The following is a 57,134-nucleotide window of genomic DNA, read 5'->3' as shown; positions in this document are numbered from 1 at the left end:
TGCTAACAAGGCTCTCTATTCTCAAACGATCGACAGGGCAAATTTTGTGGGTTCTCGTTTCTCACCGTGGCTGGCTTTGGTGGCTTATCCGTTGGGGCGTTATGCGCTGTTGCCATTTTACTTTCGACACATTGAAGTGATCGGTCGTGAGAATTTACCTAAAACTGGCCCTGTAATTTTGGCTCCCACTCATCGATCGCGTTGGGATGCTTTTATGGTGCCTTGTGCCGCGGGTCAAGATGTCACCGGGCGAGAACTGCGGTTTATGGTGTCCGCTGACGAGGTAAAAGGAATTCAAGGCTGGTTTATCAGACGAATGGGTGGGTTTGAGATTGATACAAAACATCCTGCTATCTCCAGCCTGCGTCACAGCGTAGAACTGTTGAAGAAGGGACAGGTGCTCGTGATTTTTCCTGAAGGCAATATTTTCCGGGAGTGTAGACCGCTCAAACCTGGGCTGGCTCGCCTCGCCCTACAAGCAGAAGCTAGTCAAGATGACCTAGGGATTCAGATTGTCCCCATCAATATTGGCTACAGTCAGCCCTTGGTTCCCTGGAGGTGTAGCGTAGAAATTCGGATTGGACTGCCGCTCAAGGTCAGCAATTATGCGGATCAACCGCCCAAACAAGGTGCGAAAAAACTGACCAGCGACCTGGAAAATGCGCTGCGAACGTTGGATAAGGCGACGATCGAGCGCAGCGGTCGTCATTAGTTAACCCAAATTCAGGTCGAAAAACGTCCGTTCGACAATGTTTTTCGCTTTGGTGTTGAACGCTTCTACCCCCCAACCTGCCAAATCTGCGGGACTCTCAGACAAGAATTCCAGTTCAAAGTCCCTGATTGGTAGGGATCTAGGGGGCTACTCAAGTCTGTAAGCGGAGTGAACAATCTCATCGAACTCACGTTAAAAAAATAGAGACGAGTGATCAACCCGTCCCCATCTTCTTCAGTAGAAATTCAGTAGAAAATAATCTTGAGTCTAGCGTCCGATTCCAACATAGCGGAACCCAGCTTCTTCGAGAACGCTTTGATTCAAGAAATTTCGACCGTCGATCAAAATTGGCGTGTGCATCAGTTGCGACATCTTGATGTATTCGAGGTTGAGAAACTGCTGCCACTCGGTCACCAAGACTAGCGCATCGCACCCATCAGCCAGACGTTCTGCATCGGTTTCTACAATCACATCCGAGAGACCATGACGCATTCCCGTTTGAGAAATAATCGGGTCGTAGGCTTTGACCTTGGCACCCAACCGAGTCAAGTTTTCAATCAAACTGAGAGCGGGAGCGTCGCGCAGATCGTCTGTATCGGGTTTAAAGGTGAGACCCAGCAGTCCCACTGTTTTGCCCTTAAGAATTTTCAACACTTGCTGAAGCTTTTCAACCACAATCAGCTTTTGGCGTTGGTTGACACTGACAGCAGCCTTGAGCAGTTGAGTCTCATAGCCATAGTCATCGGCGGTATGAATCAGCGCAGAGACATCTTTAGGAAAACAAGAGCCGCCCCAACCGAGTCCCGCTTGCAGAAATTTGCTGCCAATCCGCGAATCGAGTCCAATGCCCTTGGCAACTTGGGTGACATCTGCACCGACCCGATCGCAGATATTCGCCACTTCGTTGATAAAGCTGATCTTGGTGGCCAAGAAGGCGTTGGCAGCGTACTTGATCATTTCTGCCGAACTTAAATCTGTCACGACAACAGGCACCGGGGGCAGAGACTTGTCTGCGGCAAACTGGCGATCCACGATCGGGGCATACAGTTCTTGCATGAGGGCCGTTGCACGGGGGCTGTTTCCACCCAAGACGATGCGATCGGGGTTAAAGGTGTCGAAAACAGCAGAGCCTTCTCGCAAAAACTCAGGGTTGCTGATGACATCAAAATCATAATCGCCAGTCAGAGCGCTGGCCTTCATGGGTTCTTCGCTGCCTATTCCCGCTAAGACAGGCTCTACTGAGAGACCTTTGCGCTCGGCAACTCCATCCAAAACGAGCATTCTCACCCAGTCACCAGAACCGATCGGCACCGTGGACTTATTGACAATGACTTTATAGCCGCCGTTGAGATGAGAGCCAATTCCACGGGCAACGGCTTCGACATATCGGGTATCACTTTCACCTGTAGGCAGTGCTGGGGTGCCAACGGCGATAAAGAGAACCTGTCCATGTTCGACTCCGGCTGCCAGGTCGGTTGTAAACTCCAGACGTTGGCTTTGAAGGGCAGACTGCATAATTTCTGAGAGTCCGGGTTCAAAAATTGGAGATTGCCCAGATTTCATTAACTGAACTTTGGCTTCATTGTTGTCTACACAGATCACATGATGACCCACATGAGCCAGCGAAGCCCCGGTCACTAAACCAACGTACCCCGTACCAATAACACAAACACGCATAGAAGCTCCTCAAGAAAGGGTGAGCGTAGCAGTCAGACTAACTACAAGGTTGTGAATAGATTTCCCTGGTTGCCAAAAAGGGCGACTGAGAGAAAAGCGTGGATTTTAGTGAAGCGCGATCGTTTCTGGCTCGACCATGCTTTCTGCAACAATCCGAGCGCGAAAATCAGCGATCGTCCGCTGGAGTCCATCTTGCAGGGGGATCGTCGGCTGCCAATTTAAGTGCGTTTTGGCGCGGGTAATATCGGGTTTGCGACGACGAGGATCATCCTGGGGTAGGGGTTCAAATTTGATGTTGCCGGATGGGTTGACCATCTGTTGGACGGCTTGGGCAAGCTCTAAAATGGTGTATTCGTCAGGATTCCCCAGATTCACCGGCCCAATAAAGTCACCATTCATCAGCCGCATCAGCCCTTCTACCAGGTCAGAGACATAGCAAAAACTGCGCGTTTGGGAACCGTCTCCATAGACCGTCAGGGGATTGTTGCGTAGGGCTTGCACGACAAAGTTGCTGACGACACGCCCGTCGTTTTCTAACATGCGTGGGCCGTAGGTGTTAAAAATTCTAGCGACGCGAATATCGACTTCGTTTTGGCGGTGATAATCAAATGCCAGAGTTTCAGCAACTCGTTTGCCTTCGTCATAACAACTGCGAATGCCGATCGGATTGACGCTGCCCCGATATTCTTCGGACTGGGGATGCACTTCAGGATCGCCGTACACTTCTGAGGTTGAGGCGAGTAGAAACCGGGCTTTGACGCGCTTGGCTAGACCCAGCATATTCATCGTCCCCATCACATTGGTTTTGATGGTTTTGACAGGGTTGTATTGGTAGTGAATCGGGGAAGCGGGGCAAGCCAGGTGATAGATCTGGTCTACTTCTAGCCGAATCGGTTCTGTAATGTCGTGACGAATCAACTCAAAGTAGGGGCTATCAAGCCAGTTGAGCAGGTTTCGTTTGTGTCCTGTGTAGAAGTTATCCAAGCAGACAACTTCATGCCCTTGCGTCATCAGGCGATCGATCAGGTGAGAACCAATAAAACCAGCACCACCAGTAACAAGGATTCGCATAAGTTCAATCAAATAGGCTAGGGGAGTTGCAAACAGAGAAGGTGAAACCAACCGTGCCATAGGGTTTAGTTTCTTGACATGGCAAAAGTGTACCCAGAAGCCACAATGTTCTCACGGAACTCGGACTCGGTACGACAAGCTCCACGTCCTGAAATGCACCTTACGGACAAAGTGGGTTGCCCTCGGTAAAATTTTATTGCAAATTTCAATAGAACCTTAGCAAACCCCCCCCAGAAACGATGTTTTGGAGGGGCAGCTTCATTAAATCTTAAAGGGGAGGGTAAATCTGTTTAGAGGGTGCTATTTCTAAAGAAACTCACTGGAGCAGTTGAAACAATGGCTTGCCTGCTCCTCCGCGTGTAGCGCTGCAAACGTCTAGTCCTGCGTTAGCTTCAGCACCGCCATAAAGGCCTCTTGGGGTACATCGACCGTTCCGATCGCCTTCATGCGTTTTTTACCTTTTGCCTGTTTTTGCAACAGCTTTTTCTTTCGTGAAATGTCGCCGCCGTAACACTTTGCCAACACGTCTTTACGAATGGCAGGAATATGTTCGCTGGCAATCACTTTGCTGCCGATCGCAGCCTGAATTGGGATCTTGAACTGGTGCCGTGGAATCAATTCCTTGAGCTTTTCGGTCAGTGCACGCCCCACTCCGTAGGCTTTGTCGCGGTGAACGATCGTCGCCAACGGATCAACCGGGTCGCCATTAATCATAATGTCTAGCTTCACCAGCGCATTTTCGCGGTAGCCGATCAGTTGATATTCCATGCTGGCATAACCGCGCGATCGAGATTTCATTTGATCAAAGAAATCTGTCACCACTTCCGCCAGGGGCAACTCGTAAATCAGCGTCGTGCGTCCTGGAGTCAAATACTTCATATCTTTGAAGACCCCTCGCCGAGTCTGAGATAGCTCCATTAGCATCCCAACGTAGGCTTCGGGCGTAATCATGTCTACCTGAACGTAGGGTTCCTCAATTTTCTCGCGATGCTGAGGGTCGGGCAGCTTACTGGGATTGTCGATAAAGACGGTTTCTCCCTTAAGGGTGGTCACTTTGTAGACAACCGAAGGGGCTGTAATAATCAGATCGAGGTTATATTCTCGCTCCAGTCGCTCCTGAACGATTTCCATGTGCAGCAGACCTAGGAAGCCACACCGGAAGCCAAAGCCCATCGCGCTAGAAGTTTCTGGCTCGTAGTTTAAAGCGGCATCGTTGAGTTTAAGCTTTTCGAGGGCTTCGCGCAGATCGGGGAATTGGTCAGCATCCGTGGGAAACATGCCGCAAAAGACCATTGGTTTTGCTTCGACATAGCCCGGTAGCGCTTCAGAAGCAGGCTTGCTGCATAGTGTGATGGTGTCTCCGACGCGGGCATCTTCGACCCCTCGGATGGAAGCGGCAATGTAGCCCACTTCTCCGGCATGTAGATCGCTGACCTGAACTTGAGTCGGAGACAAAACGCCCAATTCGTCAATCTCATATTCCTTTCCAGATGCCATCAAGCGAATTTTGTCGCCCTTTTTGACCCGACCATCCATCACTCGGAAGTAGACAATCACACCGCGATAGGGGTCGTAGTAGCTGTCAAAAATCAGGGCACGTAGCGGTTGATCAACGGTATCTTTGGGTGGCGGGACGAGTTGAACGATCGACTCCAAAATCTCAGGCACGCCGATCCCTTCTTTTGCGGAGGCTAGAATCGCACCACTGCAATCTAACCCAACGACTTCCTCAATTTCTCCTCGAACGCGCTCAGGTTCTGCACCCGGCAGATCGATTTTATTAAGAACAGGAATAATTTCTAGATCATTCTCCAAAGCCAGGTAGACGTTTGCCAATGTTTGCGCTTCAACGCCCTGAGACGCATCAACGACGAGCAACGCCCCTTCACAGGCAGCCAGCGATCGCGAGACTTCATAAGAAAAGTCAACGTGTCCTGGCGTATCGATCAAATTTAAGACATACTGCTGCCCATCTTTGGCGGTGTAGTTCATCCGGGCGGCTTGCAGCTTGATGGTGATCCCGCGTTCTCGCTCCAGATCCATGTTGTCGAGAAACTGTTCTTTCATTTCCCGCGAGTTAACCGTGCCCGTTTCTTGAAGGAGGCGGTCTGCCAACGTGGATTTGCCGTGATCGATGTGAGCGATGATCGAAAAGTTGCGAATACGGGTGACGGGAACGTCAGTCATACAGTTTACTTAGATGGACACTTGAATGGGCAAAATGGGCGCAGCAAAGACTGTCTTCTCAACAGAAGGAAGCGTGCATCGATTACTTAAAATATTTTAATGCTTTCTCAGCTTAGTACAGGATTCTCTTTACGAAGGGTGATAAGAGAAGTTGGATTCTATGGTTCCTATAGGGTTTTTAACGGAGCACATCGGGCATTTCTTTCTAGCCCACTTGATGATGAGGTGTTATCTAGAAGGGGTTTTTGAAAAACAGGCAGCCGATCGCCCAGCATAATTTAACTGGCGCTTAATTTGACCAACCTCCGCGCGATCGTCCTTCATCGCACTTTACGTACGCTTTACATACATCGTTTAGCTGAAATCGGCTACAGAATTTTCCGAAGGGCAATTCGTCAGCTAAACTAACACATAGGTTTGGGCTACACAAGTCGGCGTTCAACCGCATTCACCATGACTGATCCAGTGACTCATTCTCATCCGCACGTTGATAAGGTGGAACTCTCAATCCACATTGATTCTGAATTGCTTGAGCGCATCAAGCATCTGACCAACGATCCTAGCAAAGTGGTCGAGGTTGCCATTCGCCAATGGTTACGGAGCGAAACGTACCGTGAAGACGAATCCTCGCGCCCATTAGAACGCAATCCGAGGGTGCCTCCTAGAGGTGAGTGGAACGATTAACGCTAGAAAAACACTGGCTTGAGCGGTTGGATTCTCGCTTAGCGCTAGAAGAACCGATACTGGTTGCATCTGTGTAGGGTCGTGATTAGAATGCGGAGATCGCACAAGGATGATTGAGTCTCAGTCAAAAATTGGTACCAAAACTCCTTGCTCCGGTGTTGATTTCCTTTTTAATCGATCGCTTCCAGTCCTAAGTCAAATGGTCTCTTGTTGTGAAATTTTCAAGCTTACCTCCTGACTCGTTTCAGACTCATATTGTGAATCCTGTAGGGAATGCTGCTTCTGAGACTGCTGCTGATTTGGTGATGACACAGGATGCGGCCGGGCATTTTTTGTCGTTTTATTGGCAGGAGTCGGAGACGTATGGGCTGCAACCAGAGCTATCTGGGAATGCGTTAGGAGAGTGCTTTTATCCGGTGGCGATCGCGCATTACCTGCAACGGATCAAGCGAGTCCTTACGTCTCAAACCCCCGAAAAGTTTCGCGCACTGTTTCGCTGTGCTGAACAGACGCTGCTGTTTGAGTTGGTGATGAGTCCGATCATGCTGCCGGATGGACTGGCTTCGACGGTTGTGGTCACAGGCAAACGATTGCCACCCATGCGCGCAGACGATTTGTTAGAAGAATCGCGGGCGGCGGGCGGGTTGGCGCTCTACAGCGATCGCTACCAAAAGCTTTTAACTCAGATTGCCTGGAATATCCGCCGAACCCTTGATCTCAGCACCATTTGGCAACAGACCGTCGATGGGTTGGGGCGCGCTTTGGGCGTGAGTCGCTGTATTCTCTGCCCCTTTGCGCCGCTCAGCTCTAAAGTTGAGGTGGTCGCAGAATATTGTCACGATTCTCAACAGTCTCTTTTGGGAGCGGAGATTGTGCTGGCTGACGATCCCGTTTTGTGTGAAGCGTTGGCGACTTTGAAGCCGATCAGTTCCACGACTCATCAGATTGCCGGACTTGAGCCAGTGGTGTGCGTTCCGTCTGATGATCCTGAGCAGCCTTTGACCCGATTGATGGTGGCAACTTGCTATCAAGAGCAGCCAAACGGGGTGATTGTGCTGTACCAGTGCGATCGCCAGCGCGTCTGGAGCCAAGCCGAAGTTGAGTTTATGCGCGAGTTGGCAGACCAAGTGGGAACGGCGATCGCTCATGCATCCCTGTTCTCAGAAAGTCAGGACTTGGCCACCGAGCTTCAGCGCGTTAACAGCAATATGATGCAAAAGCATCGTGAGCTGGAGGAAGCCAGAGAACAAGCCGAAGAAGCCTCTCGCCTCAAGAGTGAATTTTTAGCAAACACGTCTCACGAATTGCGAACCCCTCTAAACGGGATGATCGGTTTTTTGAAGCTAATCCTGGATGGGATGGCCGAAGACCCGGAGGAGCAAAAAGAGTTTATCGAAGAGGCGTATCGATCGGCGCTGCATTTGTTGAATATCATCAACGATGTGTTAGACATCGCCAAGATCGAAGCGGGCAAGATGCAGATCGATCTCAGCCCCGTCAAACTAGATGAGTTGATGGCGGATGTCGAGAACTTTACGCGAACTCAGGTTCAGCAAAAAAACCTCAGCTTTGAGATTCAGAAGCCCCAGACCCACGATGAGATCATTCTGTTTGGCAACTATCAACGTCTGCTGCAAGTCATGCTCAATCTGGTGGGAAATGCAATTAAATTCACCCACGAAGGCGGCGTGACCATCAGCGCTGAGGTCATCAAAAAGCGGATCGTTGTGCAAAATCATGACCTTCCGGGTGTGGTCAAGGTGCGGGTAGCCGATACCGGAATTGGGGTTTCGTTAGATAAGCAAGACAAACTTTTTCAGTCGTTTAGTCAGGTCGATGGGTCGCTGACTCGTCAATATGGAGGCACCGGATTGGGGCTGGCGATTTCTCAAAAGCTGGTGGAGGCGATGGGCGGCGTGGTCAACTTCTACAGTATGGGTGAGGGATTGGGATCTACTGTGACGTTTACAGTGCCGCTCTATCAGGAACCTGTGATGATCGCCGGATAAAATTGATGAGAAATGAGCGGTGATCCTTCTCTCTAACGCCTGCCCAGACCAACTAGACTAAAGAAAGAGATTAAGGAGCGTTTCATGACAGAACCAATGGAAGCTCGTGAGCTATTTCGATCGGCTTACGAAAATCGCTACACCTGGGACAGCAACTTTCCTGGCTACACAGCAGATGTGACTTATCGGTTAGACGATCGCCAATACACGGGCAAGATTCGCATCAACCAGGACTGCACCTTTGAGGTGTCCGACGTTGAAGATGAAGAAGCCAAAAAAGCCATTCAGGGGCAGGTGTGGGAAACTGCAATTCATCGAGTCCGCAGAGCCTTTGAAGACACACACGGCAAGAATGTTTTCACACTGGGCAACACCGACGAAGCGGGAGCCGTTGAGGTGTTTGTTGAAGGCAAATCGATGGGCGATCGCTACAAAGTAAAAAATAACGAAATCACCCTGGTTCACCGTCACATTCGCGATGTGGTTGTCACCATCAACACCTACAGCAGTCACGAAACGGGCGAAGGCTATTTGTCTCACCGCTATGATTCGGTTTACACCGATGCAGCGACTGGCGAATCGAAGGGCGGCAAGAGTGATTTTGAAGACACCTATGAGAAAGTGGGCGATTACTACGTGATGACTCAGCGAGTGATTCGCACCGAAGAAGCTGGCAAGGTCTCGACCAGCGAGTTTGCTTTCTCAAATGTCAAGCTTTTACAACCTGCATTGGTGTAGGGCAACTCAGGTGGAGGGAATCACTGAACCGCTCAAAACCCTCCTTAGATAGCGCTAGGATCAACGTAAACTGATTGAAACCAAAAAGGTGAACTATGTCTCAAGCATTGGCACTCACTCCTGAAAATGTGGAAACCGTATTGGATGAACTGCGTCCTTATCTGATGTCAGACGGCGGCAACGTCGAGCTAGTTGAATTGGATGGGCCGATCGTCAAGCTTCGTCTTCAAGGGGCCTGCGGGTCTTGTCCCAGTTCTGCTATGACGCTCAAAATGGGGATCGAACGCCGTCTGCGCGAATTCATTCCCGAAATCGAAGAAGTTGAGCAAGTAATGTAGTAGGTTGAGTTTTGAGTGCTGAGTTTTGAATTACCTTAAGAACACAGCACTCACTCTTGAGTCGATACTCTTGAACCTTAAAACTCAAACCTCAAAACTTTATGTCTCATCCTCTGTACGTCGCGTTTATCTGGCACCAGCACCAGCCGTTGTACAAAAGTAGGGGAGGTGCAGAAGCGCACGGGTCTGAAGGGCAATATCGTCTGCCCTGGGTGCGCCTGCATGGAACGAAAGACTATTTGGATCTGGTGTTGCTGTTGGAGAAATATCCCAATCTGCACCAGACGGTCAATTTGGTGCCCTCGCTGATTCTTCAGATCGAGGATTATGTAGCGGGGACAGCGATCGACCCCTATTTAGCCCTGACGCTGACTCCGGTAGAACAGTTAGTCCAGGAGCAAAAAGAATTTATTGTTGAACATTTCTTTGACGGCAATCACCACACGCTGGTTGACCCCCATCCTCGCTATGCGGAATTGTATAGGCAACGGCAGGATAAAGGGCATGAATGGTGCGTCAATCACTGGGGGCTAGAGGATTTTGGCGATCTGCTGATGTGGCACAACCTGGCGTGGATTGATCCTTTGTTTTGGGATGATCCCTTAATCGCAGGCTGGCTGGAGAAAGGGAAAGGATTTAGTCTGAGCGATCGTCAGTTAATCATCGCTAAACATCGAGAAATTCTCAGCCAGATCATTCCTCAACACCGCAAAATGCAGGATGCTGGGCAGCTTGAGGTGACGACGACTCCCTACACGCATCCCATTTTGCCGTTGTTGGCGGATACGAATGCGGGTCGAGTTGCTGTTCCTCACATGACGCTTCCCGAACAGCGATTTCAGTTTGCAGACGACATTACGCGCCACTTGCAGAAATCGTGGCAGATGTATGAGGAGCGGTTTGGACGATCGCCCCGTGGTTTGTGGCCGTCTGAGCAATCGGTGAGTCCTGCGATGTTGCCTTATGTGGCTAAGTCGGGCTTTCAGTGGCTCTGCTCGGATGAGGCGGTCTTAGGCTGGTCGCTCAAGCATTTCTTTAATCGGGATGAGACGGGGAATGTATATGACCCCGAAATGTTGTATCGTCCCTATCGGTTGGAGACTCCAGCAGGGGATTTGGCAATCGTTTTTCGGGATCACCGTTTGTCGGATCTGATTGGATTCACTTACGGATCGATGGAGCCAAAACGGGCCGCAGCCGATCTGGTAGGACATTTGGAGGCAATTTCTCGATCGCTCAGACAGCGAAACGGCGGCAACCTGGACAAACCCTGGCTGGTGACGATCGCCTTGGATGGTGAAAACTGCTGGGAATATTATCCGCAGGACGGCAAGCCCTTTTTGGAAAGCCTCTACCAAACGCTGAACAGCCACACGGGGATCAAGCTGGTGACGGTTTCGGAATTTTTAGACCAGCATCCTGCGACGGAGACGATTCCGACTAATCAGCTTCACAGTGGTTCCTGGGTGGATGGGAGTTTTACAACTTGGATTGGCGATCCGGCAAAAAATCGCGCCTGGGATTTGCTGACGACGGCTCGGCAGGTGTTGTCTACCCATCCCGAAGCGACCGAGGAGACGAACCCTGAAGCCTGGGAAGCGCTGTATGCAGCAGAAGGGTCTGATTGGTTTTGGTGGTTTGGCGAAGGGCACTCGTCGAATCAAGATGCCATGTTTGACCAGTTGTTTCGAGAACATTTGGCAGCGCTGTATCAGGCGTTAGGGGAGCCGATTCCTGACAATGTGCGGCAGGCGGTCGAAGTTCATGCAAAACAGGGCGACCATGCGCCACAGGGCTTTATTCATCCCGTTGTTGATGGGCGGGGAGACGAGCAGGATTGGGATAAAGCGGGTCGAATCGAAGTCGGTGGCGCACGAGGGACAATGCACCAGAGCAGTGAGATTCAACGCCTTTGGTATGGGCTGGATCACCTGAATTTCTATGTGCGGTTAGACTTTCGATCGGGCGTTCAACCCGGTATTGACTGTCCGCCTGAGTTGAATTTGCTGTGGTACTATGCCGATCGTCCCATGCGAAATAGCCCGATTCCGCTCACAGAGTTGCCGGACGAAGCGCCGTTGACGTATCAGTTTCACCACCATTTGGGGGTGAATTTGTTGACGCAGACGGTTCGGCTTCAGGAAGCGGGAGACGATTTTAAGTGGCATTCTCGCAAGACTCGCGCTCAGGTCGGCTTAGACAAATGTTTGGAGATTAGTGTGCCCTGGGCAGATTTGCAGGTGCAGCCTGATTACCCGTTAAAAATGGTGGTTGTACTGTCTGAAAACGGACGCTATCGGCAATATTTTCCAGAAAATTCGCTGATTCCAATCTCAGTTCCCTAATACTGGGAAGGCTAACATCGTTGGTCAAGAAAATCGCAAAACTGGGACAAATTTAGTGTTCAAAAAAGGACGATCGCGCTCTAAAAAACCGCCGATTTCACGTTCCAAAAAATGGTTAATTCGAGCAAGACGGTTTGCGATCGGGTACTCTATTTTCTGCACATTGCTATTCTTTCAAGGCGTTGCATAATGGAGGGGTGAATGAGGGTGTTGTACTATGCAGTGTCGATACTGTGGGTCTACTGAGGTTCGCCAGAACGGGAAACGACGAGGCAAGCAAAATCATATCTGTCGCGCCTGCGGTCGCCAATTTATTGAAGGCTATGACCCACCCAAAGGCTACAGCGAGGAAACCAAGCAGGACTGCTTGATGCGTTACGTCAACGGCATGGGATTTCGCGCGATTGAGCGCTGTACTGGCGTGCATCACACAACGGTGATTTATTGGGTCAAGCAACTCGGACAGCAACTGCCGGATGCCCCACAGGAGTCGGAGATTCCAGAGGTGGGAGAACTCGACGAACTAGAAACCTTTGTCGGGTCAAAAAAAACAAAATTTGGATCTGGACAGCCGTGAACCATTTCCGGGCGGGCATTCTCGCTTGGGTGGTGGGAGATCACAGCGCAGAGACGTTCAAACCCTTGTGGCAGATTGTCTGTTGCTGGCATTGCTACTTCTATGTCACCGATGGCTGGAAGGTTTATCCCGGTTTTATTGAGGAAGGCGACCACCTTGTGAGCAAGACGTATATGACGAGAGTCGAAGGCGAGAATACCCGATTACGTCACTACTTAGCTCGATTGCATCGCAAGACCTTGTGTTACTCCAAGTCGGTCGAAATGCTAAAGCATTCGCTGCGATTGCTCCTCCATTACCTAAAGTATTGGTCAATACCCGTACTCACTTGATTCATCCCTTTGTTCAGCAACGCCTCTTTCAACAGCAGCGGTTAATGTTTTTTCCCTTACGGGATTATCCCCATACTCCTAATTTATACAAGCTAAATTATCAAGATGTTTGGCTACTGATTACGACAAAACCAGGGAAGGTCGATCGCTTACATGGCTGGTGGATTCCTGCTGAGAAAACGAATGCGCCCGTCATGCTCTACTTTCATCACAATGCGGTAAATATTGGCGCAAATGTCAGTCAGGCTCGTCAGTTTCACAAGTTGGCTACTCAATTTTGTTGATAGACTATCGAGGATTTGGTCAAAGTGAAGGAGACTTTCCGACAGAATCTCAAGTGTATGAAGACGCACAAGCTGCCTGGAAGTATTTGACTCAGGATCTGAAGATTTCAGCCAAATAAATTGTGATTTATGGACACTCGATCGGCGGTGCGATCGCGATCGACCTTGCCTCAAAACATCCCGAAGCGTCCGCTCTAATTGTGCAAAGTACGTTCACTAGCATGAGGGATATGAGCAAGCGGTTTGGCGTTTTTTGGGTGTTGCCGATCGACGTTTTAATGCAGCAGCATTTTGAGTCGTTAGAGAAGATGAAATCTGTCCAGATGCCCGTTCTGATTATTCAAGGCACCAGTGATATTCAAATCCCCGTCGAGATGGGTCAAGCGCTCTATGCGGCGGCTCCCAAATCCAAGCAACTGCTCTTAATTCAAAACGGTGGACACGACAACAATATGCCAGAAAAATATACCAACGTTGTCAAACAATTCGTTCAGACTGTACAAGCAAAGACAGGCAGTTAAATAGATATTTTAATGATTAGATTTTGGCTGAAAGCAAAGTTATACTGACCCCTAAATTAATTTCAGCATCTACTAAAACAATGGACTCTCTAAAACGTCAAATTAAACAGATCTTCCATAGGATTCGCTACGTTGTGACGACGGCTCTGATTTACCGTCAGCGATTTTTCTTTGTAGGGCTAGCCGCCACCGGAAACCGCACCGCAGGCAAAGCCATGACGCTGTTGGGCTATTCGTGGAAACATTACCCCCGATCGTACGAGTCTCTCTGGCAGTTTCATGCGGTCACGGATGCGCCCGTCGCCTTCTGGTTTCGACAAAAAAAGTTGCCCAAAAATGGCCTTTACATTCTCACCACACGATCGCTAGAACCCTGGCTAGAAGATTGTCAAGCCTGGTTTGAGTCACGACCGTCTGATACGCTGTCACCCTTTGAAATCGAAATTCGAGAAGCGCTGTATGGAGGCGTAACGTTCGATCGCCAACGGTTTGCAGAAGCCTACGATCGTCACACTGCCGCCTGTTACCAAATCGCCCAAGAGATGGGAGTTACGCTCTACGAATGGGATCTTGTCGCCAATCCAACTTGGGACTTTTTGACGCAACTAACTGGACGCACCTCAGACCAAGCTTTTCCCTTCACGCCGGGAGTTTATAATCGCACCTGGCAAGCGGTGATCGAAGCTGAAGAGAAAGCGAAATCGTCGTTTATTTAAAGATGAGCAAATGGGTGAAATGATTCTCACAGCTTTTTAGCGATCGCTATATCGTTCTTCTGCAAACGGTTCGCCACGTCGATGATAGCCATTTCGTTCCCAAAAACCGAGGGCTTCGTGGTTGAGAAACTCTAAGCCGTTGATCCATTTGGCACTCTTCCAGGCATAGAGATGAGGCACGACGAGACGCATTGGCCCACCGTGGTCAGGCGGAAGCGGGTCGCCAAACAAGGTGTGAGCAAAAAAGTTTTCTTCTCGTAGAAAATCGTCCATTGAAATGTTGGTGGTGTAGCCGCCGTAGCAGTGTTCCATAAGGTGAACTGCTTGAGGATCGACTTCCACAAATTTCATAAAATCGGTCACTTTGATGCCAATCCACTGCACATCCAGCTTTGACCAAGTGGTGACACAGTGAAAATCAGCCGTGAAGCTGCTTTGGGGCATGTCCATAAAGTCAGACCAGCTAAAGATCTTTTCTTTTGCCAAACCCCAAACTTTGAATTGCCAGGTGTCTCGATCGACGACAGGCGTATCCCCATAGGTGAGAACTGGAAACCCATTGGTCAACCGTTGCCCAGGCGGAACGCGATCTCTTCGAGTTACCCGCAAGGGGTCGTGCATATCGGCTCCTGGCTTCTGGAAAAACTTCCCCAGCATTGCTTAAATTCCTACAGAGTTTTCACATTTACTGTGTAGCAAATTTTGGAACGATCGTGCGTCGTCAGAAGGCATGAGGCGGGAGAACTTTTAGTATGTCATCCCTCGGCCCTCATCCTTATTCTTCTTCGGCTTCTTCTTCGTTAGGCGGGTAGATAAAGCCTCTCGCCCGACCCGTCAAGATCGATTTGCCCATCGACAACGCTTTTTGCGCTTCGACGACTGCCTTGTGCTTCCAGGTGGCTTTGCGTTTGTCACGCTTTGATTTGGAGGTTTTCTTCTTAGGAACTGCCATGATATTCGTCCGCGATCGTTTTTAGACAACCTTCCTATTCTACGGCATTTTCATAAAGAGACTGAATGAGAGAACTTTTGTCGCACGTTTTCATAATTTAGTACAATTGTACTGTAAGACAAACGTACTACTGAATAAGCTTCTTTGTCACATTAGCCCTTATTGGAGGAAGACGATGAGATATCGACGCTCCCAAAGACAGTCTGTGAAGTATTTGTTGGCCGCTGGCACGCTGTTGGCATTGGCTGGCATGTTCATCAATCCGCGTGATCTTTTGAGCGCCAAAGCTCCTAAAGATGCCTGTCAACAGGTCATTCAGCCTCAGAAGGTACTTTCCAGAGAGGAATTGAGTCAGTTGCTAACGATTCCGGAGCGCGATCGCAAGAGTAGAGTCAGGGCGATCGTCAAAGAGCCATATTGCAAGTTGCCAAACTTGGAGATTAGAAGCGGCACAACAGCCCAACGAGACGCTTATCCGCTCGCTTTTGATCCGCAAACCTGGCTGATTGTTTTGTACGAAGGGGATGAGTATGCTGGCTATTCATTCAGTTTTCGGCAGTGAGGGAGGTGAGGTTGCGATCGCTGGTGGTTTCCTGAACTGACTCATAGTTTCTCAAAATCGACTCGTGAAAAGCGTGAGATCAATGTAAGTTGTTTCGCTTCGTTGCGGGTTCTTCTGCCCCCCCAAGCTGCCAATTCTGAGCAGGGTAGCTTCAGTGTGAGAGTGAGAAAATGAAGATGAACTGAAATCACTAGCATAACCATCAGTCCATGACCCTCATAAAACAATTAAAGACGATCAAAGACCCGCGTAAACCACGAGGGCAACGCTACGCGCTGTGGCTTGTGGCGCTCGATTCTTAGCTACTGGTAGCTCAACAAACCGTGAATTGATAAAATCTTTCGCTGCGGTTGTCAATGTAGGCAGTCTTCTAAATCCCATACCAGGGAGGAACTTAGAACCAGAAATCTGAGAGTTTACCTCAACACAATGGCAACCCGCCGCATGTGGTCAAAAATTTAGATCAAATATTTAAAGCACTTCTCTAAAGCACTTCTCTGTTGAAGTAGAAAGCAGCTCAATAGCTCTTCTTATTTGAGAATATTTTTGCAGTCGATGCTCACAGGATTTTAATGAAAGTTTACTGAGAAATCGATCGCTAAGTGCTCACAGGCTTACATACTTCTATGAAAGCTTCTGGGGAATCGCTTAATCATAGACTTAAATCAATTATTACAATCAGACAAAAACTCCGCGTCTACTATACTTTCCTCTCTACTGCAATCTCTCTACCAATACGGCGGACTCTATCAGACCCATCAAAAAAATCAAGGGTTTCTATCAATAACAAAAAGTCTATTACACAGTTAGATGTGATAGAAATTATAAGTAACAAAGATCCATTAAGAAAAGATTAGCACTGCCTAGAAATCCTCCACTAGTCATGGTTTGGGTAGGTGCTTTTTACGCCCATCAGTCTTCGTCCAGATTACAACCGAGAGATGATTGCGATGTCTCAACTGCTCCTCCAGTCCGTCTGGTTAATTCCTTGCTATTCACTTTTAGGCGCAGCCTTATCTGTCCTCTGGTTTCCAGGGATTACTCGCCGCACCGGGCCGCGTCCTGCGGGTTATGTAAATGTGATCATGACCTTTTTGTCGCTTATCCATGCGGCGATCGCTCTGCCCGCGACCTGGAATCAACCCGCCTATCAGCTATTTGTCCCTTGGCTGAATGTCGCCGGACTAGACCTGACGATTCCGATTGAGATTTCTTCGCTGACGATCGGTGCGATCGTCGTGATCACAGGGCTAAATGTGCTGTCCCAGATCTTCGCGATCGGCTACATGGAAATGGATTGGGGCTGGGGGCGGCTGTTTTCGCTGATGGCAGTGTTTGAAGCGGGGATGACGGCGCTGGTGTTGTGCAATTCCTTATTCTTCAGCTACATCATTCTCGAAATTCTCACTCTAGGAACCTATCTAATTGTTGGCATCTGGTTTAATCAATCGCTTGTGGTGACGGGTGCGCGAGATGCCTTTTTGACCAAACGCATTGGCGACCTTTTCTTGTTGATGGGTGTGGTTGCGCTGCTTCCGCTGGCGGGCACCTGGAACTTTGATGACCTGGCACTCTGGGCAAAAACGGCGAACGTTGATCCGGGTGTTGTGACCTTAGTCGGATTGGCGCTGATTGCGGGGCCGATGGGCAAATGCGCTCAGTTTCCGCTCCATTTGTGGCTAGATGAAGCGATGGAAGGGCCGGTTCCCGCGTCGGCTTTGCGAAATTCGGTCGTCGTGGCCACGGGTGCCTGGATCTTAGTCAAACTAGAACCCGTTTTGGCGCTGTCTCCCGTGGTTCAGTCAGCCATGATTGTGATTGGCACCATCTCAGCGATCGGAGGTTCTCTGATCGCCCTGGCACAAATCGACATCAAACGCGCCTTCTCTTATCTGGTAACTGCCTACATGGGCATCGTGTTCATCGCAGTCGGAGCTGGACAGACCGAAGCCGCCTTGTTGATTGTATTAACCCATGCGTTGTCGATGGCGTTGATGATGATGAGTAGTGGCGCGATCGTTTGGAATAGCATTACTCAAGATTTGACGATGCTGGGTGGCTTGTGGTCACGCCGTCCGGTTTCGGGTTCAGCGTTGATTGTGGCAGGGTTGGGCTTGATTGCTTTTCCGCCGTTGGGCACCTTTTGGGCGATGCTCAAACTCGCGGATGGGCTGCAAGCGTCTAATCATCCTTTCTTAGTAGGCGTGATTTTGCTGACGAATGCCCTGACCGCCTTTGGCATTACTCGCACCTTCTGCCTCGTCTTTGGTGGCAAAACCAAACAGATGTCCGAGCGATCGCCCGAAATTCACTGGCCGATGGCTCTCCCGATGATCGTTCTGATGGGCTTTACGCTTCACTTGCCGCTGATTCTTCAGTCTCTTTCACTCCTGCCTGCCTGGTCAAAGATGAATACCGACATGGCTCTATTGCTGATTTGGTCAAGCATGTTTGGGGTGAGCATCAGTGCGGTAATTTATCTTGGCAACTATGTTCAAAAGCCAGTTCAATTCCCGGTAAAAGCGCTGCAAGATCTGGTGGCTTACGACTTCTACACGCCCAACATTTATCGCGGCAGCATTGTCTTAAGCGTTGCCATCATTTCTCGCGTGACTTCTTGGATTGATAGATATCTGGTCGATGGTCTGGTTAACTTATTTGGCATTGTCACCCTGTTTAGCGGTCAAAGCCTGAAATATAGCAACTCTGGGCAGTTTCAGTTTTATGCGTTGACAATTTTGTTTGGGGTGACGGCGCTGGGCTTGTTTCTCTGCTGGTCGTCGCTGTCTCGTCTGGTGCTGACCACCGCCGCTGCTCTTTTTCATCAAACCGTAGGCTAAAGGATCTTCGCCATGTTGAGTGCATTAATTTGGCTGCCACTAATTGGAGCCGCAATTATCGGATTTTTTCCTGGAGAAGTGCCTGCTGCTCGGATACGCAAAGCGGCGATCGCGGTCTCCTCTCTTATTCTGCTCTGGACACTTGCCCTGTTTACTCGGTTTGATCTGTCTGTGCCAGGAATGCAGATGCAAGAATTCATGACCTGGATTCCGACGCTGGGGTTGAACTATCGATTGGGTGTCGATGGCTTGTCTCTGCCGCTGGTAGCGTTGACTAATCTATTGACGCTGGTGGTTATTTTTAGCAGTGACTCGCGATCGATGACTGCGATTTCTCTTAAGCGTCCCCGATTGTTTTATGCGTTGGTGTTGACAATCAGCGCAGGGATGGCGGGAGCGTTATTAGCCCAAAATTTACTGTTGTTTTTCCTGTTCTACGAGATTGAGCTAATTCCGTTTTATCTGCTGATTGTGATCTGGGGCAGTGAGAAGCGTGACTATGCAGGCATCAAGTTTTTGATCTACACGGCGGTTTCTGGAATCCTGATTCTGGCTGCCTTTCTCGCCCTCAATTGGCTCACGGGAGCTTCTAGCTTTGACTATGCGGACATCCAAACTCAAGGGTTGTCTCAGCGGACTCAGTTAATTCTCCTAACGCTAATGCTGGTTGGATTTGGCATCAAAATTCCGCTAGTACCGCTGCACACCTGGCTGCCTGACGCTTATGTAGAATCGTCTGCTTCGACGGCCATTTTGCTTGGTGGCGTATTGGCAAAGCTGGGAACCTATGGACTGGTGCGCTTTTGTCTAGGTCTGTTTCCTGAAACCTGGGCGGTGGTGACCCCCGGACTCTCAGTTTTGGCGGCGGTCTGTGTGCTGTATGGCGCAATGGCGGCGATCGCTCAAAAAGACATCAAACGCATGGTGGCCTATAGCTCGATCGGGCACATGGGATACGTTCTATTAGGAACAGCCGCCCTAACGCCACTGGCTATGGTGGGCGCCGTTTCTCAGATGATCAGTCACGGTTTGATTTTGGCGCTCCTGTTCTATCTGGTTGGCGTGATTGAAGAAAAAGTCGGAACGCGCGATCTGGATGTTCTCAACGGGTTGTTGAATCCGATTCGGGGCTTACCTTTGACCAGCGCATTGCTAATTTTGGCAGGCATGGCCAGTGCAGGAATCCCTGGTATGGCGGGCTTTGTGGCAGAATTTTTGGTCTTCCAGGGCAGCTATACAGCGTTTCCGTTACCCACGCTCTTGTGTATCGCTGGAACCGCTTTAACCGCTGTTTATTTTGTGATTTTGCTTAACCGTACTTGCTTTGGCAAACTAAGCAACTACACCGCCTACTATCCCAGAGTTACCTTTTTAGAACAGGCTCCCGCTTTGATTTTGACAGCTCTGATCATCTGGCTTGGAGTACAACCGACCTGGATGGTGCGCTGGAGTGAAACCACAACCACGGCGCTCTCTTCGAGATACCCGCGAGGGGGCGTTGCCGCAACTCCCCTATCAGAATCTCGCCGTCTCGCACAGCAACCCACCCTCAAAGTCAGTGAATTGAAAGCACCCGCGATCGCCAGTGTCAAGCCCTAATTCTTAGTTCGACGCGAATCCTAGCCCACACACCCTTTATTCCTATGAACCTAGCCGCACCTCCCACCACCAAACTGCCTCCGTCACAGCACCCCTTCGCCGACATCATTCACCGTCTCGAAGCGGGTGGGGCCATGCTCCCTGACACCCCTGAGAACTTAATGCAGATCATCGGGTTGTACAAAGCCTATGCCGTGCCGATGGACTTTTATTGGCGAGACTTGCTTTACATTGGCGAGCAGGTTTTTCTCAACCCGTTTCCCTTTTTCAAATACTTCATCTCAGATGAATATCTCCAGCGTCACAACCACTATGCGGGCGATGATGCCGATTTGAGAATCTGGCGCGGAGTGGCGACGGCCCATCCAGAACTGCTGGAATTTATGGAAAAAGGCGAACTCAAGAAGAAACTACCGCGTCTGGCGCATCACCTGTGGCACGATCGCGTCAACATGGAGTTTGCTGAAGAGTGTATGCGGGCAATGCTCTGGCACCGAGGTATGTATGTGCCCGTCAACCAGTTTGATCCGTTCCTCGACAGTGATGAATATAAGGCGAATGCCGATCGCGCTATCAAGGCCTACTTCAAAGGCAATCCCGCGATGTTAGCGTTGCACAAAGCATTCCCCGATCTGTTTCTCGAACAGTGTCGTCAGTCATCCTACTATGCGAATCTCGGACTGTTTTGGGAAGTGATGGCTCCCGTGTTCTTCGAGATGTCTGACTTGTATGATGAAGGCAAGATCGCCAGCGTTCCTCAAGCAATGGATTTTTTGGTAAATGGCATCTTTGCGATCGCAGGTCGTCCTATTTACCATCACGTTTACATTCGCGGCGAGTGTTATGAAATCATTCCCAAATCCAAGGGCTTTACCTGGCTCTATGAAGCCGCTCTGCCCTACGTAGAAGCTGTCTTTTACCGCACGTCACCGTTTAGAGGCACCAAGTCCTACAACGCTCAGGCGGGCCAAGTTCCCGGTGAGCAGCCCGATTTTCACTATGGAGTTCTCTATGCTGACAAATTCCCCGTCGGCACGGCTGGCATTCCGCCGACGCTGTTGGCTCAAGACATGCTGCACTTCTTACCGGAATATCTGGTCGAGTATTACAAACAGCACTGTCGCGGTGAAGACGATATGTTGGTGCAGTTGGCAGTGAGCTTTCAGCGATCGATGTATTGTGTGACTTCTGCGGTCATTCAAGCGTTGCGAACCGCGTTGCTCTATCCACTGGATGATCCCAATCCCAACCATCTCAAAGCCAATCGCGCCTTCTTTGAATCACAGCTCGATCGCTTCCTGCGTCCAGAGTCTCGGATTCGAGAAATTCAAAGTCAATCCTATCGCTAAAACCGTTGACAAGAGAGTGGATGGAGCGGTCTTTCTACTCTCTAATTCTGCCCTGTTGAATAGAACAGTTTGTTGAATAAGTTTGTTGAACAAAAAAAGGGGTTCACTGAGGCGATTCTTCTAAGTGAAGCGATCGCACCCACAACCCCACCCGCTGATTCGTTTGCAAACTTAGCCCATCAAAATCACGTTATCGATTACATGAATGATTCCGTTATCGGCTTCGATGTCTGGCGCGACAACCGTGGCATTTTTGACCTCAAAGCCATCGATAAACTTGACAGGAATCGGCGACCCTTCTAGCGAAGTCACAGAACCCAGCTTTTCTAAATCGGCTTGTGTATATTTGCCAGACGCGACGTGAAACATCAAAATTCGAGTGAGTTGAGGAATGTTTTGTACCAGCGTTTGGATGGTTCCCGGTGGTAGTTTGGCGAAGGCTTCATCCGTTGGAGCAAACACCGTAAACGGGCCAGGACTCTTGAGCGCATCGACCAGATTTGCCGCCTTGACCGCCGTCACCAGCGTACTAAAAGACCCAGCGCCCACTGCAATATCAACAATATCAGCCATAGTTTTTACTTGTTGCGATCGTTAACGTCATAATCCATCAATTGGACATCTAGAACCATTACAGTTTGATACCAATCACTAGATTCAGGATGTGAATAGAATGCAAAACTCAACCCACATATTCAGCACAGAGGAGCCTGAAAATCAGTGCCAGCGGCTCACCTCAATGGCTCATCTCAATAAAGAAAGCGTTGCATATCGGATGTGGGTGGCCAGCGATGCGCTACAAGTCAGCAACTCAGCGATGGCTCCAACAAAACCTTTTGACATGCAACGCAGATTGGAAGGGAGCATATGCTCTTGTGCATTATCATAGCTACAAAAGCTATCAATAGAAATCACTGTTCTCAATCACTCACATAGATATTTATCTATTTACTCATTATGGCAGGAGCTTTTCCTTTGCAAAACGCTACTCTTCACCAACTCAAAGTTTTTGAAGCTGTCGCCCGTCACAGCAGTTTTACCCGTGCTGCGGAAGAATTATTTTTGACCCAGCCTACGGTCTCGATGCAGGTCAAGCAGCTTTCTAAAACGGTCGGCTTACCGCTATTTGAGCAGGTCGGCAAAAAGCTGTTTCTCACGTCCGCCGGGAAAGAACTCTATGCCACTTGTCAGGATGTGTTTGATCGCCTCTCTCAATTTGATATTGCGATCGCTGACCTCAAAGGACTCAAACAAGGCACGTTACGCATCGCTGTGATCACGACTGCCAAGTATGTGATCCCCAGAATTTTGGGGCCGTTTTGTCAGCGCTACCCTGGGATTGACATTTCGCTAACGGTGACCAACCACCAATATATTCTAGACAGTCTGGCTGCCAACCGCGACGATCTTTATATCATTAGCCAACTGCCCGACGACTCAGAAGCGCAAACCCATTCCTTTATGGAAAATCCGCTGGTTGTGTTAGCTCCCCGCAGTCACCCCCTCGCGCAAGAGAAGAACATCCCCCTAGAGCGCATTGCAGAAGAACCTTTTATCATGCGAGAACCGGGATCAGGCACTCGAAAAACGGTTCAGAAGCTGTTTGATGCTCACGGGCTGACGATGAAGGTCAAGCTAGATTTGAGCAGTAATGAGGCGATCAAACAAGCGATCGCAGGCGGTATGGGAATCTCGATTCTCTCAAAACATACGCTGGCACTCGAAGGACTCAACAACCAACTGGCTGTTTTGGATGTAGAAGGCTTTCCGATCGAGCGTCAATGGTACGTGGTCTACCCCGGTGGAAAACAGTTGTCGGCGATCGCTCAGGCTTTCTTCGACTATTTGCTGAATGAAGGCAAACAAGTTGCCGAGCAAACGGCCTTCAAGGGACTGATTTAGGCGGATTCAGTAACGGATGGGAGTCGATGTGAGTGCAATGGAGGTTTCTCGCTTCGATGTTTAGAAGCTCCTGCCCCCAATCTGCCAATTCTGGGAGACTCCAAACCGAGACTTGTTTGAGAAAGTTGGAGGCTCTATTCACTACCCAATCCGCTGCGATCGCTCTGTAGTTTGTCACTCTGGTAGGTTGTACTGGTCGACAATCCGTTTGGCGTAATCGGGGACATGTTGTTCTAGCTTTTCGGGGTAGTTGCGTTTTACATATAAATAGTTGCGGGTAAAGTGAGAGTCGATCGAGAAGCGGGCATATTCCAAACCTTTGGGGCCGATTTTCTCGATCACCACGCCCATTAGTTTAGCGGCCCACATAGGAAGCGTCACGCCTTGATCGTAGGCAGGAATGCTCTGCTGAACGGCATTATGGCGATCGCCTTGAGACATCACAGGCTGAGTGTCGATCTGGTCTTGCACCAGATCCAGCATTTCTTGACCGCGATCGTTTCGCACCACAATCCACTGCCAGCCAAAGGGTGCGCCCATATATCCCACAACCAGATCCGCGAGGGAATTTACATAGTCAAAACAACTCATACAAGAGGGCGCAAACACATCTTTGAGTTGGTTGGTTTTGAGTCCAAAAAAGGGCACCCGTTCAACAGAGCCGTCCTCATGCTTGAAATGTACTCTAAAATCCTGCATGAATTCGTAATGCACCACTGTATCGGGCGATCGGCTAGTCGTTTCCAAAAACTTTTGCAGCCCGGCGCGATCGACGTTATCGACACAGGGCGTTCCCAACACATAGAGCTTTTCGAGACCCAATTCTTTCTCAACGGCTCTCAAGGCTTGAATCTGACAGCCTACCCCAATGACTAACAGCCGCTTCATCCCAGACTGCTCAACCTGTTCGAGAATCGAAAGATTGGGTGACAGCGTGGGTTTGTTAACTCGTGCCGCGAGAATTTCTTGAGGCGTACGGGCGATCACAGGTTTGGGCTGAAAGCGATCGTCGGCCGTATTTTGAACGCAAACCACCCCTTCGACCAGTCCGCGAGTCAGCATCTCAATGGCGATCGAGCTAACAATCCCCGTCCACTGCGCGCCAGGAATCGGCTCTTTTTTGCGGGCGGCCATCATGTCTTGACTCACGCCAAAGTACCATTCATCCGGATTGTCGAGATTGCGGGCGCGATCGTGAACCTGCTCCTCTAACTCAGCAATCTGTTGGTTTAAGAAAGCACAGGCTTCTTTGACATAGTGAATGTAATAGGTGTCACACAGTCCACACTCGCTACACAACGCTTTCGCAGGACGGCGACTAGACGGTTTGAGCGCTTTTGCCTTTTTGTGGGAGCTTTGAAGCATTTTTTATCAGAGAATATCGAAACTGATTCACCTCTTGGATCTTCTCATGTTTGTTGAAGGCTGTGCGTTGCTTTGAGAATTTCAGACCGTTTCGTTAGGCAGTGCATCGCTGCGGAGAATCTTAGAGTGACATGAATTTTGACTTAAATGCTTCACTTGAGCCGCCCATCAGCAAAGCAAAATGATGTTATCGAACCGACGTTAAACCAGGTTTTGCAGAAAATTTGGGACGAGCGGAGTAGGTCGCAGCCAATGTCTCCACCGTAAACGCACAGGGTTTGGCAATCTTGTAGCCTTGAGCATAATCAAATCCGATCGCTTTCACCTTTGCCAGCGTTTCATCATCTTCACATTCTGCGATCGTTTTTAACTGCATCACATGTCCAATGTGGTTGATCGCTTCGACCATCGCGCTGGCCACAAAATCATGGGCAATTTCTTTAACAAAAGAGCCATCAATCTTGAGATAGTCAACAGGCAGATTTTTTAGGTAGCCAAACGAAGACATGCCGCTGCCAAAATCATCCAGTGCAAACCGACAACCCAACTGCTTGAGATCGCGAATCACTTGAGCCGCTTTACCCAGATTAGAGATTGCGATCGTTTCTGTAATCTCAAAACAAATCAGTTGCGGCGGAATCTGATGCAGGGTTAATTGTTCTTGAATAAACGTCACCAGACTCTCTTCGTTAATGCTTTCGCCTGACAAATTGATGGCAAACAGACAATCACACTCTAGATTTTGCTCTTGAGCATAACGCCAGAGATAACGGTAATACTCGCCTTGAGTTGCAAACAAAGTTCGGATTACCCAACGGTCGATCGCAGGCATCAGATGATACCTTTCGGCTGTCGAGAGAAATGCTGCGGGTAATAGCAACGTATTCGTCTCGTCTAACATCCGAATCAACACTTCATAATGCTCAGAGGATTGGCGATCGGGAGCCAGTGGCAAAATAGGCTGATAGTAAAGTCGAAACCGATCTTCTTCTAGCGCTTTGGCGATCTGAGTGATCAACGGACTGCCGCTAACGCGAATCAGATGAGACGACTCAGGCTGATAAATTTCGATGCGATTTCGCCCCTGTTTTTTGGCTCGATAACAAGCTGCATCCGCTTGATTAAAACTGTCGATCGCGCTCACATTCGCATCCATCAGCGTCAGACCAATACTCACGCCGATCGCAAAGGTTTTTCCCTGCCAGACAAATCGAAAGTTCTGGATTTTTTGGTGAATTTCTTGAGCTACCTCCCGGCCTTCTGCCAGAGAACACTGGTGCAACAGCAGCCCAAATTCATCTCCGCCCAACCGAGCCAACAGATCAGACTTTCGCACCCAGCTTTTCAACAAATCACTGACCTGACGCAGCAGTTCATCGCCTGCCAGATGCCCACAGGTGTCGTTGATGATTTTGAAGCGATCGAGATCCATACAGCAGAGGACGTGAGTTTGTCCGATTTGCGCCGTGTGGCAGGCTTGGTCGAGACATCGGTCAAATTCTCGCCGATTGACCAGCGTCGTCAGCATATCGTGACGTGCCTGCCAACAAAGTTGTCGAGCTAGACTTCGCGCTTGAGTGACATCTCGAAACACTAGTACTGCGCCAATGATTTGCCCTTCTTTAGCGCGGATTGGGGACGCAGAGAGATCGATCGCAAACTCACGTCCGTTTTTCTCTAGTAGCAAAGCGTGGTGGTTGAGTTCTACGGTGTTGCCCTTTCTCAGAACTGTTTTTAGCGGATTGCTGACAGGTTTGCGAGTTTCCTGATGCAGAATATTGAAAACCTTGGAAAGAGCCATTCCTTGGGCGGTTTCACAAGTCCAACCTGTCAGGCTTTCGGCTTTGGGGTTGAGCGATCGCACGTCTCCCACTTTGTTGGTCGTAATCACGGCATCTTCGATCGAGTGCAGCGTGATTTGGGCGAGTTCTTTTTCTTGAGCCAGCGCTTGTTGACTCTGTTTGAGACTGGACTGCACTAGCTCATGAATTCGTAACTGAGCCAACAGCAGATGAGGAATATCGAGCAGGGCGTATTCGTCAGGAAGCTGCACGACGATCGGCTCATATAGCTGGTGCCGTGGTCGCTCTAAGGCTCGCTGTACGGCGGCCAAAATGGGGGTGTCTCCGGGCAAAATCAGCGGTTTAGCTTCGGTCGTTTTGTAAAAGAGGTGAAGCGGTTTTTTTAGGAAAAGCTCTGGGATGTAAGGGCGGCTGATCTGCTCAAAGAAATGTTTGCGCGAAATCATCCCCGCACACTGATTGGTTTCTAGCAAAATCACACCGGGCAGCGAGGTCGAAGTTTCAAACAGTTGGCTCACTAAAGCAGTGGGCGATCGCGCATCAACGCAGGCCTGATGAAGATACAAACAAGCTAAGGTCGCGTCTAAATCAAGCCTCGGCTCAAACAATCCTGGCATAGGAAATCACAGTCCAAAAGGGGGTCGGCTGAAAGAAGCAGGATAAACAGCATAAAGATAGACGCACCATGACCGTATAAATACTAGGATGACCTATAAACTGAGTACTTTTGGTTACAGATAGATTTAAACTAAGTAAAGGTCTGATTAACTTATTCCAATATCGAAGTTAAGCGTTAGAAACAGTTCAATAGCGACCCTGGACTTTGGACTCTAGACGGACTAAGCTTTTAGTCTCCCAAGGTCTCTCTTTTCCCGAATAAGCCCGAATAAGTATTAGAAAAGCCACCATTGGCGACTGCGATGACATCGAGTTCTGAACCCCCCCATTTTGAGTCGGTCACCGAGGGAGAACTGCACCCCTGGGATCTGGGCGATCGCGTCGAGGCTTTACAAGTCCTGCTCAATGCTCATGGGTTTGTTTTGAGAGTAGACGGAGAGTTTAACAGTCGGACAGAAGCCGCCGTCAGAGTCTACCAGGCTCAACACAACCTGAGAATTGATGGCATCGTGGGTATTCAAACCTGGGCAATGTTAAAAAAGACAGTCCAACCGGGGACACGATCGCTCAAGCAGGGTGACTCCGGAGCAGATGTTTATGAACTTCAAGGTTTGCTAAACGTCAACGGCTATTCGCTGAAGCGCAATGGGGTGTTTGATCCAGCCACTCATGCAGGTGTAGTAAACTTTCAGCAAACGCACAGACTCAGGGCAGATGGCGTAGTGGGAACCATTACCTGGAATCTGCTCCGCGGAAAACCTTTACCGCCTCCGCCTCCTAAGCAGCAAAATTGGTTTGTTTGATCGCCCAAAACTTTCACCGAGTCTTTCATCGCTCTCGTATCCTAGAAAAAGGCAAACGCGCAGGATGATATGACTCAACAACCGATTCAGGTAATTGGCGGCGGATTAGCAGGCACCGAAGCCGCCTGGCAAATTGCTCAAGCAGGCGTGCCCGTGATTTTGCACGAAATGCGACCAGAACGCCTCAGCCCCGCCCACCACAGCCAAGAGCTTGCCGAACTCGTATGCAGCAACTCGTTTGGCGCACAGTCTAGCGATCGCGCCTCTGGTCTACTCCATGAAGAACTGCGTCGATTGGGGTCGATCGTCATTGCCAAAGCGGATGAGCATCAAGTCCCGGCGGGGGGTGCGCTGGCGGTCGATCGGGCCCAGTTTAGTCAAGATCTCACAACGACGCTGGCTAACCATCCTTTGATCGAGTTGCGGCGTGGCGAAGTGCCCCAAATTCCTTCAGAAGGCGTTACCGTTCTCACAACCGGGCCGCTAACGACCCCAGAACTGGCCGAAGATTTACGGCAATTTACAGGCTTAGAGTATTTGAGTTTCTTTGATGCAGCCAGTCCGATCGTCGTGGGTGAATCAATCAACTTTGACATTGCATTTCTCGCATCGCGCTACGACAAAGGAGAAGCCGCCTACCTCAACTGCCCGATGAACAAAGATCAGTATTTGCATTTTTGGACAGAATTGTGCAAAGCAGAACAGGCAGAACTCAAGGATTTTGAGCGAGAAACGGCCAAGTTTTTTGAGGCTTGTTTGCCGATCGAAGAAATGGCCCGACGCGGCGAAGACACGATGCGATACGGGCCACTCAAGCCTGTGGGACTATTTGATTCGCGCCGAGGAGACTTTCGCGCCCCCGAAAATCAAATTCATCGTCCCTATGCCGTCGTGCAACTTCGCCAGGAGGACAAAGCGGGACAACTCTGGAATCTCGTCGGCTTTCAAACCAACTTGCGCTGGGGAGAACAAAAGCGCGTCTTTCAGCTAATCCCTGGGTTAGAACAGGCCGAGTTTGTCCGCATGGGAGTCATGCACCGCAACACATTCATCAATTCACCTGAGCTACTGTCGCCCTCACTGCAATTCAAAAAGCGTCCTACTCTACTTGCGGCGGGTCAAATCAGCGGCACCGAAGGCTACACGGCTGCATCGGCTGGCGGCTGGCTGGCTGGCACCAACGCCGCTCGCATCGCTTTGGGGCTTCCGACTCTGACGCTTCCGGTGACAACGATGATGGGGTCGCTGTTTGACTTTATCTGTTCTGCCTCGCCCAAACACTTTCAGCCCATGCCGCCCAACTTTGGTATCTTGCCCACCCTGCCCCAAAAGATTCGCAACAAGCAAGAACGCTATGGGCTGTATCGCGATCGCTCCCTCTCTGACCTGACCACCTGGAGCCGAGAACATAGAGTGGGTGAGCGATCGTTTCAGTTGAGCCACTCTCAGTGAGGGTCGTTAACCCAGTGCTTTCGTGATGGCACTATCAAACGGGTGCAAATTCAGGCTGCATAGTGGGGGTGGGAAGGGAGAGTAGGGAGCGATCGACGACCTGATCAATCAAGCCATACTCCACCGCTTCCTGCGCCGACATAAAGAAATCTCGTTCGGTATCTTGCTCAATTTGCTCCAGAGACTTCCCGGTATGGTTCGCCATGCTCTGATTGATCCGGCGTTTTAGATAGAGAATTTCTCTAGCTTGAATCTCAATATCCACCGCCTGCCCCTGCGCCCCGCCAGAAGGTTGGTGAATCATAATGCGCGAACTGGGCAAACTGCTGCGCTTGCCTTTTGCACCCGCACCGAGCAGAAACGCGCCCATACTGGCCGCAAATCCATAGCAGATTGTGCAAACATCTGGACGAATGTGATTCATTGTGTCGTAGATTCCTAAGCCATCCAGCACAGAGCCACCGGGAGAGTTGATGTAGAGGTAGATGTCTTTTTCGGGGTCTTCTGCTTCTAAAAACAGCAGTTGGGCCACAATTCGATTGGCCATTTCTGACTCGACGGGTTCTGCCAAAAAAACAATTCGCTCTCGCAGCAACCGAGAATAAATGTCGAAGGCTCTTTCTCCCCGACCCGATTGTTCAATAACGGTAGGAATCATGATGTGGATTTCCTCAATGAGTTTGACGGATTCACAAATGGGTAATCGGCAGTAGGGTTGGTTGACGTGAATTCGATGGATCTCTTCGCTTTGGTTGCCTTGGATTGCTCCTCAATCTCGGCTCAATGAGGGACTTTGAACGAGAAATCTTGTCTAAAAGTCTCCCAGAATCGCGGGGTTGGAGAAGCATCAAACGACGCGAAATAATTCAATCGAACTAACTGATGAAAACTCCCATAACCGAGTGATGTTAGGCGACCAGAATGAAGACTTCTTCGAGTTCTAGTAGCTGTTTGAGGTCAGATAGGCGAGTTGTCCATTGCTGGCTAAGGGATAGGCAGCTTTGGGTGTCTAGTCGATCGTGGATCAACGTCAATTTCACCCTGGCTCCAGCCTGCTCTAACTTAAACAGCACACGAGACGGTTGGACTTCAACAACATCAGGCGACCAAACGCTATAAGCAAGTCGATGTGGCGGCTCGGACTGCAACACTTCGCCAACGCCTTCAGATTGACCATCTTGATTGATATGCTGCACGGGTGACCCCACCTGCCAGTCCGACGCAAGTTGCCCATCTCCCCAATATTGCTGGGTGAATGCGTCGCTAGTCAGCGCTTCCCAGAGTTGTTCGAGAGTGGTTGCAATGTAGGTCACATAAACAAAGGTGGGTTTAGTCATGTTCCGTCTCCCTGGTGTTTTCTTCGAGGCTGCGTTTTAACTCGCTCAGTGCGTCTAATTGATGGCGTTCATATTTACTCAACCAGCGATCGTAGATTTCCTGGATGGGTACTGGGTTCAGGTAATGCAGTTTTTCTCGCCCGTGCCAAACGATGACGACCAGATTTGCGGTTTCTAATACAGTGAGATGCTTTGTCACGGCTTGTCGCGTCATATCAAGGTGTTTGCATAGGTCTCCTAGGGTTTGTCCGTTGTGAATGTACAACTGGTCGAGCAATTTTCTGCGACTCTGGTCAGCAAGGGCTTTGAACACTGCATCCATATCAAAATAATACGCAACTAATTGGTTGCATGTCAAGCGATCGCACGCGAAGAATTCGTGAGTTCTCTGAAAGTTATGCGCTGCGGGGTTCTGTCTTCCTGCCCCCAACCCCACTTCTCAGGAACTTCAAGGACTTTTCGAGCCACACAGAACTGATAAAGCTGACTGGTCTGAGCGATCGCAGCCTGATCCCTGCCCTTTTCTGTTAATTCGGTTAAATTGATTCGCTTTGCAAGGCGGCCCTTCTGCTCAAGTCTGCTATTCTCTAACTGCATTGGTTGCTTTAAGGTGCATGAACCAAAGTTTTAGATGTTCTCCACTCACTGCTAAGGCTCAAATCGCAGAGTGGGTGGACGTTAAGGCTTTATTATCTAACTGTAAAATCAAAAACTTCCAATAACTGGGAACGTTAGAATAAGTTCTCAATTCCGCACCCATGCTGCAATCCAGTCAACTCCCAGCGCAGATGCAACCAGAAGACCTGTTTCGACGGTTTATAGAGCAAGCCCCGGTGGCGATCGCTCTCTTTGACCAGAATCTACGCTACCAAGGACTCAGCCAGCGCTGGGTTGATGAATTTGGACTGGGCAGCATTTCAGAAATTATCGGTCAGTATTGCTATGACGTTTTACCCAATATTTCAACGCGCTGGCGAGAAGTGCATCAACAAAGTTTAGCAGGCGCGATCGTAGAAAGCGAAGTCGAACAACTACACTTTCCTAACGGCGAAACCAAATGGATGCAATGGCAAGTAAAACCCTATCGAGATCAACAAGATAATATCTCAGGCATCATCATGTATGCAGAAGTGATCTCACAGTGCATTCGCTTAGATAATTCTGAAAGTCACTCGATGGAATGGAAAACGCTAGAAGAAAATCTAGAAAATCACCAGCAGCGATCGATGATTGCACAGCTAGAACATGAGATCGCAGAACGCAAACGCACAGAAGCAGAACTACATGCTTTATTTGCGGCAATGACGGATGTGATCTTTGTTTTAGACGCTGAAGGACGTTATCTCAAGATCGCTCCGACAAATCCCGATTTACTTTACCAGCCTTCTGATCGGGTCATCGGCAAAACCATGCACGAAATTTTACCCCTAGAAGAAGCGACTCGATCGGTCAACTGCATTCAACAAGCGCTCAAGACTCAACGGGCTGTCAGTTTGGAGTATAGTCTCTCGATCGACGGAAAGCTGCTCTGGTTTGATGCGACCGTTTCTCCGATGCTCGACAACACCGTAATTTGGGTGGCTCACGATGTCACCGATCGCAAACAAGCTGACAGAGCACTACAACTGATGCAGTTTTCGATCGATGGGGCAGCCGATCCGATTTTTTGGATCAAGTCAGATGCTCGGTTTTTTTATGCCAATCAAGCTGCCACCCAAGTCTTGGGCTATTCGCTTTCAGAGTTTATGGCTCTGTCAGTGCTGGATATCGATGTGGATTTTCCTGCCGAAGCCTGGAGCGCCCACTGGCAAACTCTCAAGCAGCAAGGTGGAATGGTTGCAGAATCACGGACTCGCACCAAAGCAGGAGCCATTATCCCGATCGAGTTTGCGATCAACTACCTCGAATTTGACGGCGAAGAATATAGCTTTGTGTATGTGCGCGACATCAGCAATCGCAAGCAAGCCGAAGCAGAACTTCGAGAATTTGCCGATCGCCAATCGCTGCTCAATCGCATTGCCAATCAGATTCGCCACTCGTTAGAACTGGATGTCGTTCTTGAGACTGCGCTCCAGGCCATTCACCAACTGCTAGAAGTCGATTACTGTTTTTTTGCGTGGCATATTCCTGACTCAGAATCGCCTATGTGGGAAGTGATCAAAGAAGCAAAGGGAGCAGATTTGCCCAGTGTGATTGGTTGTTATGCAGCGAGTCTCGTCGGTTTGGAGGCAAGACAGCTCCTCGATCAAGAAATTTTGCAAACGGATAACGTGGCGGATCTAGCAGAGTCAGCCTATCAAAAATTTTTGGAGTCGATCGACTCCAAATCTTCGATTTTATTAACTGTGGAAACAAGCCTCGATCGCATTGGTCTGATTGCCTGCGACCATCGACAACAGCTTCACCCCTGGACACCGAGCGAAGTGGAACTGTTGAGAGCCGTCACGGCCCAGGTGGCCATTGCGATCGACCAGGCCGAACTCTACAAACAAAGCCTCGCCGCCGCCCAAACTGCCCAAGACCAGACCCAACAGCTTGAAGAAACGCTGCAATCGCTGCAAAAAGCTCAGATTCACCTCGTCCAGAGCGAAAAAATGTCTAGCCTGGGGCAAATGGTGGCGGGCGTTGCTCACGAAATTAACAATCCGGTGAGCTTTATCTATGGCAACGTGATCCATATTCGCCAGTACGCCGAAGATCTACTCGATTTGTTAGCGCTCTATCAAAGCCACTATCCGCAGCCAAATTCAGACATTCAAGCCAAAGCTGACGACATTGATCTTGTGTTTTTGCGCGAAGATTTGCCCAAACTGCTCAACTCGATGCAAGTGGGCACCGATCGCATTCGAGACATTGTGCGATCGCTGAGAATTTTTTCTCGACTGGATGAAGCTGACTGCAAAGTGGTAGACCTCCACGAAGGCATCGACAGTACGCTGATGATTTTGCAAAATCGCCTTCGCCCCTCGCCCGATCGCCCCTCGATTGAGATTGTCAAAGCCTATGGTGAGTTGCCGCTAGTGCAATGCTACGCCGGACAGCTAAACCAGGTCTTCATGAATATTTTGACGAATGCGATCGATGCTCTCGAAGAAGCGGGAGAGTTGGTCAAAGGTCAAACGCCGACCCAGAAAGCAATGACAATTCGGATTCAAACTGAACGAGTAGGCGACCCCTTGCGGGTAACTCAAAGCGACCCCTTGCGGGTAACTCAAAGAGATCGCGTCAAGATTCGCATTCACAACACCGGATCGAGCATTCCCGAAGCGATTCAACAACGCTTATTTGACGCTTTTTTTACCACCAAACCTGTCGGACAAGGGACGGGGCTAGGCCTCTCCATCAGCTATCAAATCGTCACCGAAAAGCATGGCGGCCGTCTGGAATGTCGCTCTTCTCCAAAGTTTGGTACAGAATTTACGATCGAGATTCCCATCTCTCAAGGTCAAGATTAGCGAGAGTTTGAGGAAATTTGAGCAGAGCGAGTTTTCAAGTTTTGGCTTTTAGCTTTCTGGCTAACGTCTCCCGTCCAATGTCTTTAGTCTAAGAATGCCTTTGGTCTAAGAATGTCTTTAGTCTAAGAATGAGCTAGATTGGCTAAGACGTAGGCTTTATTTTAATTTCAGCCCATGCGCTATAACGATCATCGCTGGTTTCGGCCGACTGCTCAATCAGATGCAGAAATCTTAGAGGTTTATCGCACCACCCATCAGTTTTACGAGGAAGCGCACTATCGAGAAGACCACGATCGCTACTGTGAATGGTATCAAGCGATCGCCCTTCAAAATCAGCAAGCGCTTGAGAAGATGCGCGGTGACATAAATCTATTTGGTTGGTTTTGCAAAAAGTAGGCTAAATCGCTTCTAGCTCAAAGTCTTGTAGATGTACCTTGAGCTTGGGGCCAAACTTCACCAAAATTGGGAAATTAGCACTGACCAGGCGGCCCTGCCACTCTTTGACGATTGCCACCACTTCCCCTTCTTGCCCCTTTAGCTCAAACGGCTGACTTCGATGTTCTGGATGGTGATAAATGACAACGGACTCCACAACCCGAACACGAGTTCCTACTTCCATAATCCTTAGTGTTTCCTTGTCGAGAGCGTTCACCACAATCAGTCCAACCCAAAATCTTTTCTACAATCTTTTCATCTTTGCATAAGAGCGTCCCTCTTCCTCATTGTTTGAGAAAACTCCTGAGCGGCAGCCGTTCTCTAAGCTGATTAAAGCGCTGATTAAAGCCAACCGGATCGACAGAATACCAGACTCCTAGCCCCAATGCACTGGTGAGCAACAGCATCATAAAGATTCTCAAAGGCAACAGAGGCAGCGATTTGCGGCGAGTTGGGGCGATCGCTTCGGGCACGACCGCTTCGGGCAACACCGCCGGGATGATCGCAGGCTCAATAACAGATTCTTTGCGGGGCAGTTCGGGTAAGGGCGCAGACACCTGACAGTAGGTGAGCACGATCGAAGTGTTGTCATGCCCATTGCGATCGTTGGCCAACGCCAACCACGACTGAACGGCCGACTCTAGCGACCCTTTTTCTCGAAGAATCAAGTCTGCATAATCTCTCCAAGACTGCTCCACCAGGTCATGATCGCTCAAGCCATCCGAACAGAGCAGCAGCAGACCTTCTTCTTCCAAAACAAAGCGCTGCACGGCAGGATGGAGAAACTGACTGTCTCGTGTCCCCAAGGCCTGAGTCAACGCCCCCGAATCAGGACGCTTGAGCACATCGCGCTGCAAAGCTCGCCCAAACTTGACTTCTCGCGTCACCACATCATCATCCACTGTTAACTGATGACAATACTGCTGCGTGATCCAATACGCCCGACTATCGCCCACATTGACTAAGTAAACTTCGTGAGCATTGCTGGCGATCATCCCTTCTGGCAGTCTCACCCGCTGGGGCACCTGAAGCGTCATGACGAGCGTGGTTCCCATGCGACGGCGAGCTTCTCGATCTTGAGCATCATTTTGAGCCGCGATCACATTATTGACCACGCGCACAATCGCCGCCAGTTGGTCAGCGACGAGTTCTGGAGCAATCAGATCGGGCTGTTCGGCAATCTCGGTCAGCAGCGCCTTGATTTGTAATTGCAGCGACTGGACGGCTAACTGACTGGCCACTTCTCCGCCTTCATGGCCGCCGATGCCATCACAGACGATCGTCAAACGTGGGGTCAAATCGTCATGGGGCTGAGTGCGAGCTTGAATGGTCAGGGGATAGCAGGTGTCTTCATTGTGCGATCGCTGGGGGCCACTTTCTGTCGCGCCAAAGACTTGTAATCTCAGGGGCAGCCGCGCCGATTGTTCGAGTAAAAGCTGGTTGAGTTGGGCTGACACTTCAGATAGCGTCGCGCCGTCCTGCATGGTGTCGCAGATTGATTTGAGGGAGTCGGCGATCGCAGGTTTGGCATCGGGCACCCAGATTTGCCAACATTGACCCAGATTGTTGAGCGAAGGATGGGCAAAAGAAGCCGTGACGTGGGTGGGATCGTCTTGATCTTGAATCAGCTCTTTAAGCCGAATTCGCCAGCCTTCGACGCGCAGATTGTCGGGAGACAGCAGGCTCGACGCGACCTCCAACTCTGATAAAGGAGTCCAAAGCTGTAGAATCTGCCACAGCCAGTAGACCTGACGGACGGCGCTCGTTTGCTGCCAGACTTGAGCGATCGCCACTTGCAGTTGACCAGAAGCGTCGATCGGCGCATTTTCTAACAGCAGAATGTCTTCTGACTCGTCTTGATAAAACCCATACACTTCGGGCACATGCAGCCGCTGCGGGTAGAGTTGTAGATAAGGAAGCGCCTCGTCAGGCAGCATATCGGGAACGTGGGGATCGATTTCGGGGCGGGTGTCTCGCCAGATTTGAGGGGCAATAATCTGATAGCGATCGTTCTCTAGCGAAGTGCCCACAGTTTTTTGTGCGGCGGTGGCTCCGACGGCCCAGAGATAGCGATGCTCTGATGATTGCAAACTGCTCATGCCCTTAGAAAGCGCGATTGTGTGGTGTGTCATTTTTTTTGCGTTCTTTGCCGTTTGTCTCTGCATCACGAATGCCTTACGACAAATGACCCCAACTGTGAAGGGTTACGGAATCGAGGGAAACCTGATTGAAGATCAACTTAGGTCACTTGCTTGAGCGATTGAATGGTTAATTCTACCTCTCAATTGCCTTCTAAAAATCTCATTTAATATACAGCGTTATTTTGGTAGAAGGGTTTGAATTTCTGCTCTACCGCTTGATACTCTTTGACCCAAAATTTGACCCAAAACTGATATGCCACTAAGTCCGATCGCGGTTTGGTTCTTGATAGGGGTTACCCTGATTCTGGTCGAGTTCTTTTTGCCGACAGCGTTTATTGCCTTTGTGATGGGGGTGAGTGCGCTGATTGTGGCGGCCCTTTCGACCGTTTTGTCGCTTAATTTGCAGATTGCGCTTTGGGTCGTGCTGTCGATCGCGCTGGTGCTAATTTCTCGTCGATTTGTCAGTCGTCGTGCCGCACTTAAGTTAGATGCAACTGAGGCGCAGGCTTTGACGGAGATTCTACCTGGTGAGACGGGACGGGTACTCTATGAAGGCAATTCCTGGAATGCTCGTTGTGAAATGGAGGCGACGATCGCTCCCAATCAGCGTGTGTATGTGGTGGGGAGAAAGGGAACGACGTTAATTGTGATGCCGGATTTGATTCATTAGGAGACTACTTGTATGTGGGGTTGGTTTATTGCTTTGGTGGTTGGCGGCGGTGCCATTTCGAGCGTCAAGATTGTTCAACAGGGAAATGAGGCGCTGGTCGAACGGTTGGGCAGCTACGATCGCAAGCTGTCTCACGGTCTGAGTTTTGTGATTCCGGGACTCGATCGCATTGCCTTTCAGGAAACGATTCGGGAAAAGGTGCTTGACATTCCGCCGCAGCCTTGTATCACGCGCGATAACGTCTCGATCACCGTCGATGCGGTTGTCTATTGGAAGATTGTAGACATCGAGAAAGCCTATTACAAAGTGCAAGATCTGAATGCGGCTGTGGTCAATCTGGTGCTGACGCAGATTCGAGCCGAGATGGGGCAAATTGAACTGGATGAGACCTTTACGGCGCGATCGCAGATCAACGAAATTCTCTTACGCGATCTGGATGTGGCGACCGATCCCTGGGGTGTGAAGGTGACGCGGGTTGAGTTGCGAGACATTATTCCGTCGAATGCGGTGCAAGAATCAATGGAATTGCAGATGTCAGCAGAACGGCGCAAACGAGCCTCAATTTTGACTTCGGAAGGCGAACGAGAATCAGCCGTCAACTCAGCGCGAGGCAAAGCAGAAGCTCAAATTTTGGATGCGGAAGCTCGTCAAAAAGCCGTCATTCTCGCTGCGGAAGCTGAACGGCAGAGCATTGTTCTCAAAGCGCAAGCCGAACGGCAACAACAAGTTCTCAAAGCTCAGGCGACGGCCGAAGCGATTCAAATTGTCACGCAGGCCTTGAAGACGGATTCTCGTGCAGCCGAAGCGGGTAAAGTGTTGCTGGCGTTGGGCTATCTGGATATGGGAGCGATCGTCGGTAAGAGTGACAGCAGCAAGGTAATGTTTATGGATCCGCGTAGCATTCCTGCCACGTTGCAGGGCATGTTGTCAATGACGGAGGACGGAAACGGTAAAGCTTAACGGTTAAGGTACGGAAGTTTCTAACGAAGGCACACTAGTGGGAAGGGCGAAAACGAGATCTGGACAATGATTCAGCTTTAGCCTGAGTCGCAAGCCCATCCTGTTGCAGCTAAAACCGCCAGAATACTCTTATGCCTTCGTTAGACACACCCTCGAAAATGCTAGAAGCATTCAACCGACCGTAGCCCAAATTGGACGACGCGCTATGAAACTTTCTTCTCTCAGAAATTTGCCTCAAGAGTCGGTTTCTCACAATCTAGAAATCGTCAAACAGGTGATGCTGCGATCGTCCACGATTCCCCATTTAACTAACTTTTCTCAAGCGCGATTTGCCCCAGGACAACAGACGATCGCTCATGCTCATGCCGATATGTGGGAAACGTATCTCGTCGAGGCGGGGGAAGGCGTGATGCGAATTGATGGAGCAGAGGTTAAGCTGACGATCGGCACCTGCGTCTCTGTTGAACCCGGAGAAGTTCACGAAGTCATCAACACAGGCACGACAGAACTGGTGCTGACCTATTTTGGGATACAGGTTTGAGAAATGACAAGACTCAAGAGATTTTGCACAATTTATACCTGCTAATTGCGTTTAGAACCGCTTCGTCAACGAACAATTCAACGACGGTTTCAGCTATTATTCTTCCGACAATTAATCGTAGGCAACTAAACACTTGAACGAGGGGTGGATCAGTCAAAACTCTGACCACAACGAAGCAGCAAAAAGATAGAAGATTTGCGACGAAAGAGTCCTCTCGTCAAGGACTCCCTGAGCTACAAAATATGGACACAACTGGACTCGAACCAGTGACCCCCACGATGTCAACGTGGTGCTCTAACCAACTGAGCTATGCGTCCAGACCGAATGAAATACTAACATACGTGACCTGTCGATCGCAAACAAATTCTTGATCGCGCTCACCCCGCAAATATCTTTTGACAAACTGAGTGAAGAATTCTAAATAGTTGAATAATTCAGCCTTATGGTTGGTTACAGTTCATTACAGGGCATTACGAGAGCGATCGCTCCGTGATAGCTTCATGAAGGTTCATCAAGAAGTGCAGCGTTAGAGTAAGGAGAACACCTTGGAATCACGTTCACAGCAGACCCCCCACCCTGCCCTGCGGGAAGACTTTAGTGAGTATGTCGCCCATCTTCAGCTTCACATGGCGCTACAAGCTCGCAATCTGGTGCCCCGTTTGACCAAAGCGGCCGACAGTCGAGAGCAAATGCTCCACCACACTCAGGCTACGATCGAAAAGCAAATTTCTCGCCAAGTTTTTTAGGACAATCGCCATTTTGTGAGTGCAATTGGTGAGTGCGATCGGGAGTCAAACCGGAGAAACCTTTTTTCCAAATTGGCTCCCATTTTGATGGAAATTTTTCTAAACGGCTGACTACAATCGAGAGGCACGCTACGATCTGTTAACCTACTTGAGAGCCTATTAGAGAAAGCCATGATGGATGCTGAAACAATCAAAGAGCGCATTAAACTCATCGAAGCCAAGCGCGAATCTCTAGTTCGTCTACTAGAACAGCCTGATCTTGGCACCCTTCGCATTGATGTAAACCAGGCTTTAGAAGAAATGGACGACTTGATTGACGAGTTTAAGCGTACCTTTCCTCAAGCCAGTTAGATTTAGGGATGAGGGATGAGGGATGAGGGATGAAAAAGCTATCAGAGTTTTGGGATGCATTCTTTGCAAATTTGACTTCTCACTCCTCACTCCTCACTCACCTTGAGTTGCAGATAAACTAGGACGATCGTGACTCCCAATAAAATTGTGGCGGCGGCGGCGGCGTACCCAAAGTCAAATTGGGAAAACGCTTGATCGTAAATGTAATAAACCAGCAGATTGGTTGAGTTGAGCGGGCCGCCTCCCGTGATGACATAGACCTGCTCAAAACTGCGAAGTGTGAAAATGGCCGTCGTCACAGCCGCAAAAATCAGCGTCGGACGCAATTCCGGCAGTGTGACGTACCAAAACTTTTGCCAACTCCCCGCCCCGTCTAACTCAGCCGCTTCATATCGATTGAGGGGGATGGTCTGAAGTCCCGCCAAAAAGACTACGAGATTAAAGCCAAGCTGCTTCCAAATACTCAGCAAAATCAAAACGGGCATGGCCCAAACGGTGTCCTGTAGCCAGGGAATCGGTGCAATATTCACCACACTTAACCACTCGTTAACGGGGCCATCCGTTTGAAATAGCCAGCGAAACCCCAGACCGACCGCCACCAGAGACGTGATAGATGGAATAAAGTAAGCAGCCCGCAGCAAGCCTTGTAGAGCGATCGTTCGATCTAACAAGACTGCCAACCCCAACGGAATCACCAACCCAGGAATCACAGTCGCCACCGTAAAGTAAACCGTATTCCAAACCACCTGCCAAAAATCAGGACTGACCATCAGCCGCCAATAGTTTTTTAATCCGACCCAATGCACGCCTGCCCTCGTAAAGCTTCCGGCTGTAAAGCTGAGATAGCAGAGGTAAGCGATCGGATACAGCACAAACACACTCAAGAGAATCAGTGCCGGGGCCAAAAAGATCCAGGCGGCGATCGTGTCATTATCCAACCAAGATTGTTGAGAAGAACGGGAAGGTGCCATAGAGGAGACGGTTCCAAACAAGTAAAAACATTGTAGAGAATACGGGTTGGAAATTCTGGAAATGGAGTTTGAGTCTTGAATGTATACAGAAATTACCTTCTGACTTGATTATGAACGATCGTCGCTTACCCATTAAATTCGCTGTGTTGATTGGATTGATGGCGACGGCTGCGCTTTCTTCGAGTAACTCACAAGGAGTCGCCCAGATAGCCAAACCGTCTCCTGACAAATCTTCTCGGCTGAGTGCAGTCAATCAGCAACTTGTGGGAGAGTGGCGAGGTAAAGAACCGGGTGTCCGTTCTAACTCACTGATTACCCTGATTTTTGCACCCGACGGAACGCTAATTGCATCCTTTATGAAGGGACAGGAAATGGTTGCGCTGCGATCGCGCTATGAATTAAACACTCAGACTCAACCGATGCAGATGCGGTGGTTGTTGGGAGAAATGTCTAAATCCTCCACAATCTTTGAGTTTGCGCCCGATGGACGCTTGCGGCTGGAGCGATTTCAAGATGCGAAGACCCCCCAAAAATTTGAAGTCGATACCCTGATGCAAAAGATATCAGATTCGACAACATTCAAACCCGATGCTCAAGCGATTAAACAAGTTGCAGGTCAATCAGGAGAGCCAGAAGCGAGACGCTATCTCGATCTCTTAACCCAAGCACAACAGGCTTATCATTTTGAGACTAGAAAGTTTGCTACGTCGATCGCTCAACTCGACCTGGATCTCAAATTAGAAACCGCAGACTATCGCTATCAAATCGTGAGTCAGGGAGATGCAGCCAAACAAATTAGAATCGTGGGCCGCGCCAAGCGACCAGATCTAAAAAGCTTTACAGGCGCAGTTTTCTCTGTTTCTGAAGTCGCAACTTTGCCCGGAGGCTATCTGTCAAGCTTAGTTTGTCAAACCATCGGGCCGTCTGAACTAACACCTGCGATGCCAAAATCGCCGTCCTTTCCGTTTGCAGAAGTTCGGTGTCCTTCGGGATCTGAGAGTGCAAGAAACGAACCCTCAAAAAATTAGCCATGTCTTCTGCTACTTGTCAGGCATTCGTAGGCTTAGAATGATGTGACCTATTGGGCTTCATATCTTAACTCAGCCTAGGAAGTTGTCTCGCAGTATGATTGTGTCAGATGTGTGAAAAGCGGGATTAATTTAGGTCAGAGTTGTAAGTTCTATGGATAATTCCCGATCTGAATATGGGCGGAGCGGATCTCGATCCTACGATGAGTGTCCGGTGCCTATTTCCCCCGAAACTTTTGCTAACACTTTTGCAGAACTTGCAGATGCACGGGGATTAGATGTGGTTTCGCGAGCGTTACGCACTCGTGGAGTTAGCATTACCCTTGAAGAGTACGATAATTGGGACGGTGGGATATGGACATGGCTAATCACAGTGTCTCTATCTCCACGACATTGGGCTGCGTTCAATGGCACAGAAGAACGAACCACAGTAGAGAAAGAGCTTGCTGAACTCGCCAATGCTATTGTAGTCAGTGATGCTCATAATTTTATAGTTCGGCTTTCAGCAATAGCTGTTTCAGCATCCAAGGGAGTAACAAATCAAGGGCGTGTACACTCTTCTAATATAGCGACAATTGAGCATGAAGGATTGCTATTTAGATCCCAGCCAGAGATCCTGCTATTCGTTGCTCTACGCGATACAGGGTTGCCAGTAATGCCATTACCCGTCATAACATCCAATCAACCCCGCTTTAAGCGGATTGAACCTGATTTCGTTGTCATTTGTCGGGGCATGACGTTTGTAGTAGAGGTGGACGGCGATCGTTGGCACCATGAATCTCCAGCCGCAGCACAAGAACGCTTACGTCACTTGGAAGATGAGGGTGTAAGAATTATTCGTGTATCTGCTGAGAACTGCAAATCGATCAATTCTGCTAAGGAAACTGCAAAGGAAATCCTATCAAGGATTGAACGAATATTGAAGAGTCGCTAGCCTAATAATCAAACTACACTGTCTCTTTGATGAATTTGATAACTCGATCGCATGACTTCTAATCTCATTTCACCTGACACCTTGCCTGATCCTCAACCTGTGCCACCTGTCAAACTAGGAGTGATGGCATCGGGCAGCGGCAGTAATTTTGAAGCGATCGCTCAGGCGATTTGTGATCAGCAGCTTAACGCCCAAATTCAAGTTGTGATCTATAACAATCCGGGGGCAAAGGTTGTCGATCGCGCGACTCGATATGGTGTTCCCGCTGTGTTACTCAATCATCGAGAATTTGACAGTCGTGAAGAATTGGATAGAGCGATCGTGCAAACCCTCAAACAGTTTGATGTGGAGTGGGTGATCATGGCAGGCTGGATGCGAATTGTCACCCCGGTTTTGATTACGGCGTATCGCGATCGCATTTTGAATATTCATCCCAGTTTGCTCCCTAGCTTTAAAGGCAACCATGCGATCGAGCAGGCTTTAGAGGCGGGGGTGAAGATCACAGGCTGTACGGTTCATGTCGTCGTGCCAGAAGTGGATAGTGGCGAGATTATTATGCAGGCGGCCGTCCCGATCTTGTCAGACGACACACTTGAAACGCTACAAAATCGGATTCATGTCCAGGAGCATCATATCTTTCCGAGAGCGATCGCGCTGGCTACTCGTTCTTCCAGCCATCCTTAGTCCAGCGGCGTAATCCTATGTCATGTGCCATTCCTCGCAAGGCGAGTCACAGAGCTTCTCGCTATCTCTCTTAGGGAAGATGCTCACCCTGTTTGAGTGCGGCATTATGAACACAGATTGAGAAGCTCATCGTCTAACACAAGGGCAGTCCAAACCGGGTAGGGACTGCTTTTTTATTGGAATTTATTTTGTGAATAAAGTGTTCTGACAATCACTAATTGGATTTAGGGGCTGCCCGGATTAGTAACCGTAGCGAAGCACTTTGTCGGATTTACACGCCTTTAGCGCTTGACAGCATGGCGGGTGGCGGGGTTCATCCAGCGTTCGAGGTAGCTAAACCCTTGGGAAGAGAGCAACGTCAGCACTAGATAGACGAGAGCCACGATCGCATACAGTTCAAAGGGTCGATAGTTCTCAGCGACAATCAGTTGACCTTCACGAAACAGTTCTTCAAAGCCGATCACCGCGACGAGACTGGTGTCTTTGAGCAAGGTGATAAACTCATTGCCCAACGGAGGCAACATGCGACGAAACGCTTGCGGAAAGATAATATAGCGAAGCGTCTGAACGGAATCGAGACCCAAAGATTCGGCGGCTTCGGATTGACCCGTTTCAATCGACTGAATGCCAGCGCGAACGATTTCACCAATGTAAGCCGAACTGTTGAAACTCAGCGCAATGACCGCCGCGACAAACCGATCGAACGTAAAATTTAATCCCAACGTCTGCACTAATGCTGGAATGCCGAAATAGATCATAAAAATCTGCACTAACAGCGGCGTACCGCGAAAGAAATCAATGTAAGCTCTCGCCGCCCAACGCAACGGACGAATTCGAGACAATCGCGCAATCCCAATCAGCGAGCCGCCAATCAGCCCCAAAAGCACCGAAAAAGCAGCCAGTTGTAAGGTGACTAATGCACCTTTAAGAAGAACAGGTAAAGCCGTGAGAATCACAGTCCAAGATCCCGGTCGTGCTGTGGTAGGAGCCGCCTCGATCGACACAGGTAGCTGAGGAGGCTGAGTGCCAAACCATTTGCGATAGAGGCGATCGTAGGTGCCGTTTTCTAAAATGGTGGTTAGCCCTTGATTGATTCGGGCCAGATTGGGCGAGTTGCGGGGCGTGGGAATGCCGTAAAATTCCTCGGTTAATAGCTGATCCGAGACGCTAAGACCTTGCAGGTTGCCGCCTTTGACTGCGTAGGCGATGATTGGCGAATCGTGAATTACTGCGTCTACATTGCCATTTTTCAATTCTTGCAGGGCTGCCACTGCCGCGTTGAAGGTGCGAATTTTGGCATTGGGGATGCGCTTTGCGGTTTCTGCGCCCGTCGTGCCAATCTGGACAGCGACCTCTTTGCCCTGAAGATCATCGAGGCTTTTGGCGTTTAGTTTGCCTGTTTGAGTGGCGATCGCTAACCCTGCTTTAAAGTAAGGTCGAGAAAAATCAACGGCCTGCGATCGAGCCGCCGTAATCGTCATCGCCCCCACCGCCGCATCCACCGTATTGGACTGAAGGGCTGGAATGATGCCGTCAAAGGCAATGCTCTGAAACCGCACGTTAAATCCGGCTGCCTGCCCCACCGCCCGAATCAAATCAATGTCAAACCCCTGAATCTCACCGCTGGGCGATCGAAACTCAAATGGCGCATAAACTGGCTCAACCGCAACCGTTAGCGTATCCTGTTGACTAGAAGCTTTTTGAACATCGGTGAAAAAGAACAGCAAACAAATCACCGTAAGCAAAACCGATCGTATCCATCTGGTTGCTCGAAATTGATTCATGACAAAAGATCTGCACTGGAGGGGAGATGGGATATACCGTCTTCTTCTATAAATGAAGGATTCAATTCAATTCCAAATCCGTCTCTAGTCCAATATTCCTCTTTAGTTCAATATTCCTCGCTGACATAGGCTATGAAAAATTCTCATGTGATTCAATTTGACCAGGTTGAGAAAAGTTTTGGAGCGGCCAAAGTTTTGCAGGGGATTAGTGGATATGTCGATCGCGGTGAAGTGCTCTCGGTGATTGGCTCGTCGGGATGTGGAAAAAGCACGCTGTTGCGCTGTCTCAATCGGTTAGAAACGATCGACGCGGGAGAGATTTGGGTAAATGGAATGGATTTGTCGCAGCCTAATTTGAGTCGAAGACAGTTGAGAGAAGTGCGATCGCAAGTGGGAATGGTCTTTCAGCAGTTCAATCTATTTCCCCATTTGAGTGTATTAGAGAATCTGATCCTGGCTCCTCAACAAGTGCTAAACAAATCCAATGCCGAAAGTCAAGAAAAAGGGCGATATTACTTATCTCAAGTAGGCTTGTCTGACAAAGCAGACGCATACCCCGAACAACTCTCAGGCGGACAACGACAACGGGTCGCGATCGCTCGGAGCCTCTGTATGGAACCTAAAGCCATTTTGTTTGATGAACCCACCAGTGCCCTCGATCCAGAACTCGTCGGCGAAGTGTTGGAAGTGATGCAAAAGCTGGCTGAGAATGGGATGACGATGGTGGTAGTGACCCATGAGATTCAATTTGCGCGGGAAGTGGCTAGTCGGGTAATGTTTCTCGATCGCGGGCGTGTGGCCGAAGAAGGAATCGCTCGTGAGGTATTGACTAATCCTAAAAGTGAGCGGCTTCACACCTTTTTGAGTCGAATGCGACAGTCCGCAATTGCCTGAAATTGAATCTGACTGGCGGTTAAAACCGCGTCTAGGAGAACGAAGTCTGCCTTCGCAGACTAGAGAATAGGAAAATAATTTAACCCGCGAAAGTGGGTTTTGTTCTCCTAGCTGCGGTTTTAACCGCCAAGTTTATTCAATTCACAATCCTTGCGTTTATTTAATTTTCTTAGCGTTGCGACGGCGAAAAGAGGTGTATCCGATCGTCGCGGCTCCAATTAAAAGCGCCAGGGTAGAAACAGGTTCGGGGACAGGTTCCGCTTGGTCAATCGGGTTCAACAAAAATCCTTGTTCTTGGCCATTGCGATAACCGATTCCTACAATTTGTCCCTGGTTATTAATTTTCTGTGCAGAAGTGAGTTTCCACTCTGAGTTATTGATCACCTGATTGAGATCAATTAAAGTGTTGTCTTGCCAGAGAACGGCCCGTCGATCGCCGTCTGGTGTATATGACAATCCGACAATCTGTTCTGTGTTGTTAATACTATACGCGAGACTGGTCACTTTACCGTTGTAGCCATCTTCACCCACGCCACCTAAAGTTGCTAAATCAAGGGCGATCGGATTCTCCAGAGGATTCTTCCAAACTAGAGCATGAAGGGGCGCTTGATGGTCTCGATCGACTGCTCCAAATCCAACTACCTGCCCCAAGTTATTCATCCCTGACAGTTGAGTTGATTTAGAAAAACAGCCCGTTGAGATCGAAAAACAATAGCCCGGAGCATCCAAATAGCGTGTGTTGGTGCCATCTGACATCAATCCTCGACCGGGGCCACTGCGACCTCTCGTGATCGTATAGCCAATCATCTTCCCATTGTCATTTATGGATGCGATGCGATGTCCTGGGAAGACATTTTGGCGTTCTCCTTGCGGCTGTTGCACATATCCTGATGCGCCGCCCTGAAAGTCTTGATAGTCGAGATTAAAGCCGATTTGTCCCTGGTTGTTGATGGTGGTGGCGATCGTTTTTACACAAAAGTCCTGACAAATCGACGACCCAACAATTCCTAAATCGCTAACCGTTTGACCATCAGAGCGAAAGGCTTGACTATAAATTTGAGTAGCCTCTGACTTAAACCCTTCTCCGACCAGAATGCCTTGATTGTTGATGGCTCTGGTCACCAAGGGACTATCTTGTGCGCCTGGTAGCGTCTTCAAATCGGTGAGTGTGCCGTTGTTCCAGAGGTAATGCTGCCCGACAACTTGCCCGCGATCGTTCAAATCAGATGGCAAAAAAGGTAGGTCAGACACCGAATACAAAGTAGCCGCTTTAACCAAATCGACACTGGTTAGCAGCGCGATCGTCGTTCCAATAGTAGTTAGCAACCCGAATGATTGTAAAGTCATAATTACACACCTGTAGGGCTTTAGACTCGCACTAAGACTGATAGCATCGAATCTCCTAAAGGTCAGATCTCTAAATTACAAGAAAGGCAAAAGGCATGAGCCTAGAGAGGCGTTGTAGAAACAGACAGAAACATTTTTCTGATGGGCAGCGTCGAGAGTGAATGATCAAAAGAACAGCACGACAAAGATTCTGAGTCTCGATACTTTTTGAAGAATCAGGAATTCACGTAGCCACCTTTGTTTTACTTAGTGCGACTCATCCACAATTCATGACTTACAATCGAACTTTTTACTATGCGCTATCTGATTGTTTTGACCCTGTTAGGGCTACCTTTTTTCGTCAGTCCGATCGCGACTGCTCAGACTAATGAGTCATTAACCAACAATCCCGCCCTGGATGCAAAATTCAAGGAAATTGAGGGACTCAGCAAAGCAAAAAATCTAGCGCGTCAAGCAGCAGAAGCAGCGAACGGCGGTCTCGAAGTCTATCGATCGGAGTATTCGATGCATGGGGCTGCGGCTCGATCGCCCTTTCGGGATCAAGGAGATGCCTGGGTGTTTACCTTCAAAGGCGGTGTCCCCGGAGAAGCGCCCAATATTGAAAGTGAAGTCCAGGTGAATAAGACAGACTTTACGACTACGATCGTCTACAACGGTGCCGTTCGCTAGTCAAATCGACTGTAGGGGGAGTCTTCGGTCTCAAAAGTACAGACGGAGGCACGACCCCTACTAGTTCAACGTCAGTTTGATGAACGCTTCGCTTCGCTTTTAGATCCAGGAAAGCCCCCTAAATCCCCCACCAGTGAGGGACTTTGAACCAGAATCCCTCTCTTAAAGTCCCCCAAAATTGGCAGCTTGGGGGGCAGAAAGGGTGAATAACAAAGCGAAAAAACTCTCATCGAATTCACGTTAATTCAAAACTAACCCATTAGCCATTATCCGCCTTTTGTCGCTGGCGAGTGAGAATGCTCATCACTTCTCCAAATGAGGGCGCAGGGAGTAGAGGACTCCAGTCTGTAGCATTCGCAAATCGTCGAACGTGGAGATTTTGAATCGTCTCTGTTACACCGTCTGAGGAACCGATAATTAACACCCGCAGAATTTCAAACTCATCAGAGTGAGGAATCGCAACGTCAGGTAAAAGATCCTGAAGCGGAATGCGAAGCGAAGTAATCGTGAAACGGGGAATGGAATCGGGAAGGAAACGGCGCTGAATCAATTCTAGAAATGCGTAGGCGAAATCGCACAGCCAAAAGCCAGCGTTCAAAAGGCGCTCTGCCATGATGAGTACTCCAATTTTAAGTTTCCGAAGAAACCCAAAAAACTAGCCGCCCCGACGGTCATAACAAGTCAGAGCGGCCAAAGGAGTGTTAGAATCCTCCATTAGCCCTCCGGACTGGTATCCGCAGTCTCGTGGGTTAGCTGCCCTTGGTTGGTTCCAAGCAACTTTGGGCGGCGACAGACTAGATTTTTTGGGCGATCAGACAGCCTTCCCGTAACGAAAAGATGTCCTTGATTTGAGAGAATATCTGGAATTTCGATTCTCGTCAAGTAGATAGTTCAGTTTGGTGATTGATGTTGGTTTGATGAGAGTTTTTCGCTTCGTTGCTGGGTGCTTCTGCCCCCCAACCCCCAATAATTTTGCTACCGTGTACACACAAATCCGGAGTCGCTTCGTTTCAGTCGCCTTCAGCCCCCTAAATCCCCCAATCTGGGGGACTTTGATAAAGAGAGACTGCGATCGTTCAAAGTCCCCCAATTTTGGGGATTTAGGGGGCGAAGGATCTCGGCAATGACGGATCGATCAACTTGTGTGTAAACGGTAGATAATTTTGGGGGACTTTAAGAGAGGATTTGCGGTTCAAAATCACTCACCCGTGGGAGATTTAGGGGACTGTTTAAGTTTGCAGCCGAAAGGAAATCCCTCATGATTTTCGGGTTTGGCTGACGTAATTTTGGTCTTGTGTCAGGTCGTGTTCGTTGACCCAGAGGGCTTTATTTCCGTCAAAAATTCGGCATAGATAGAACGCTTCATCGTGAACCACTGGCTCGATTTTGACCACCTTCCAGCCGTGATCCCCGCGATAAGAAACGGTGTCACCCAGACAAATCGTTTGAGCTTGTTGAAGCTGAGGCGGACGAGCCAGCAGCGCATCACAACGATTCCACACCTCGATCGCACTCCTTTGTAACCAGGGCATGACTCGATCGACCCAAAGCGCCAACAGCAATGTCGCGATCGTCATCACCGGAAGAGACCAGTAGTACCGCTCCAGATGATTGTCAACAACAAGATTGAGCGTACGATCGACGACAAAGTTGTGAATCAAAAAATAACTGTAGCTGTGCAATCCCAACCATACCAGGAGCGATTCAATTCGTAGACGTTGAGATAGCGCTCGGAAGATCACCATACAACAGAGGGTCAACCCGATCGAGATCAGAAAATCATCAAAAATCCAACCAAATTTATAAAACTGAGCAATAAATCCAAAAATGTAAATCGGAATGCCAACGAGTAAAGCTTTTTGAGCGCGCCAGAAGATCATTCCTTTGCCTTGGAGAGAGGCTTTCGCGATCGCCATCCCCATCACAAAAGTACCGAGTTTGGCAATAAAAGGTAAAAAAGGTTGCCATCCCGCCGGGGTATCGATCACCACATAAGTCGGATGACCACCAAAAACATAAACTGCGAACGCTCTATAAACAAACGTAATTACCAGGCTGATTATAACTAGATTACGGGTGCCCCATCGCTGCGAGAGATGCCATAGAAACGGGAAGATAAACGCAAAACTCAAAATCAACGGAACGAACCACCACGGCCCATTCGTCGGCAACAACAAATCGCCACCATAGTCAAATAGCAGCGGAAACGTCATCCCCGCAAACGTGTGCCATGCGTCAGGAGCATAACTTTGGGTGAGTTGAGCGATCGCCCACAAAATCGGATACGCCAGCCAAGCAACTGTCCAAAATGGTAAAAGAATTCTCAGAAACCGCTTCTTGAGAAAGCTTTTGATCTCCAGTGGTTTTCCCTTTAACGACAGCACCAAACTAAACCCACTCACCAGCACAAACACATCCACAAACTGAAAGCAAAACCAAACGGGCAGACTCACGATTTGAGCAAGCCCCTGACCAAGCTGACTGGAGGCAGCCATCATCCGCTGCAAATTATCGAGCAAGCCCGTAGGTTGAGGCGTGTAGCTGTATTCTGTAAAGAGCAATTGGGCGTGATACCACAGGAGTAAAACCGCAGCAAAAATCCGAATGCCTTCTAGCCAGGCAAGTCGCTGAGATGAATTTTTTTGATATGAACTTTTTGAGAGCGAGGAACCATTTTCACGGGACTCAAAGCGATCGCGCTCCGGCTCAAATTTACCACTCCAAACGGTTTTCCAACCCAATCGTTTCCTAAAATCGGTCATTCTAACTTTCCACACAAAACTACGCCTTTAGAGGCTTGATATCAAATTAAAGAGAGCGCTCAGATGTAGTGCTTCAAATAAAAGTTATTAACAAACATCACAGGTTGAATATTTGATTTAAGTACTTAACCATATGCATCTCGTTTTGTTTTAGCCCTGATTAATTAGGACAAAAAAGGAGCGATCGCGCCATCCTTCGTAGGGTCACAATTGAGCTAGAAAAGCGATTACTTCTATGTCATTCGTCATTGTCCTTTATCATTGTCTCATCTGTAAAATTACTGATGCATCTAAGTAGAATTACATAATTTATTCTTAAGGGATTTCCCAAACATCCTGGATTCTACAGTATGGATTGTCTACCTAATCCGGTTCAATCTTGACATTGCTTATTTGGGTTGCTCTCTATGTCGGTCAAACTCACTCATCAGGATCAACGTCTACTCCAACAGCATCGCCTCAAGCGTTTGCGTCAGTTGTTTACCAAAACATTGGGGCTGTGTTCGCTAAAACTCAGTCGAGGAAATCGGCTTTCTATTCATTGTCCAGAACCCTGGATCGTCGATCGCCTCACAGACGATTTAGACCATTTGTTGTACTCAGCCCGGATGGTTGTAGGTGCGAGTTCTCTATCGATTTGCTACGCCGGAGAAGAAGTTTATCGCAAGAAAACGCGCCAGCGAGATAGCTCAATGCCCACAAAGTAAGGGGCAGTTCTTCTACTATGTGAGTAGTCTCCTTTTGGCGGTGTATGACGACGAATTCAATTGAGGTGCCGATCGCGCTGACGATCGCTGGCTCAGATAGTGGCGGTGGGGCAGGCATTCAAGCAGATTTGCGGACGTTTGCTTTTCATCGAGTACATGGCACCTGTGCGCTGACCTGTGTGACAGCTCAAAATACGCTGGGGGTGACTCGCGTGGATGCGCTGCCTGTGGAGTCTGTGGTCGCTCAAATGGAGGCGGTGGTGCAAGATATTGGAGTACAAGCCGCAAAGACCGGAATGCTGCTCAATCAAGAAATCATTGCAGCGGTTTCCCAGCAGATTGGCATTCTCAAGATTCCGAATCTCGTAGTTGATCCCGTGATGGTGTCTCGTACCGGGGCGCAACTGATTGACGATGGGGCGATCGCGACCCTGCGCTCCCAACTGATTACCCAGGCTGCCATTCTCACGCCCAATCGCTACGAGGCTCAGATGCTCAGTGGTTTAGAGATTGCCACCCTCGAAGACATGCAAACCGCAGCGAAACGAATTCATCAACTGGGTGCAAAAGCTGTTTTGGTGAAGGGCGGCGGCATGGCTGGCAAATTGCGCGGTGTAGATGTGTGGTTCGATGGCGATCGCTTCCAAACCCTAACCACTGAATTTGTAGAAACCAAACATACCCACGGCACTGGATGCACCCTAGCGGCGGCGATCACGTCCAATCTTGCATTAGGAAAAGCAGGACTTGAAGCGGTGCGATCGGCAAAAGATTATGTGACGCACGCGCTGAAATACTCGCTCAACATTGGCAAAGGTCAGGGGCCCGTCGGTCACTTCTTCCCGCTGCTGACAAAGGAATAAGGCAATTGTCCATTGGGTAACAGAGCGTTGATTTGGACTAAAAATCCATTAGTTTGAGCGGAATGTGGTCGTGATACGATCGTACGACTTAAAAATTGTTGAACTCATCACAATGGCTAAACAGCCAACCTCTCGTACTGACCAGGATTCACCCTGGAAGCGGATTTTGCAGCAATATTTTCAAGACGCACTAGCGTTCTTCTTTCCTGAAATTGCCAAGTTAATAGACTGGACACAACCGCCAGAGTTTCTCGACAAAGAGTTTGTCAAAATTGCCCCCGATGCCAAGGTTGGTAGACGTTTTGCTGACCAACTAGTCCGGGTGAAACTGATGCGGGGCAAAGTGTTGGTGCTGTTGATTCATGTGGAAGTGCAGGCTGCACCAGAACAGCGATTTGCAGAGCGCATCTTTGTATATTCCTTGCGGATTTTTGACTATTTCCACCAACCTGGCGTGGCGATTCTATGTGATGCCAGCCCGACTTGGCGACCGCAACAGTATGGCTTCTCCCTGCCTGGAACGACCTTAAACTTTGAGTTCAGTGTGGTGAAGCTGCTGGACTACCGTGACCGCATAGCAGAACTAGATGCGAGCCGGAATCCCTTCGCCATTGTGGTTAAGGCCCACTTAAAGCTCCAAGAGACGAAAAGGAATAGCACGACCCGAAAGATGTGGAAGATGCGATTAGTCCGGCAGCTTTACGAGGCGGGGTATAATCAAGAGCAGATCATGCATCTGTTCAACTTTCTGGATTGGGTGTTGGTGTTGCCCAAACATCTGGAAGCAGAATTTTGGACGGAGCTAAAAGCCTACGAGGAGGAACGCCACATGCCATACATCACAAGTGTTGAGCGGATTGGGTACGCGCAGGGACGAAAAGAAGGACGAAAAGAAGGACGAGAAGAAGGACGAGAAGAAGGACGAAAAGAGGCAGCGCAGCTAGCTTTGGAACAACATCGATCGCTAATCATCCGTCAGTTAAATCGAAAAGTCGGCGCTGTTCCCGATGGGGTCATTGAGCGCATGATGTCCTTGTCGATCGCTCAACTCGACTCCCTTGGCGAAGACCTGCTGGATTTTGGGTCGATCGAAGATCTGATCAGTTGGCTAGAAAGTCAGAAATAATAGAAACTGATCCACTGATGGCCAAAAACGTTCTGCCAAACCCGCCTTGGACAATCGGACGAACGGATTAATAGCGATCGCCCAATCGTAACTTAAATCCACACGCACAAATTTCAACGTCTAAATTTTGAGGAGTCTGACGAAAAGGGTTGAGACAGTACATGGTAGAAAACTGATTGGCGCTGATTTGATTAAAACCTTATACAAAATTTTGACCCAGTTCAAAGATTGGATGAAGATTAAGAAAAGCAAAGGTGAACAGTCTCGGTGAAATTGCTAGGATGCGACCACGAAAGCGATCGACGAGTGTGACAGTCTGAAACTTCAGATTTGCGGCACTTTTCTATCACTTTTTCTGATGGCTATTTGAGCAACCAGGGGTGATCAATCTATCAAAAATGATGGCGAAACCATACCCCAAGCAGCAAAATAGCGAAGCCAATTCTCTCCAAAGCTGAGTGATATAATTTCCGCAAGCTATCGAGCTAATTCACCCTAGTTAAAAATAGGAGAAATCCTTGTCACGTCGATACTATTTCACCTCTGAATCTGTTACCGAGGGCCATCCAGATAAAATCTGTGATCAGATCTCTGACACCATTTTGGATGCGCTGCTCGCTCAAGATCCCAAAAGCCGCGTGGCTGCCGAAGTCGTTGTCAACACTGGGTTGGTTCTCATTACGGGTGAGATTACCTCCAGCGCTCAAGTCAACTACATCGAATTAGCCCGCCAAAAGATCGCTGAAATTGGTTATACGGGCGCAGAAAATGGGTTTTCTGCCAACAGTTGCGCCGTGCTGATCGCGCTGGATGAACAATCCGCCGACATCGCTCAAGGGGTCAACACTGCCCAAGAAACTCGCGAAGAATCGAGCCAGGAAGTTCTAGATTCTACTGGCGCAGGCGATCAGGGAATTATGTTTGGTTTTGCGTGTAATGAAACGCCCGAACTGATGCCCTTGCCCATTAGCCTCGCTCACCGCATCTCTCGCAAACTGGCAGCCGTCCGCAAAACGGGTCAACTGTCTTACTTGCGTCCCGATGGCAAAACTCAGGTGACGGTGCTGTATGAAAACGATCGACCCGTCGGCATCGACACAATCTTGATCTCAACGCAACACACGGCAGCGATCGGAGACATTTCCGACGAAGCGGGCGTGCAGGTCAAGATCAAAGAAGACTTATGGACGCTGGTTGTACAGCCCATTTTTAGCGACATCGAAGTGCAGCCTGACGCAAACACACGCTTTTTGGTGAATCCAACGGGCAAGTTTGTGATCGGCGGGCCGCAGGGCGATTCAGGTTTGACCGGACGCAAGATTATCGTCGATACCTACGGCGGTTATTCTCGTCACGGTGGCGGTGCATTTTCGGGCAAAGATCCCACCAAGGTCGATCGCAGTGCGGCGTATGCGGCTCGCTATGTGGCTAAAAACATTGTGGCGGCAGGGCTGGCTGACAAGTGCGAAGTGCAATTAAGCTATGCGATCGGGGTGGCTCGTCCGGTGAGCATCATGATCGAAACCTTTGGCACGGGCAAGGTCAGCGAAGATCAGCTTTTGGCGTTGGTCAATGAGCATTTTGAGCTGCGTCCGGCTGGCATTATCCAGGCTTTTAATCTGCGTGGGTTGCCTGGAGAGCGAGGTGGTCGCTTCTATCAAGAAGTTGCGGCTTATGGTCACTTTGGGCGTACCGATCTAGAGCTTCCCTGGGAGCAGACCGACAAGGCGGCGACGCTAAAATCAGCCCTGGTAGAAGTGGCAGTACGCGGCTAAAGGTCGTCACCTGCTAAAAGTGCCTGAAGTTTTTAGCACTTTACCCCCTGGAGAATCTATCTCTGGGGGTATTTTTGTTGGGTCGTCTTAGTAAGGGAGCCTGTCAGTTTTGCAGGCAGAATAATTTAGACAGTTAATAAGTTATTGAGATAAGCACAGCGGTGAGCCAACACTTGCGGGACATGCTCTGAGTTCCACTGTGCCCCAGAGAGTTTAGTACGCCGATTGATCTGCTTGACGGCTGATTCAACCGCTCCTGAGCCAATTGAACAAATCTGCTCACGTTGGTAGTCCTCATAGTTCACAAGCCGGTGGTGGTGTTTACGCAGATAGGCGCAGAAGTTCGCTGCTTGCTTGCAGTGACAGTATTCAAATAGACCCAAGGTGGTCTTGACATTGCCTTTCCAAAGTAAAGCCCTTGCGGTCTCTAAGCGCCGCCTTGAACCCCCTACTTTCTCTAGATTCTCCATCACATCGAGAATCTCTCGTCGCTGACTGTCAGGAGCCATCGGCTTGATCAAGTTCCAGATGCCATCATGCCCATCCCCCCAAACAAGTCAATGGCGAATTCAAGGGTTGCTGGTGAACCCAATTAACTAGCTGCTGATTGTCTTGAAAACAAGCACCCGTTGCAAACTCATGCAGGCGCACACTTTTGTAGTCCAACCAGCGACATTCCTCTCCGATAGGAGTTCTGACCCGAATCTTACCGCCATCGACACTCAACTCCTCAATCATTTGTTCAGCCTGCGGCAACTCAAAGCTTGGGCGATGCACCAGGCGTTGCTGCGTTTTGGCGGGGACTCGAATCCCCGTGAACAGTTCGATATTTTGTTCGGTGTGCTGGTACGAAACATTGGCACTCACCCGTAAACAGCACATCTCCAGATAGGGACTCAATCGCTGGTGCGAGGCAACCCCTAGCTGTTCCGCTTGCCTACGGCTCAGTCTGAGTTCTCCAAGGATACTTTTAACCGTGCGAGAACGTCCTGGAGTCCTTCTGGTCGTCGTGTTGATAAAAAAATTCCCTCTTCTGGCATGACATGTTTTTGCATCTGTTCGCGCACAGCTTGCTCAATCCCGCCTAACGTTTTCAGTTGTTCCGATGGGGTATCTTCGGACAGAATCTCAGCAATGGCTTGAACATGTTTTTGTAAGGCTTGTTCTTGTTCCGGAGTCATGGGCTTGCTTGTAGATCAACTTCCCTATTTTCGCGAATTGCCTATCCTTTTGCAAAAGTGACATGCTCCCTGACAGTCGTCTCCATCTAAGCCAACGTGAATTCGATGAAATCTTTCGGGCGTTGCTGAATCAGGGGATGAATTGCCCAAAGCGGAGGGAAAGCCAATGTTTAGAGTCCCCAAAAATTGAGAGATTTAGGGGGCGAAAAGATTGACACCTTCCACAAATCCAGCCAATCAGCAACGCTGTTACTAAGTTCGTTCCTCAGAAGGAATCGCCTGCATCAATAGTCCGGACGATTTTTAGGAGAGGGAATCGACAAGAAAGCCATCGATCT

Annotated in this window: 54 protein-coding genes, 1 tRNA gene and 1 pseudogene (1 of these 56 running past the window's edge); 34 read left to right on the top strand and 22 right to left on the bottom strand. The window is 49.2% G+C overall.

Annotated elements, in window-relative coordinates; translation table 11 throughout:
- On the top strand, positions 1 to 712 hold the 3' portion of the coding sequence (locus ACKFKH_RS25635) for a lysophospholipid acyltransferase family protein (RefSeq protein ID WP_446861179.1). 167 nt of this gene lie to the left of the window's left edge; 712 of the gene's 879 nt are visible here — the last part of the coding sequence; the start codon falls outside the window, past its left edge; the stop codon is at positions 710 to 712.
- Between the two features lie 267 nt (positions 713 to 979).
- On the opposite strand, the gene ACKFKH_RS25630 is transcribed toward ACKFKH_RS25635, so the two are convergent.
- The 3 genes from ACKFKH_RS25630 to lepA form a co-directional block, all read right to left on the bottom strand.
- Positions 980 to 2,389, bottom strand: coding sequence for a UDP-glucose dehydrogenase family protein (locus ACKFKH_RS25630; protein ID WP_446861178.1), 1,410 nt, complete (start codon positions 2,387 to 2,389; stop codon positions 980 to 982).
- A gap of 105 nt (positions 2,390 to 2,494) precedes the next feature.
- Positions 2,495 to 3,520 (bottom strand): UDP-glucuronic acid decarboxylase family protein, encoded by a 1,026-nt coding sequence (locus tag ACKFKH_RS25625; protein WP_446861177.1) that lies wholly within the window; start codon positions 3,518 to 3,520, stop codon positions 2,495 to 2,497.
- A 315-nt stretch (positions 3,521 to 3,835) separates the two neighbouring features.
- Positions 3,836 to 5,647 (bottom strand): translation elongation factor 4, encoded by a 1,812-nt coding sequence (gene lepA / locus ACKFKH_RS25620; protein WP_446861176.1) that lies wholly within the window; start codon positions 5,645 to 5,647, stop codon positions 3,836 to 3,838.
- Between the two features lie 453 nt (positions 5,648 to 6,100).
- Between lepA and ACKFKH_RS25615 the strand changes: the two genes are divergently transcribed.
- The 10 genes from ACKFKH_RS25615 to ACKFKH_RS25570 all read left to right on the top strand — a co-directional run bounded on the left by ACKFKH_RS25615 (position 6,101) and on the right by ACKFKH_RS25570 (position 14,191).
- Positions 6,101 to 6,331: a hypothetical protein gene (locus ACKFKH_RS25615; protein ID WP_446861175.1), complete on the top strand. Its 231-nt coding sequence runs from the start codon at positions 6,101 to 6,103 to the stop codon at positions 6,329 to 6,331.
- Positions 6,332 to 6,543: 212 nt separating this feature from the next.
- Positions 6,544 to 8,340, top strand: coding sequence for an ATP-binding protein (locus ACKFKH_RS25610; protein WP_446861174.1), 1,797 nt, complete (start codon positions 6,544 to 6,546; stop codon positions 8,338 to 8,340).
- Positions 8,341 to 8,424: 84 nt separating this feature from the next.
- Positions 8,425 to 9,078 carry a DUF3386 domain-containing protein gene (locus tag ACKFKH_RS25605; RefSeq protein WP_446861173.1) on the top strand — a complete coding sequence of 218 codons (654 nt, stop codon included), beginning with the start codon at positions 8,425 to 8,427 and terminating at the stop codon, positions 9,076 to 9,078.
- Positions 9,079 to 9,173: 95 nt separating this feature from the next.
- Positions 9,174 to 9,416, top strand: coding sequence for a NifU family protein (locus tag ACKFKH_RS25600; protein WP_446861172.1), 243 nt, complete (start codon positions 9,174 to 9,176; stop codon positions 9,414 to 9,416).
- Positions 9,417 to 9,517: 101 nt separating this feature from the next.
- Entirely contained in the window at positions 9,518 to 11,761 is a 2,244-nt protein-coding gene (locus tag ACKFKH_RS25595; protein ID WP_446861171.1) for a glycoside hydrolase, read from the top strand.
- A gap of 217 nt (positions 11,762 to 11,978) precedes the next feature.
- A protein-coding gene (locus ACKFKH_RS25590) for an IS1 family transposase (RefSeq protein WP_446857380.1) occupies positions 11,979 to 12,670 on the top strand; the annotation gives its coding sequence in 2 pieces (ribosomal slippage) (positions 11,979 to 12,303 and positions 12,303 to 12,670; 693 coding nt in all).
- Positions 12,646 to 12,954, top strand: a complete 309-nt coding sequence (locus tag ACKFKH_RS25585) for a hypothetical protein (RefSeq protein WP_446861170.1) — start codon at positions 12,646 to 12,648, stop codon at positions 12,952 to 12,954. The genes ACKFKH_RS25590 and ACKFKH_RS25585 overlap by 25 nt, the downstream gene beginning before the upstream one ends.
- Complete coding sequence (locus ACKFKH_RS25580; RefSeq protein WP_446861169.1) at positions 12,951 to 13,073, top strand: hypothetical protein; 123 nt, start codon at positions 12,951 to 12,953, stop codon at positions 13,071 to 13,073. Before ACKFKH_RS25585 ends, ACKFKH_RS25580 begins: the two co-directional genes overlap by 4 nt.
- Positions 13,074 to 13,076: 3 nt before the next feature.
- Entirely contained in the window at positions 13,077 to 13,475 is a 399-nt protein-coding gene (locus ACKFKH_RS25575; protein WP_446861168.1) for an alpha/beta hydrolase, read from the top strand.
- 80 nt (positions 13,476 to 13,555) lie between these two features.
- On the top strand, positions 13,556 to 14,191 hold the full coding sequence (locus ACKFKH_RS25570) for a hypothetical protein (protein WP_446861167.1): 636 nt from the start codon (positions 13,556 to 13,558) through the stop codon (positions 14,189 to 14,191).
- Positions 14,192 to 14,227: 36 nt separating this feature from the next.
- Here ACKFKH_RS25570 and ACKFKH_RS25565 read toward each other — a convergent pair whose 3' ends face one another.
- Both ACKFKH_RS25565 and rpmF read right to left on the bottom strand, forming a co-directional pair.
- Positions 14,228 to 14,848: a sulfite oxidase-like oxidoreductase gene (locus tag ACKFKH_RS25565; RefSeq protein ID WP_446861166.1), complete on the bottom strand. Its 621-nt coding sequence runs from the start codon at positions 14,846 to 14,848 to the stop codon at positions 14,228 to 14,230.
- A gap of 118 nt (positions 14,849 to 14,966) precedes the next feature.
- Positions 14,967 to 15,143: a 50S ribosomal protein L32 gene (gene rpmF / locus ACKFKH_RS25560; protein ID WP_446861165.1), complete on the bottom strand. Its 177-nt coding sequence runs from the start codon at positions 15,141 to 15,143 to the stop codon at positions 14,967 to 14,969.
- Positions 15,144 to 15,318: 175 nt separating this feature from the next.
- On the opposite strand from rpmF, the gene ACKFKH_RS25555 reads away from it, so the two are divergent.
- The 4 genes from ACKFKH_RS25555 (at position 15,319) to ACKFKH_RS25540 (ending at position 21,493) form a co-directional block, all read left to right on the top strand.
- Positions 15,319 to 15,705 (top strand): hypothetical protein, encoded by a 387-nt coding sequence (locus ACKFKH_RS25555; protein ID WP_446861164.1) that lies wholly within the window; start codon positions 15,319 to 15,321, stop codon positions 15,703 to 15,705.
- A gap of 950 nt (positions 15,706 to 16,655) precedes the next feature.
- Positions 16,656 to 18,545, top strand: coding sequence for an NAD(P)H-quinone oxidoreductase subunit F (locus ACKFKH_RS25550; RefSeq protein WP_446861163.1), 1,890 nt, complete (start codon positions 16,656 to 16,658; stop codon positions 18,543 to 18,545).
- Between the two features lie 12 nt (positions 18,546 to 18,557).
- Positions 18,558 to 20,144, top strand: a complete 1,587-nt coding sequence (locus tag ACKFKH_RS25545; protein WP_446861162.1) for an NADH-quinone oxidoreductase subunit M — start codon at positions 18,558 to 18,560, stop codon at positions 20,142 to 20,144.
- Positions 20,145 to 20,188: 44 nt separating this feature from the next.
- Positions 20,189 to 21,493, top strand: coding sequence for a CO2 hydration protein (locus ACKFKH_RS25540; protein ID WP_446861161.1), 1,305 nt, complete (start codon positions 20,189 to 20,191; stop codon positions 21,491 to 21,493).
- A gap of 171 nt (positions 21,494 to 21,664) precedes the next feature.
- On the opposite strand, the gene ACKFKH_RS25535 is transcribed toward ACKFKH_RS25540, so the two are convergent.
- Entirely contained in the window at positions 21,665 to 22,066 is a 402-nt protein-coding gene (locus ACKFKH_RS25535; protein WP_446861160.1) for a fasciclin domain-containing protein, read from the bottom strand.
- 402 nt (positions 22,067 to 22,468) lie between these two features.
- On the opposite strand from ACKFKH_RS25535, the gene ACKFKH_RS25530 reads away from it, so the two are divergent.
- Positions 22,469 to 23,395, top strand: coding sequence for a LysR family transcriptional regulator (locus tag ACKFKH_RS25530; protein ID WP_446861159.1), 927 nt, complete (start codon positions 22,469 to 22,471; stop codon positions 23,393 to 23,395).
- Here the strand turns inward: ACKFKH_RS25530 and ACKFKH_RS25525 are convergent.
- From ACKFKH_RS25525 to ACKFKH_RS25515, 3 genes are all read right to left on the bottom strand, one after another.
- Positions 23,379 to 23,573 carry a hypothetical protein gene (locus ACKFKH_RS25525; protein WP_446861158.1) on the bottom strand — a complete coding sequence of 65 codons (195 nt, stop codon included), beginning with the start codon at positions 23,571 to 23,573 and terminating at the stop codon, positions 23,379 to 23,381. The genes ACKFKH_RS25530 and ACKFKH_RS25525 overlap by 17 nt on opposite strands.
- Entirely contained in the window at positions 23,570 to 24,760 is a 1,191-nt protein-coding gene (locus tag ACKFKH_RS25520) for a Coenzyme F420 hydrogenase/dehydrogenase, beta subunit C-terminal domain (RefSeq protein WP_446861157.1), read from the bottom strand. Before ACKFKH_RS25520 ends, ACKFKH_RS25525 begins: the two co-directional genes overlap by 4 nt.
- Positions 24,761 to 24,947: 187 nt before the next feature.
- The gene (locus ACKFKH_RS25515) at positions 24,948 to 27,179 is read right to left on the bottom strand and encodes an EAL domain-containing protein (protein ID WP_446861156.1); all 2,232 of its coding nucleotides are present in this window, start codon (positions 27,177 to 27,179) and stop codon (positions 24,948 to 24,950) included.
- A gap of 303 nt (positions 27,180 to 27,482) precedes the next feature.
- Between ACKFKH_RS25515 and ACKFKH_RS25510 the strand changes: the two genes are divergently transcribed.
- Positions 27,483 to 27,983, top strand: coding sequence for a peptidoglycan-binding domain-containing protein (locus ACKFKH_RS25510; protein WP_446861155.1), 501 nt, complete (start codon positions 27,483 to 27,485; stop codon positions 27,981 to 27,983).
- Positions 27,984 to 28,052: 69 nt separating this feature from the next.
- On the top strand, positions 28,053 to 29,435 hold the full coding sequence (gene trmFO / locus ACKFKH_RS25505) for an FADH(2)-oxidizing methylenetetrahydrofolate--tRNA-(uracil(54)-C(5))-methyltransferase TrmFO (protein WP_446861154.1): 1,383 nt from the start codon (positions 28,053 to 28,055) through the stop codon (positions 29,433 to 29,435).
- Positions 29,436 to 29,469: 34 nt separating this feature from the next.
- On the opposite strand, the gene clpP is transcribed toward trmFO, so the two are convergent.
- The 4 genes from clpP to ACKFKH_RS25485 all read right to left on the bottom strand — a co-directional run bounded on the left by clpP (position 29,470) and on the right by ACKFKH_RS25485 (position 31,369).
- On the bottom strand, positions 29,470 to 30,093 hold the full coding sequence (gene clpP, locus ACKFKH_RS25500) for an ATP-dependent Clp endopeptidase proteolytic subunit ClpP (RefSeq protein WP_446861153.1): 624 nt from the start codon (positions 30,091 to 30,093) through the stop codon (positions 29,470 to 29,472).
- A gap of 250 nt (positions 30,094 to 30,343) precedes the next feature.
- On the bottom strand, positions 30,344 to 30,772 hold the full coding sequence (locus ACKFKH_RS25495) for an SRPBCC family protein (protein ID WP_446861152.1): 429 nt from the start codon (positions 30,770 to 30,772) through the stop codon (positions 30,344 to 30,346).
- On the bottom strand, positions 30,765 to 31,094 hold the full coding sequence (locus ACKFKH_RS25490) for an ArsR/SmtB family transcription factor (protein WP_446861151.1): 330 nt from the start codon (positions 31,092 to 31,094) through the stop codon (positions 30,765 to 30,767). The genes ACKFKH_RS25495 and ACKFKH_RS25490 overlap by 8 nt, the downstream gene beginning before the upstream one ends.
- A gap of 32 nt (positions 31,095 to 31,126) precedes the next feature.
- Entirely contained in the window at positions 31,127 to 31,369 is a 243-nt protein-coding gene (locus ACKFKH_RS25485) for a hypothetical protein (RefSeq protein WP_446861150.1), read from the bottom strand.
- A 191-nt stretch (positions 31,370 to 31,560) separates the two neighbouring features.
- Between ACKFKH_RS25485 and ACKFKH_RS25480 the strand changes: the two genes are divergently transcribed.
- Together ACKFKH_RS25480 and ACKFKH_RS25475 are read left to right on the top strand one after the other, a co-directional pair.
- Entirely contained in the window at positions 31,561 to 34,227 is a 2,667-nt protein-coding gene (locus ACKFKH_RS25480; protein ID WP_446861149.1) for a PAS domain S-box protein, read from the top strand.
- A gap of 174 nt (positions 34,228 to 34,401) precedes the next feature.
- Positions 34,402 to 34,623, top strand: coding sequence for a hypothetical protein (locus ACKFKH_RS25475; protein ID WP_446861148.1), 222 nt, complete (start codon positions 34,402 to 34,404; stop codon positions 34,621 to 34,623).
- A 1-nt stretch (position 34,624) separates the two neighbouring features.
- Here the strand turns inward: ACKFKH_RS25475 and ACKFKH_RS25470 are convergent, their stop codons facing one another.
- Both ACKFKH_RS25470 and ACKFKH_RS25465 read right to left on the bottom strand, forming a co-directional pair.
- Positions 34,625 to 34,846 (bottom strand): ferredoxin-thioredoxin reductase variable chain, encoded by a 222-nt coding sequence (locus ACKFKH_RS25470; RefSeq protein WP_446861147.1) that lies wholly within the window; start codon positions 34,844 to 34,846, stop codon positions 34,625 to 34,627.
- A 100-nt stretch (positions 34,847 to 34,946) separates the two neighbouring features.
- Positions 34,947 to 36,794, bottom strand: a complete 1,848-nt coding sequence (locus ACKFKH_RS25465) for a protein phosphatase 2C domain-containing protein (protein ID WP_446861146.1) — start codon at positions 36,792 to 36,794, stop codon at positions 34,947 to 34,949.
- Between the two features lie 262 nt (positions 36,795 to 37,056).
- On the opposite strand from ACKFKH_RS25465, the gene ACKFKH_RS25460 reads away from it, so the two are divergent.
- From ACKFKH_RS25460 to ACKFKH_RS25450, 3 genes are all read left to right on the top strand, one after another.
- Positions 37,057 to 37,473 (top strand): NfeD family protein, encoded by a 417-nt coding sequence (locus ACKFKH_RS25460; RefSeq protein WP_446861145.1) that lies wholly within the window; start codon positions 37,057 to 37,059, stop codon positions 37,471 to 37,473.
- 12 nt (positions 37,474 to 37,485) lie between these two features.
- Entirely contained in the window at positions 37,486 to 38,433 is a 948-nt protein-coding gene (locus ACKFKH_RS25455; RefSeq protein WP_446861144.1) for an SPFH domain-containing protein, read from the top strand.
- 205 nt (positions 38,434 to 38,638) lie between these two features.
- Positions 38,639 to 38,974 carry a cupin domain-containing protein gene (locus tag ACKFKH_RS25450; protein ID WP_446861143.1) on the top strand — a complete coding sequence of 112 codons (336 nt, stop codon included), beginning with the start codon at positions 38,639 to 38,641 and terminating at the stop codon, positions 38,972 to 38,974.
- A 243-nt stretch (positions 38,975 to 39,217) separates the two neighbouring features.
- Here the strand turns inward: ACKFKH_RS25450 and ACKFKH_RS25445 are convergent.
- Positions 39,218 to 39,291 (bottom strand) — tRNA-Val (locus ACKFKH_RS25445).
- 228 nt (positions 39,292 to 39,519) lie between these two features.
- On the opposite strand from ACKFKH_RS25445, the gene ACKFKH_RS25440 reads away from it, so the two are divergent.
- Complete coding sequence (locus ACKFKH_RS25440; protein WP_446861142.1) at positions 39,520 to 39,720, top strand: hypothetical protein; 201 nt, start codon at positions 39,520 to 39,522, stop codon at positions 39,718 to 39,720.
- A gap of 174 nt (positions 39,721 to 39,894) precedes the next feature.
- Positions 39,895 to 40,071 carry a hypothetical protein gene (locus ACKFKH_RS25435; protein ID WP_446861141.1) on the top strand — a complete coding sequence of 59 codons (177 nt, stop codon included), beginning with the start codon at positions 39,895 to 39,897 and terminating at the stop codon, positions 40,069 to 40,071.
- An 86-nt stretch (positions 40,072 to 40,157) separates the two neighbouring features.
- Here the strand turns inward: ACKFKH_RS25435 and ACKFKH_RS25430 are convergent, their stop codons facing one another.
- Positions 40,158 to 41,042 (bottom strand): carbohydrate ABC transporter permease, encoded by an 885-nt coding sequence (locus ACKFKH_RS25430; protein ID WP_446861140.1) that lies wholly within the window; start codon positions 41,040 to 41,042, stop codon positions 40,158 to 40,160.
- Between the two features lie 110 nt (positions 41,043 to 41,152).
- On the opposite strand from ACKFKH_RS25430, the gene ACKFKH_RS25425 reads away from it, so the two are divergent.
- From ACKFKH_RS25425 to purN, 3 genes are all read left to right on the top strand, one after another.
- Positions 41,153 to 42,070, top strand: a complete 918-nt coding sequence (locus tag ACKFKH_RS25425; RefSeq protein ID WP_446861139.1) for a type IV pilin-like G/H family protein — start codon at positions 41,153 to 41,155, stop codon at positions 42,068 to 42,070.
- A 214-nt stretch (positions 42,071 to 42,284) separates the two neighbouring features.
- Positions 42,285 to 43,004, top strand: coding sequence for a hypothetical protein (locus tag ACKFKH_RS25420; RefSeq protein WP_446861138.1), 720 nt, complete (start codon positions 42,285 to 42,287; stop codon positions 43,002 to 43,004).
- A 51-nt stretch (positions 43,005 to 43,055) separates the two neighbouring features.
- Complete coding sequence (gene purN, locus ACKFKH_RS25415) at positions 43,056 to 43,688, top strand: phosphoribosylglycinamide formyltransferase (protein WP_446861137.1); 633 nt, start codon at positions 43,056 to 43,058, stop codon at positions 43,686 to 43,688.
- Positions 43,689 to 43,969: 281 nt separating this feature from the next.
- On the opposite strand, the gene ACKFKH_RS25410 is transcribed toward purN, so the two are convergent.
- Positions 43,970 to 45,472: an ABC transporter permease subunit gene (locus tag ACKFKH_RS25410; protein WP_446861136.1), complete on the bottom strand. Its 1,503-nt coding sequence runs from the start codon at positions 45,470 to 45,472 to the stop codon at positions 43,970 to 43,972.
- Positions 45,473 to 45,604: 132 nt separating this feature from the next.
- On the opposite strand from ACKFKH_RS25410, the gene ACKFKH_RS25405 reads away from it, so the two are divergent.
- Positions 45,605 to 46,366: an amino acid ABC transporter ATP-binding protein gene (locus tag ACKFKH_RS25405; RefSeq protein ID WP_446861135.1), complete on the top strand. Its 762-nt coding sequence runs from the start codon at positions 45,605 to 45,607 to the stop codon at positions 46,364 to 46,366.
- A gap of 156 nt (positions 46,367 to 46,522) precedes the next feature.
- Here ACKFKH_RS25405 and ACKFKH_RS25400 read toward each other — a convergent pair whose 3' ends face one another.
- Positions 46,523 to 47,713 carry a PEP-CTERM sorting domain-containing protein gene (locus ACKFKH_RS25400; RefSeq protein ID WP_446861134.1) on the bottom strand — a complete coding sequence of 397 codons (1,191 nt, stop codon included), beginning with the start codon at positions 47,711 to 47,713 and terminating at the stop codon, positions 46,523 to 46,525.
- Between the two features lie 294 nt (positions 47,714 to 48,007).
- Here ACKFKH_RS25400 and ACKFKH_RS25395 point away from each other — a divergent pair, with 294 nt between their 5' ends.
- Positions 48,008 to 48,382 (top strand): hypothetical protein, encoded by a 375-nt coding sequence (locus ACKFKH_RS25395; RefSeq protein ID WP_446861133.1) that lies wholly within the window; start codon positions 48,008 to 48,010, stop codon positions 48,380 to 48,382.
- Positions 48,383 to 48,641: 259 nt separating this feature from the next.
- Here ACKFKH_RS25395 and ACKFKH_RS25390 read toward each other — a convergent pair whose 3' ends face one another.
- Positions 48,642 to 48,995 (bottom strand): hypothetical protein, encoded by a 354-nt coding sequence (locus tag ACKFKH_RS25390; RefSeq protein WP_446861132.1) that lies wholly within the window; start codon positions 48,993 to 48,995, stop codon positions 48,642 to 48,644.
- A 643-nt stretch (positions 48,996 to 49,638) separates the two neighbouring features.
- The gene (locus tag ACKFKH_RS25385) at positions 49,639 to 51,144 is read right to left on the bottom strand and encodes an acyltransferase (protein WP_446861131.1); all 1,506 of its coding nucleotides are present in this window, start codon (positions 51,142 to 51,144) and stop codon (positions 49,639 to 49,641) included.
- Positions 51,145 to 51,551: 407 nt separating this feature from the next.
- Here ACKFKH_RS25385 and ACKFKH_RS25380 point away from each other — a divergent pair, with 407 nt between their 5' ends.
- From ACKFKH_RS25380 to metK, 4 genes are all read left to right on the top strand, one after another.
- Positions 51,552 to 51,851 carry a hypothetical protein gene (locus tag ACKFKH_RS25380; RefSeq protein WP_446861130.1) on the top strand — a complete coding sequence of 100 codons (300 nt, stop codon included), beginning with the start codon at positions 51,552 to 51,554 and terminating at the stop codon, positions 51,849 to 51,851.
- Positions 51,852 to 51,895: 44 nt separating this feature from the next.
- Positions 51,896 to 52,714 (top strand): bifunctional hydroxymethylpyrimidine kinase/phosphomethylpyrimidine kinase, encoded by an 819-nt coding sequence (gene thiD, locus ACKFKH_RS25375; protein ID WP_446861129.1) that lies wholly within the window; start codon positions 51,896 to 51,898, stop codon positions 52,712 to 52,714.
- Between the two features lie 112 nt (positions 52,715 to 52,826).
- A complete protein-coding gene (locus ACKFKH_RS25370) occupies positions 52,827 to 53,840 on the top strand; it encodes a DUF4351 domain-containing protein (RefSeq protein WP_446861128.1) in 1,014 nt (337 codons plus the stop codon).
- 518 nt (positions 53,841 to 54,358) lie between these two features.
- Positions 54,359 to 55,615, top strand: a complete 1,257-nt coding sequence (gene metK, locus ACKFKH_RS25365; protein ID WP_446861127.1) for a methionine adenosyltransferase — start codon at positions 54,359 to 54,361, stop codon at positions 55,613 to 55,615.
- Positions 55,616 to 55,740: 125 nt separating this feature from the next.
- On the opposite strand, the pseudogene ACKFKH_RS25360 reads toward metK, so the two are convergent.
- Positions 55,741 to 56,796 (bottom strand): annotated as a pseudogene (locus ACKFKH_RS25360) (ISKra4 family transposase).
- Positions 56,797 to 57,134 lie beyond the last annotated feature (338 nt).

The sequence above is a fragment of the Phormidesmis sp. 146-20 genome (genome assembly GCF_052939475.1).
Note: the sequence above shows the minus strand (reverse complement) of the source record. Positions and strands in the feature narration are given on the sequence as shown.

Bases quoted from the DNA above. Each gene is read 5' to 3' on its own strand.
- ACKFKH_RS25515 (WP_446861156.1), bottom strand. From the start codon at position 27,179: ATGCCAGGATTGTTTGAGCCGAGGCTTGATTTAGACGCGACCTTAGCT.
- ACKFKH_RS25555 (WP_446861164.1), top strand. From the start codon at position 15,319: ATGAGATATCGACGCTCCCAAAGACAGTCTGTGAAGTATTTGTTGGCC.
- ACKFKH_RS25630 (WP_446861178.1), bottom strand. From the start codon at position 2,389: ATGCGTGTTTGTGTTATTGGTACGGGGTACGTTGGTTTAGTGACCGGG.
- ACKFKH_RS25410 (WP_446861136.1), bottom strand. From the start codon at position 45,472: ATGAATCAATTTCGAGCAACCAGATGGATACGATCGGTTTTGCTTACG.
- ACKFKH_RS25565 (WP_446861166.1), bottom strand. From the start codon at position 14,848: ATGCTGGGGAAGTTTTTCCAGAAGCCAGGAGCCGATATGCACGACCCC.
- ACKFKH_RS25435 (WP_446861141.1), top strand. From the start codon at position 39,895: ATGGATGCTGAAACAATCAAAGAGCGCATTAAACTCATCGAAGCCAAG.
- ACKFKH_RS25570 (WP_446861167.1), top strand. From the start codon at position 13,556: ATGGACTCTCTAAAACGTCAAATTAAACAGATCTTCCATAGGATTCGC.
- ACKFKH_RS25545 (WP_446861162.1), top strand. From the start codon at position 18,558: ATGTTGAGTGCATTAATTTGGCTGCCACTAATTGGAGCCGCAATTATC.
- ACKFKH_RS25550 (WP_446861163.1), top strand. From the start codon at position 16,656: ATGTCTCAACTGCTCCTCCAGTCCGTCTGGTTAATTCCTTGCTATTCA.
- trmFO (WP_446861154.1), top strand. From the start codon at position 28,053: ATGACTCAACAACCGATTCAGGTAATTGGCGGCGGATTAGCAGGCACC.
- lepA (WP_446861176.1), bottom strand. From the start codon at position 5,647: ATGACTGACGTTCCCGTCACCCGTATTCGCAACTTTTCGATCATCGCT.
- rpmF (WP_446861165.1), bottom strand. From the start codon at position 15,143: ATGGCAGTTCCTAAGAAGAAAACCTCCAAATCAAAGCGTGACAAACGC.
- ACKFKH_RS25510 (WP_446861155.1), top strand. From the start codon at position 27,483: ATGACATCGAGTTCTGAACCCCCCCATTTTGAGTCGGTCACCGAGGGA.
- ACKFKH_RS25455 (WP_446861144.1), top strand. From the start codon at position 37,486: ATGTGGGGTTGGTTTATTGCTTTGGTGGTTGGCGGCGGTGCCATTTCG.
- ACKFKH_RS25595 (WP_446861171.1), top strand. From the start codon at position 9,518: ATGTCTCATCCTCTGTACGTCGCGTTTATCTGGCACCAGCACCAGCCG.
- ACKFKH_RS25600 (WP_446861172.1), top strand. From the start codon at position 9,174: ATGTCTCAAGCATTGGCACTCACTCCTGAAAATGTGGAAACCGTATTG.
- ACKFKH_RS25625 (WP_446861177.1), bottom strand. From the start codon at position 3,520: ATGGCACGGTTGGTTTCACCTTCTCTGTTTGCAACTCCCCTAGCCTAT.
- ACKFKH_RS25380 (WP_446861130.1), top strand. From the start codon at position 51,552: ATGTCGGTCAAACTCACTCATCAGGATCAACGTCTACTCCAACAGCAT.
- ACKFKH_RS25520 (WP_446861157.1), bottom strand. From the start codon at position 24,760: ATGCTTCAAAGCTCCCACAAAAAGGCAAAAGCGCTCAAACCGTCTAGT.
- ACKFKH_RS25395 (WP_446861133.1), top strand. From the start codon at position 48,008: ATGCGCTATCTGATTGTTTTGACCCTGTTAGGGCTACCTTTTTTCGTC.
- ACKFKH_RS25615 (WP_446861175.1), top strand. From the start codon at position 6,101: ATGACTGATCCAGTGACTCATTCTCATCCGCACGTTGATAAGGTGGAA.
- ACKFKH_RS25605 (WP_446861173.1), top strand. From the start codon at position 8,425: ATGACAGAACCAATGGAAGCTCGTGAGCTATTTCGATCGGCTTACGAA.
- ACKFKH_RS25400 (WP_446861134.1), bottom strand. From the start codon at position 47,713: ATGACTTTACAATCATTCGGGTTGCTAACTACTATTGGAACGACGATC.
- thiD (WP_446861129.1), top strand. From the start codon at position 51,896: ATGACGACGAATTCAATTGAGGTGCCGATCGCGCTGACGATCGCTGGC.
- ACKFKH_RS25485 (WP_446861150.1), bottom strand. From the start codon at position 31,369: ATGCAGTTAGAGAATAGCAGACTTGAGCAGAAGGGCCGCCTTGCAAAG.
- ACKFKH_RS25450 (WP_446861143.1), top strand. From the start codon at position 38,639: ATGAAACTTTCTTCTCTCAGAAATTTGCCTCAAGAGTCGGTTTCTCAC.
- ACKFKH_RS25480 (WP_446861149.1), top strand. From the start codon at position 31,561: ATGCAACCAGAAGACCTGTTTCGACGGTTTATAGAGCAAGCCCCGGTG.
- ACKFKH_RS25430 (WP_446861140.1), bottom strand. From the start codon at position 41,042: ATGGCACCTTCCCGTTCTTCTCAACAATCTTGGTTGGATAATGACACG.
- ACKFKH_RS25385 (WP_446861131.1), bottom strand. From the start codon at position 51,144: ATGACCGATTTTAGGAAACGATTGGGTTGGAAAACCGTTTGGAGTGGT.
- purN (WP_446861137.1), top strand. From the start codon at position 43,056: ATGACTTCTAATCTCATTTCACCTGACACCTTGCCTGATCCTCAACCT.
- ACKFKH_RS25405 (WP_446861135.1), top strand. From the start codon at position 45,605: ATGAAAAATTCTCATGTGATTCAATTTGACCAGGTTGAGAAAAGTTTT.
- ACKFKH_RS25390 (WP_446861132.1), bottom strand. From the start codon at position 48,995: ATGGCAGAGCGCCTTTTGAACGCTGGCTTTTGGCTGTGCGATTTCGCC.
- ACKFKH_RS25475 (WP_446861148.1), top strand. From the start codon at position 34,402: ATGCGCTATAACGATCATCGCTGGTTTCGGCCGACTGCTCAATCAGAT.
- ACKFKH_RS25535 (WP_446861160.1), bottom strand. From the start codon at position 22,066: ATGGCTGATATTGTTGATATTGCAGTGGGCGCTGGGTCTTTTAGTACG.
- ACKFKH_RS25370 (WP_446861128.1), top strand. From the start codon at position 52,827: ATGGCTAAACAGCCAACCTCTCGTACTGACCAGGATTCACCCTGGAAG.
- ACKFKH_RS25460 (WP_446861145.1), top strand. From the start codon at position 37,057: ATGCCACTAAGTCCGATCGCGGTTTGGTTCTTGATAGGGGTTACCCTG.
- ACKFKH_RS25465 (WP_446861146.1), bottom strand. From the start codon at position 36,794: ATGACACACCACACAATCGCGCTTTCTAAGGGCATGAGCAGTTTGCAA.
- ACKFKH_RS25425 (WP_446861139.1), top strand. From the start codon at position 41,153: ATGAACGATCGTCGCTTACCCATTAAATTCGCTGTGTTGATTGGATTG.
- ACKFKH_RS25470 (WP_446861147.1), bottom strand. From the start codon at position 34,846: ATGGAAGTAGGAACTCGTGTTCGGGTTGTGGAGTCCGTTGTCATTTAT.
- ACKFKH_RS25490 (WP_446861151.1), bottom strand. From the start codon at position 31,094: ATGGATGCAGTGTTCAAAGCCCTTGCTGACCAGAGTCGCAGAAAATTG.
- clpP (WP_446861153.1), bottom strand. From the start codon at position 30,093: ATGATTCCTACCGTTATTGAACAATCGGGTCGGGGAGAAAGAGCCTTC.
- ACKFKH_RS25540 (WP_446861161.1), top strand. From the start codon at position 20,189: ATGAACCTAGCCGCACCTCCCACCACCAAACTGCCTCCGTCACAGCAC.
- ACKFKH_RS25495 (WP_446861152.1), bottom strand. From the start codon at position 30,772: ATGACTAAACCCACCTTTGTTTATGTGACCTACATTGCAACCACTCTC.